The sequence below is a fragment of the Acinetobacter chinensis genome (assembly GCF_002165375.2).
Taxonomy (GTDB): Bacteria; Pseudomonadota; Gammaproteobacteria; order Pseudomonadales; family Moraxellaceae; genus Acinetobacter; species Acinetobacter chinensis.
This window is the reverse complement of the sequence record NZ_CP032134.1, coordinates 576714-634384: the sequence shown is the minus strand read 5'-3', so window position 1 is coordinate 634384 and position 57671 is coordinate 576714. Positions and strand designations below refer to the sequence as shown.

Sequence of the window (57671 nt, the reverse complement as noted above, 5' to 3'; positions counted from 1 at the left end):
CAAGCATCAGAACAGACAAAGGATAATAAACCATAGGTTTATCGTAGATTGGTAAAAGCTGCTTGGAAACGCCTTTGGTGATTGGGTATAAACGGGTACCTGAACCGCCTGCCAGAATAATACCTTTTGTTACTGTAGTCATTATTTAACCCTCTGTCCCCAGTCTTTCCCGTTGATAACTGCCATCCTGCACATGCTGGCACCAGCTCATATGACTCAGATACCACTCCACGGTTTTACGGATACCCGACTCAAAGGTCTCCTGTGGCTTCCACCCCAGTTCAGTAGCAATTTTTGAAGCATCAATCGCATATCTCAAATCATGCCCTGGACGATCTTTCACAAAAGTGATCTGGTCAGCATACGGTTGTCCACTCTTCGATGGACTTAATTCATCCAGAATACCGCAGATGGTTCTAACCACTTCAATATTCTGTTTTTCATTATGACCACCGATATTGTAGGTTTCTCCCACCACACCCTCAGTCACGACTTTATACAGTGCGCGGGCATGATCTTCCACAAACAGCCAGTCGCGGATCTGCTGACCATTTCCATACACAGGCAAAGGCTTACCCTCAAGTGCATTCAGAATCACTAGAGGAATCAGTTTTTCAGGAAAATGGTACGGTCCATAATTATTTGAACAGTTGGTAACCAGCACTGGTAGTCCATAAGTTCTGTGCCATGCTCTGACTAGATGGTCTGAACTGGCTTTACTTGCAGAATAAGGCGAACTTGGCGCATAGGATGTAGTTTCAGTGAACAGATCTGTTGTCCCTTCAAGATCACCATAGACTTCATCTGTCGAAATATGGTGAAAACGGAAACTGTCTTTCTGCTCAGCCGCCAAAGTCATCCAGTATTTACGGACAACTTCCAGCAAAGTGTACGTCCCAACAATATTGGTCTGAATAAATGCAGCAGGGCCATCAATTGAACGGTCTACATGCGACTCAGCCGCAAGATGCATCACCACTTCAGGTTGAAACTCCTGCACCACCTGCTCAAGTGCAGCTCCATCACAGATATCAATCTGTCTGAACTGATAGGCAGGTGAGTTTTCAATTTCTGTCAACGATTCAAGATTACCGGCATATGTTAATTTATCTAAATTACAGACTTGATTGGCAGTATTTGAAATAAGAAACCGAATCAATGCTGAGCCAATAAATCCAGCCCCGCCAGTCACAAGAATACGCATGTTTTTCTAACCCTTTAATCCGGTGATCCTGAATATCAATTATTTAAAAAATAAAAAGTTACTTATCGCATTATTCTATCAAAAAAATAGATATTTTCGTTGAGCACTTTGAATTAAATTACACTGTTTTACTGTGTTACAGCACAACAACCACGACTGTCTTTAAGTCAAAAAAGATTTTGCAGTAAAATAAAGTCATTAATTTTTTAAACCGTTGATACATGAGTTTACTGTCTATCTTCCGCTTTACTCCAATGCCTGCACTGAGAGCTGTTGCCAGAACAGCTGCCAGCATCATCAACAGTCAGAAAGATAAGGGAATGTTATGGAAGTCCCGTGTCAATATTGCGCTGTGCTATCCGACACTGAGCACAGATCAACAGGAACAGCTGGCGCGCAGCAGCGTTGTACACCAGTGTCTTAGTTATGCTGAATCGCTCAAATGCTGGGCTATGCCAACAGAGTGGAATATCCGACAGATTAAAAATGTACACAACCTGAGTACTCTTCAGGATGCATTGAATGACCCTAAAGGGGCTTTAATTATTACACCGCATCTGGGCAACTGGGAAATCATGAATCCGTGGGTGCATCAGTACGGCACACCCACCATTATGTACAAGCCCATAGATAACCCCACAATGGAAACCTTTGTGCGTAAAGCCCGCGAACGTCTGAATACCACCATGGTTCCGACAGATGCAAATGGTGTTAAAGCACTGTTTAAAAATCTGAAACAGGGAGGGTTCAGTGTGATTCTACCCGATCATGTGCCTCAACCTTCTGGTGGTATTCCCTCTCCGTTCTTTGGAATTCCAACTCTGACCAGCACTCTGAGTTCAAAACTTGCGCAAAAAACACATTGCCGTCTGATTTCAATGATCTGCTTAAGACGGGCTGAAAATGATGGCTTTGATATTTACATTGAAGATATAGGGACTGAAGAGATGTATAGTCGGGATACTGAAACCGCTGTAGCAGAACTGAATCTTGCCATCGAAAAAATGATCAACCGCTGTCCTGAACAGTATATGTGGGGATACAAAAGATTCCGCGGTACAGCTGAAACCCGGAATCTTTACAATATGGGCATAGATGAACTCAGGTCAGTTTCCATATAACATGTGAGGCTTATTTAAAACCCACATGTTTTCCAAACAGCATATATTTCAGCTGACTTACAATCCGCTCCAGTTCAACCTGAACCTTAGCCCAACCCTTTTTCTTATACTTTTTCATGCGCTGTTTGCGCTCTGTCACCAGATCACTGACCATCGAGGTTTTACTTTTTTCAGGGTACAGCATCATTTCCTGGATACATAAAGCAGGGCTGACCTGGTAAACAGGCACACTGCCTTCCCGAATAAAGTCACCGAACATCAGCTGATCCAGTGCAATCAGCTGAACTTTCTGCACATAGGACAGATAGGTCTGTGCTCCTTTCAGTGAAAGAATATAGCCTGCTGTCCCCAGATTTTTACCTCTCAATGGATACAGTTTACGAAAATCACCAGGCAGGTCTGCTGCAGCTGCTCCGAGAAAGACTTTTTCAGCAAAAGCTTCCGTTTTAATAATGTCATATTCAGATGAAATCCAGTCAGAACTGTTCAACAACAACGCTGACTGCTCTCCAAGGTAGACATCATCTTCAAACACAGCCAGAAAGGGAATATTTTCATCCACCATTTTCTTCCAGATGGAAACATGGCTCATAAAGCACGCCAGTTCACCAGGTGAAAGAAACTGCTCGTCGACTTTCAGCTGCATTTTTTCTGCAAGAGGTGCAGCCAGATCAGGCGTCAAAGCATCAAAAAACTCATACTGAACCTGTTGCTGTGAAAACTGGCGTTCAATATGTTCTCTACGCTCTGTTGCCGTTTTTAAACTGATAACTAAACTTTTCATGCTTCAATTACTGACCTGTCAATAAATGCTTAACGGCATAGATACGGTCACGCCACATCCGTTTCTGCTTTTTCAGCTCGTACGATGAACTGCGGTTTTCTTTCTGTTTTCGGGAAATACCCTGTGAAGCCACTGTCCCCAGAATGTCACTGTCCAGCCCCGCAGGTCTGACCAATGCAGGCCAGACGCCTAAGCCTTTACCATTTTTACTCAGCCAGGTCTGGAAAAAAATATCTACCGGCATGGTCATGGTTCTACCCTGACGGACAAACTCCTCAGCACCTTTTCTGGACCAGATCAGTCCCAGTCCCCGAATCGGGAAATAATAAGCATGCCAAAGACTGTGTTCTCCAATCTGAGTCACATCTCTGGACAGTTTTTTCTTCTTTGCAGCAATATTGATCAGATACCAGTCCAGTTCTGGATGGGTATGCAGATAATCAAGCAGCGCATCCAGGGTGGTTTTAAATTCTGAAGTGATTTTCATATCATCTTCAAGAACCACCAGATAATCAGCATCCGATTTCAAAAATTTTTCAGCACAACCATAATGGCTCAGATAACAGCCCAGTTCAGAATTGAGCAGGCTTCTGCCAATCAGACGCTGAGTTTCGGCAACATCGTGATTTTCAAAATCTGCTAATGCTTTGCCACGACCGTCATAAGCCGAAAAGCGCTGAAAAGGCCAGTTAACATCATTTAACTGTGCAGTTGCTCTGGCCAATCGGTCATCACTGCCATCCAAATTGATCAGATAAGTTTCAACTTTCATGCATGATTTCCTGCTGCGTCAAATGAAAGAACGGATGCCGGCAAAAAGTCACCCAGTTTATTTATCATTGCCTGACGGATCTGTGCTGCCGGTTCAGGCTGTAACTGATCCAGACTCTGAATACAACCATACAGAATATTTTCGTTTTCAGTAGCCTGAATAAACTGCTGCACACTGGCTTCATTTTTCAGATATGCCAGATCCAGATCAGCTTTCAGCACTACCTGATCTGCCTGAATTTTCAAATGATTCATCAGTGTGACAGGGTTAATCTGCTCTACGCTTCTGAATCTGAATTTAATCTGTGTTTCAAGCCGTTCAGGGTGTGTCAGCAGATAATCTTTCAGTATGTTCCGATCAATAATATGCGGATAATGGTGTATCTCAAAAAACCTGTTCATACCCAGCACGTCTGCACTCAACATCTGAGCAATCATATGTTTAGGCTGGACAGGCTTTCCTGTCTGTTGCTGTAGAAACTGACGGTATTTCAGCTTCAGTTTCAATGCAAAATTACTCTGCCAGTGACCATAAGTCACAATCTTATGATTTTCAAGAAAATCTTCGACTTTTGCATGTGCATTAAAGAAAAAATCATCATTCAGGTAAATAAAATAATCAGACAGCCCCTGAATATTCCACAGCATGGATTCAATCGAACGTGTATTGAACGTCGGTAGATACTGGGCATAACCTGCAAAAATTTCCTGATGATCAACAACTCGGATTTTATCGGCAGCACAGAGTCCCTGCTCTGCAAATTCATCAATAAATGCAGGTTTTTGCTGATCAGTTACAACATAAATATTTCGACAGAACGGTACATATTTCAAAATAGAGGCAATATTGAAATAAATTTCATCATTACTGGCAAATCGGGTGTCGCTGACTGCATCAGACGGATCTTCGCCGGTCAGGAACTGATGACGCTTGCGCTTTAAAGCCTGATCATTTCCATCCACCCATGCAATCACAATATCAACTGGCTGCACCATTTCACCTCTATTACCCATTCTGAAACAACAAACCTCACAGCAACCGGATCATCTGTATCCGCCTTTTGTGTATGAGGATATGCATCTGTATTTTTAGAGCCAGAAGGTATGTATCAGATACCTCAGGTCAAGTCCACCAGACTGCCCATTTCTGAATCATGATCATGACGCAGAAACGGTGCATTATCTGACTGCTACAGCATCACTGCCATGCTGCTTTAATCCAGTCTGACGGCAGAACATAGCGGTACCATTTCCCACCACCACCATTAATGGCATCAGGTGGATTGATTTCACCATGAAATATAATGATTTTGACATCTTTCGGTTTAACCGGCGGTTTGAAATACGCCATTGGGATTTTCTGGAGACAATGATATTTGTAGCTTTTACACCAGCTGTCAGGCCAGTAAGACAGCTTTTTCTCACGATCTACATACCAGGACAGATAAGCCTGCTCATTACGGAATTTTTCGCGGATTTCATCAAAATGCTCACGAAAATACGGCATCAGCCCAGGGAAAGCCCCCAGTTTAAAACGGTATACCGAACTGTTACCTGTAATCCGCCATGGACGCTTCCAGTCATGAATAATCAGGAAGTCTCCAGGATGTGTAAAGAAACTGTCAATGTTATCTACAATCACCACATCCAGATCCAGGAACAGCGCATTGCCTGTCAGTCCATACAGATCGGGTTCAAATGTGGACAGTTTATTCCAGCCACGCTCAGGGCTGCCCGGTGGTAAATCCAGAGGAGGAATAGGAAAGCATTTTACTTCAGGCACAATACCTTCGGTACGGTCAGTCAGGCAGACGAGCTGAAAATCGACAGTCGTATGTCTTTTCACCATATTATAAAGGCGGTTGACATACTCTGCGCCGTATTTGGTTCCCCATTTCATGCACAGCACAATATTCTGATTCTGCGTCTGCTGTTCTGAACCAGGGGACAGAATTTCATTTTCATTTAAAGACATGTCTGACCATCCATCATTTTTACTTTGCCATCATACCATCAGTCACAAAAAGTTACTGTACTGGTTTATGTTCTGCACAGCATCTCAGCTACAGGATTATGATATTATGCTGTCATATCTCATCCCACATGCTTTACTTTGAATATCAGGTCTATAAACGCCTTCATTCAGGATGACGGCCTGCGCACAGCTCATGCAGAGATGACATGCTGATATATCATAAAACATGACAGGGAAACTTTTATATTATCTGGTTCCTGGAACCTATCTCAACATCGGGTTTTTATGAAAATAGCAATTGCCGGTACAGGTTACGTTGGATTGTCCAATGCCATGATATTTGCACAGCACCATGAAGTTGTTGCGCTTGATATTGTGCCAACGAAAGTCGAGATGCTGAATAATCGGATATCCCCGATTCAGGATGAAGATATTTCTGATTTTCTGAAAAATAAAAAACTGAATTTTAAAGCCACGACAGATCAGCAGGAGGCTTATGCCCATGCTGACTTTATTATTATTGCAACACCAACCGATTACGACACCCGAACCAATTATTTTAATACGCAGAGCGTTGAAAATGTTATTCAGGACGTCATCAAGATTAATCCTGATGCGGTCATGATTATCAAATCCACTGTTCCTGTGGGCTTCACCAAAAATATTAAAGAACAGTTCAATACCTCCAACATTATCTTTTCTCCAGAGTTTCTGCGTGAAGGAAAGGCGCTGCATGACAACCTTTATCCGTCACGGATTATTGTCGGAGAAAAATCTGAGCGCGCTGAGACCTTTGCTCAGTTGCTGATTGAAGGTGCGATCAAAAAAGACAGTCCTGTGCTTTTTACAGATTCGACCGAAGCAGAAGCAATTAAGCTGTTTGCCAATACTTATCTTGCCATGCGTGTCGCTTATTTCAATGAACTCGATACTTATGCGCAGATGTTTGGACTGGATACCCATCAGATCATTGAAGGGGTCTGCCTGGACAGCCGTATCGGAAAACATTATAACAATCCATCATTTGGTTATGGCGGTTACTGCCTGCCAAAAGACACAAAACAGCTGCTGGCTAACTACAATCACGTTCCAAGCAACCTGATCCAGGCGATTGTGGATTCCAACCGCACCCGTAAAGACTTTATTGCAGATTCAATTATTGCCATGAATCCATCTACAGTCGGTATTTTCAGACTGGTCATGAAAAGTGGTTCAGACAATTTCCGGGCTTCCGCCATTCAGGGTGTGATGAAACGCCTGAAAGCCAAAGGAATTGAAGTGATTGTCTATGAGCCTGCGCTCAGCGAATCTGAGTTTTTTAAATCAAAAGTCATCAACGACATTGAACTGTTCAAAAAGTCCAGTGATGTCATTGTGGCAAACCGCCTGACATCTGACTTAACTGATGTACAGGACAAAGTGTATACACGGGATATTTTTGGAGGAGATGAATGAAAGTTTTAGTCACAGGTGCAGCCGGATTTATTGGCTTTCATGTCTCAAAAAAACTGATTGAACGTGGCGACAGCGTTGTCGGTATTGATAACTTCAATGATTATTATGATCCTGCACTGAAGGAAGCCCGTGTTGCCTGCTTAAATGAGACCGTACAGAGTTCATCAGGTTCATTTACTTTGATCCGCGGCAATATTGCAGATAAAAACCTGATTGATGAATGTTTTAAAACTCATACTTTTGACCGTGTAATTCATCTGGCAGCTCAGGCGGGTGTCCGTTATTCACTGGAAAACCCATTAAGTTATGTGGAAAGCAATATCGTTGGTTTTACCAATATTATTGAAGCCTGCCGATATTCGCAGACACCACACCTGACCTATGCCAGCACCAGCAGTGTTTATGGGGCAAACACCAGCATGCCGTTCAGTGAAAAGCACGGTGTAAATCATCCTGTTCAGTTCTATGCTGCAACCAAACGGGCAAATGAACTTATGGCACACAGTTACAGTCATCTGTTTGGTTTGCCAACAACAGGACTGCGCTTCTTTACCGTGTATGGGCCATGGGGTCGCCCGGATATGGCGCCATTTAAATTCACCAGAAATATTATTGAAGGCAAAACTATTCAGGTTTATAACCACGGCAATCACAGCCGTGACTTCACTTTTATTTCAGATATTGTTGAAGGTGTGATCCGCTCCAGTGATCAGATTGCTCAACCTAACCCGCAATGGGACAGCAATCATCCAGATCCTTCCACAAGCTATGCGCCATTCCGTATTTTCAACATTGGCAATAACTCCCCTGTTAAATTAATTGATTTTATTAATGCCATTGAAACATCAACAGGAAAGACTGCGATTAAGGAATTACTGCCTCTGCAGCCTGGCGATGTCCAGGATACTCTGGCTGACAGTACCGCTTTACAGCAGGCAGTGGGCTATAAGCCATCCGTATCTGTTGAAGATGGTGTGCAGCAGTTTGTGAACTGGTATCGTGAGTTTTATAAGATATAAACTGGTTTCTCTCCAGGGAGAAACAGACAGGGTTCCTGGATAAAACGTCAGGAACCCATTAAAACTGAATCTTAAAACATCTCAGAAATTAAACATAAAAAAAGGATCCCTGTTTTATAAAAACAGGAATCCTTTTTCAGCATTCAGCCACTTATTTTACATAAGTCAGCCAGTGTGCATATTTAGGGTCTTTGCCCTGAACTGCATCAAAGAATGCTTTCTGAATTTTTTCAGTGATCGGACCACGTGTACCTGAACCGATTTCACGGTCATCGTATTCACGGATTGGAGTGACTTCAGCAGCAGTACCGGTAAAGAATGCTTCATCACCAATATAGAATTCATCACGGGTAATACGGCGTTCAACCACTTCATAACCCAGATCTTTCGCAATGGTAATAATCGTCTGACGGGTAATACCATCCAGCGCACCACCAGCAATATCCGGCGTATGTAAAACACCATCTTTCACCAGGAATACGTTTTCACCAGAACCCTGACAGACATAACCCTGTGGATCCATCAGCATAGCTTCATCATAACCAGCCTTAGCCACTTCCTGATGTGCAAGAATGGAAAGCGTATAGTTACCCGCAGCTTTCGCTTTGCACATGGTCACGTTAGGGTGATGGTGTGTAAATGATGAAGTTTTAACACGGATACCCTTCGCCATTGCTTCATCACCCAGGTATGCACCCCAGCTCCATGCAGCTACAGTTGCATGAATGGTGTTGTCAGTCGCAGCAATACCCAGTTTCTCTGAACCAATGAAAATGATTGGACGTAAATAGCAGGACGCTAATTTATTTTCACGAACCACATCTAACTGAGCCTGTTCCAGTGTCGCCTGGTCAAAAGGAACTTTCATCTGATAGATTTTTGCAGAATTCAACAAACGCTTTGTATGATCCTGGAGACGAAAAATCGCGGTACCATTCGGGGTTTCATAAGCACGGACACCTTCAAAGACACCCATACTGTAATGTAAAGTATGAGTTAAGACGTGGACTTTTGCCTCACGCCAGTCAACCATTTGTCCATCTTGCCAGATAAAACCATCACGATCAGCCAAGTTCATGGCGCACACTCCAAATTTTTATATACAGTCATTACCTATCCAGCTACAGAAGTTGCACCTGGATCAATTAATCTTTGCCATAACTTGCAAACTACCTCTCTGGTGTCGAACCACTCTGCGGCACTGACCTGCATCGTTTGATTAGCAAGTGCCAGACGGTGGCTCTCGGCTCGTTCACTTAGATAAGCTTGAATCAATGCTGTCGCGTCGTCGCTGGATAAGCAACCTGCTTTTGCGGCGTCTTCAAGGATTCGTACATTGTCGGAATAATGGGCGAGATCAGGATTCGACCCACTCCAGGCTAATACAGCATACTGTGCCATAAATTCGATATCAACGATACCACCCGCATCCTGTTTTAAATGAAAAATCCCATCTTTTTGCTGCTCTTTGGAAGAACCCAGATGATCTTTCATTTTCTGACGCATCTTCAGTACTTCTTCGCGGACATGGGCTTCTTCCCGAGGCTGGGTCAGAATCTGACATCTTAAAGATTCAAATTTTTCGATTAAATCTTTTGCTCCTGCAATGGAGCGGGCGCGTACAAGTGCCTGATGTTCCCATAACCATGCACTTTTCAGCTGATACTGCTCAAATGCTTTCAGACTGGTCACCAGCAGACCTGCCTCTCCAGACGGTCTTAGACGGGTATCAATTTCATACACCCGGCCATCCAGTGTCTGCGTGGTCATCAGAGACATAAATTTCTGTGCCACACGCATGGCAAATTCAAAACTGCTGATCGGCTTCATTCCATCGGTGTCACTTTGTTCATCCATATAATGAATAAAAACCAGATCCAGATCTGAGCCATAACCAAGTTCAATACCACCGACTTTTCCATACCCGATCACACTGAAAGCCAGCTGATCCAGTGAACAGCGCTGACCATCGGCATTGACTGGATATCCATGTTTTTTTGCTGTGATCTGATAAGCCAGCTGCAAGGTGGCATTGACCGAAACTTCAGCAATATCAGTCAATGCATCGGACACTTTCATGAGTGGGCTTTCTGCCAGCACATCACTTGCCGCAACCGTCAGAACATTGGATTTTTTAAACAGACGCAATACCCGCATCAGGTCTTCCACTTCATCCAGCTCTATACGCAGCAGCTGCTGGCGTAACGAGTCTTCCAGATCCTTCCGTTTTGGCAGTTCAAAATCCATGGAAAGAAACTCGTCCAGCAGCACAGGATAATGCGTCAGCTCCTCACAGATCCACGGGCTGACGGTTGCCATTTTCACCAGGCGCTGTAATGCCCCCTTACTTTCGATCAGCATCACCAGATAAACCGTCCTGCGCAGCACCGATTCCACCAGTGGCATGAGACGGAGTAAAGCAACCTGAGGTTTGTCTGACTGCAGAATGGCTTCAATCAGATGTGGCCAGAATTCTTTTAACCGCTGTACAGCTTTGGCAGGTAATTTTTTAATGGCATGCCCATACCAGAACTCATGAACCAGGTTTTTGGCACCATCATCCAACACATCATTCAACTGACTTTCAAGCTGACTGAAACTCTCTGTTGGAGATTCAAGTCCTTTTTCCTTGATCAGATGCTCAAACTGAAAAGTGACCTTGCGACGTTTCTGATTTAAAAACTCAAGGAAACTGTCCCAGTCAGCAAAACCCAGCGTATCGGTAATCCGTTGACGTAATTCAGGTTCACTCGGAAGTGACTGTGTCTGCTGATCATTCAGTGCCTGGATTGCATGTTCAACACGGCGCAGGAACAGATAGGCATCTTCCAGATCCAGAACTGACTGATGATCCAACAGTCCGACTTCACCCAAATGACGCAGACTTACCAGACACTGACGATCCTGAAGTTCCAGTTTTGAACCGCCATAAATCAATTGGAACACCTGAACAATAAATTCGACTTCACGGATTCCACCCGCACCCAGTTTAATATCATCAGCAATATTACGACGAGCCACTTCACGCTCAATCATGGCTTTCATTTCACGCATCGCTTCAAACGCGGTGTAATCGACATACTTACGGAACACAAATGGACGTGTCATACCGAGTAAGTCATCGCCTACTTTTCCACCCGTGATAATGCGCGCCTTGATCCAGGCATAGCGTTCCCATTCACGCCCATGCTGACTCAGATATTTTTCCAGTGCGACATGACTGATAGCCAGTGCAGAACCGTCTCCCCACGGACGCAGGCGCATATCCACACGGAAGACAAACCCGTCTGCCGTAATATGATCGAGCAGATAAATCAGTTTCTGCCCCCAGAGAATACAGAACTGCTGGATCTCTATACATTTACGCCCGCTGGTTTCACCCTGTTCATCAAAGGCAAATATCAGGTCAATATCACTGGATAAATTGAGTTCCTGCGCCCCCAGTTTCCCCATACCAATGACAATAAGATCCTGAACTTTACCACTGTAACTGACAGGCTCACCATGTTTGGCAATTAAAGGTTTAAGTGCAAATTCTTTAGCTACAACTATGCTCGCATCAGCAAAATCAGAAAGCTCGCGGGTTAATGTCACCACATCGGTCAGCTGATTGGCATCCTGCCAGATCCAGCGGAACATCAACCGTGCACGAAGTACCCGCAGCTCTTTCATCCACAGCTGTTCATCCTGAATGCCATCAAGCACATCATGGACATACTGCTGTATCTGTGTTGTGGAAAGATGCTGCTGAAACTGATCGAATGCATAATCCTGTTCCAGTATGGGTTGATGCAGGCTCAGTACCTGTTCTGCATATTGACTGGCGCGTAATGTTTTTTTTAACTGTTCTGCATTCATTAAGGGAAAAGCCCGTACATCAGATATATCTCAAAATATATCATCTGCCCCGACTTAATAAAGCCTGAAATTTATTATTTTGATTCCTGGTGCTGAATCAGTCAGATCTGGAATATCTGACCATCAGCTCCGTATTTGCAATGGTCTGATGACCACTGGTCGCTGGTGGCAGTGTAACGGTAAACTGAGTTCCCCATCCTTCCTGAGAAGAAACACTGATTTCACCCTGATTCAGATCGACAAAACGCTTACACAGCACCAGTCCGAGTCCCGTCCCTTTTTCACCTGAGGTTCCTTTCAGACTGACATTCAACTGCGGTTCAAAAATATTCTGAATCTGAGATTCAGTCATACCGATCCCAGTATCATGAATTTTAATCTGCACCACACCATCCACATTTGCAGCGGAAACCGTCACTTTTCCAGAACCATCAGTATGTGTAAATTTCAGTGCATTGGAAACCAGGTTCTGAATAATCGATGTCACCATATTGATATCTGCATGGACTTTTAAATCATCTGGAACCAGATCTATCAACTGAATATTTTTCTGAACAGCAAGGGTGTTTAAAACATTGCTGACAATCCGTGTCGTCTGTTTCAGTTTAAAGTTGATCGGATGATAAACAAAACGACCACCCTCTGCCATTGCCCAGTTCAGCAGATTTTCAAGCAATGTATAGGTGGATTCAGCCGTATCATGCAGATAGTCTGCAATATTCTGAATACTGTCTTCATCCAAGGTCGCCCGCTCCTCTGCCAGCACCTCTGAAAAGCCCAGCAGACCATGAAATGGTGCTCTTAAATCATGTGCAATAATCTGAAAAAATTTAGTTTTACTGAAATTCAGTGCGGACTGCTGTTCAAAGCGTTCTTTTAATTCTTCATAATCAGCATTCATTTCAATAATTTTAGCCAGTCCCTGTGCAAATTCCTGGACCAGCTCAATACTTTCATCATCAAAACTTACAGTACCGTCATCATAAAAGGACACCTGTCCAATTGACTGTTTATTACTGAGTTTCAGATCAAAACAGATCAATCTTTCGTGATCGACACCCAGATGATCAATATGTTTGGAAAATTCCTCATAATTCCAGTGGCGGGAGTCAATAAATGGCGCGCCCTGAAAATAAGGATGCAATAATGCTTCTTCGTGCGCATGTAAAGCTTTAAAACCAGCAGCAGATGACAGCCAGACATAGGGTTCTTCAGGGAATGCCAGAATCGCATTCTTCACATTCAGTACTTTCCGACCAATTTTCATAAACCGTTCAATACTGTTTTCATTACTGAATACACCCAGTAACAGTGAAATCTTACAGGCACTCAGTTGCTCTGTTCCAGCACCCACTTCCAGCAGCTTTAATCTCATCATCGCCTCTTACAGTGTTGTATTCAATTAAAACCAACTGAATCAGTTAACTTAATTATCAAACTTACGGAGTAAACTCAATAACCTTCTGATAAAAATAATATATTTTGCTGAGCTTTGATTTAATCTGCCTATAAAACAGTATCTGTATACAACCAACCCGGCTTTATCGTTATTCCACTATACATCATTGATGATTTATTAAACTACATCCTGTCCGGATCCAGACATAAATAGTCATTTTTTGATTTTCCTGGATACTCAGGATTAAAAACATGAATACATCTTTTGAGTAGAACTGAATATATAGCCATAAAAAAACCCCTGATCATTTGTGCAGATCAGGGGTTTTGGAATTCTTGGTCCCGAGGGTCGGACTCGAACCGACACGTCATCTCTGACAGCGGATTTTGAATCCGCCGCGTCTACCAATTTCACCACCTCGGGAAAGGTTGTGTTGCGTATAATAAACTGTTTCAAAAAGTTGTCAACGCAAGATTCTTCATTTGTCTATTTTTGAATCATCATGGTTTTTTTTGAGCCAACACCCCTCAATACCGTTCATAAAACCAAAAAAAGCATATACTAAGCACAGCTCTTTATTTCTGTTTTTATTTATCATCATGCAACTTTCAGATTTTAATTTTGATCTCCCTGACGAACTGATTGCCCGCTATCCGCTGGAAAGCCGCAGTGCATCCCGACTGCTGCATCTGGATGCACAAGGACAGTATCACGACTGTCATTTCACCGATATTCTCGAACTGCTTGCACCAGGCGATCTGCTTATTCTGAATGATACAAAAGTCATGAAAGCCCGCTTAAAAGGTAAACGTGCTTCAGGGGGTGCTGTCGAAGTTCTGGTCGAGCGTATGCAGGACAGATTTATTGCACATTGTCATATTAAAGCCAGCAATTCACCTAAAGCAGGTGCTGAGTTGTTTATTGGCCCGGATGAAGTGAAAGTCACGGTTCAGGGTCGCCATGAAAACCTGTTTATTGTTGAGTTTTCACAGCCCATTCTGAATGTACTGGATCAGTATGGACAGTTACCTATCCCGCCTTATTTCAACCGTGAAGCAGAAGCGATTGATACTGAACGCTACCAAACCGTGTTCAATGACCCGACCAAACTTGCCAGTGTCGCCGCTCCAACAGCCAGCCTGCACTTTGATCAGAACTTACTGGAAAAACTTGAAACTAAAGGTGTCCAGAAGACTTTTGTGACCCTTCATGTGGGCGCGGGGACTTTCCTGCCCGTCAGAACCACTGATATTGAAAATCATATCATGCACAGTGAATGGTGTGATGTGCCTGAACATACCGTGGAACTGATCCGTCAGACCAAAGCCCGTGGCAACAAAGTCATTGCTGTCGGCACAACCGCAACCCGAGCGGTGGAAAGTGCTGCACAGGCGCATGATGGTGAGCTTGCAGCATGGACAGGTGACACACAGATTTTTATTTACCCAGGCTATGAGTTTAAAGTGGTGGATCGTCTGATCACCAACTTCCACCTGCCTGAATCCACCCTGCTCATGCTGGTTTCTGCACTGTCCAACCGTGAAAACATTCTGAATGCCTACCGACATGCTGTTGAATGTCAGTACCGTTTTTTCAGTTACGGTGATGCCATGCTGATTGACCAGGCAACGTCCTGATTTCACGGAGTTATCCATGCCACTGGACAGTGTCAGACAGACCATACATATCCGTCGAAAGAAAAATCGGGTGGTTTTTCATAACATTGCCCGGTTATGGGATCTGGCACGTAACAGCCATTCCCATCAGGATCTGCTGGATGGTCTGCATCCCTGGAATGCTCCTATCACGCTGAAATTTGAGAATATTCAGCCCATTTTACTGGGAATATGCGGCATCTTTATCAGCCTGATACTGTTTATTCAGCCTGAGGCTTTCTGGGCTCAGCTCTGTCTGCTGGCAGGACTGCTGATGATTTTCTGGGCATTCATCAGCTATGAAAATGATGACCCTGTCGAGGAAGTCATTGCTCACCTTGAAAAAGAAGCGATTGCGAAAAAGTATCAGCTGAACTTTCAGAGACAGCCTCAACATCTTTCTGTACCACTGAACCCTGTACTGTTTATTTCCCAGTTAAAACAGATGTTTCCCGTATTCAGCCAGGGCAATATTTCCAATGATTTTCCCTGGTATGCCAGCACTGTCTGGCAGGATGATCAGGGCAAAGATCATCAGGTGATGCTGTTTCAGTACCGCTATATCAATGAAATCCGCGCCAAAGATAAAGATGGCAATGACATTAAGATTAAAGAAGTACAGCGTGACCTATGGGGCGTGTTTGTTTTTGATATAGAAACGCGGGGACTAGCTGTCACTACTGCCAATAAATCTTTTTATTATCCCTACAGTTTCCCCTGGCAGACCAGTGATATTCAAAGCAATGAAAAACTGCGGTTCTTTGGCAGTGACCGCCTTGAAGTGGTGAAACTGCTGACCCCTGCCATGGTACTGAAACTTTCGGACTTCTTTGCACAACATCATGGTGATCTGATGTTTCACCCGGACAAAAACATGCTGTGCTTTTTAGGTCCCTCTAATCTGTTTCATATGAACAGCCGTAACACAAAAAAAATAGAAGATATCTCGGCTTTACGTGGACACCTCCGCACATTTAATTTACCTTATCTTGAAAAACTGCAACACGATTTAACACAGTTTTTAAAATAACAATCCTGGGGAAGAACATGGGCTTACTGATTTTTTTACTGGTCATCATCGCCATCGTGGTCGGATGTGTGCTGGTCCGCAACAATATAGTCCGACATCATAATGCCACCGTTCGTGCCTGGTCAGATGTTGCCAGCTATGAACGTCAGAAAGTAAAAATACTCGATGCACTGCAGCCGTTGGTCGAACAGTATTCTGCATTTGAAAAAGGCACACTGGAAAAAGTCACTGAACTGCGTCAGAATATCATGAGTCTGAACATGAAAACTGCCGATGTCTCTCAGTTACAGCGTATTGAAGCACTGAACCGTGAGCTGATTCAGAACTTAAATATTGTGGTGGAAAATTATCCTGAACTGAAAGCCAACGAAATTTACCTGAGAATGATGAATGAAATCGATGAGCAGAATGAAAATGTCGGTGCTGCCATTACGATTTTTAACCGCAATGTAGAGCTGTTCAACAACCATATTCAGATTTTTCCGAACAATATCATCAACACCATGACACTGGGCAAAAAAGCCATCCGTCCTTTCAGAGACAGTACAACTCTACAGAATTTTGATTATCGTCCAAATTTCTGATCTGAACCCACAGTTGAAGCCCCGCAAAAATCCAGTCACTTTTAAAGTCGGCTGGATTTGTTTTTTCAGCAAGTGTCACCATTTATATAAAGTCCCTTTTTTCTGATGTGTTCATGCAGCTTCAGCAGTGTCAGTGTTCAGTCGGTAACGAATTGATGTTTCTGTGCAGTAACACTGGTAATTGGATGCAGAATCCAGGAAAATGGTGGACTTTTAGCCCTGACAATCAGCGAACTGTTTTTTCGCCATGATTTTGGAACCTGTATGAAGTTTGAAAAACTTGGTCAGTCGGGTCGCGCCCGTCGTGGCCGTCTGACCCTCGAACACGGTGTGGTCGAAACCCCTGTGTTTATGCCTGTTGGCACTTATGGAACTGTCAAAGGCATGCTTCCTCGTGACATTGAAGACATTCAGGCACAGATCATTCTGGGCAACACTTTCCATCTTTATTTACGTCCAGGACTGGATGTGATCAGAGAACATGGCGGTCTGCATGAATTTATGAAATGGAATAAACCCATTCTGACAGATTCAGGCGGCTTTCAGGTGTTCAGCCTGGGTGCCATGCGTAAGATCAAGGAAGAAGGGGTAACTTTCCGTTCGCCTATTGATGGTTCTAAAGTATTTCTGTCCCCTGAAATTTCCATGGAAATTCAGCAGACATTAAACTCAGATATCGTCATGATTTTTGATGAATGTACACCTTATCCTGCCACTCACGAAGAAGCACAGAAATCTTTGCAGCTTTCCCTTCGCTGGGCAAAACGCTGTAAAACTCATCATCATGATGTCCTGAAAAATAAAAATGCCTTATTCGGTATTATTCAGGGTGGTATGTATGAAGATCTTCGTGATGAATCACTCAATGGACTCAAAGAAATTGACTTTGACGGTTTTGCCATTGGTGGGCTTTCTGTCGGTGAACCGAAAGAAGAAATGATCAAGGTACTGGATTATCTTCCTGCAAAAATGCCTGAAGATAAACCACGTTATCTGATGGGTGTAGGTAAGCCTGAAGATATCGTTGAAGGTATCCGCCGCGGTGTTGATATGTTTGACTGTGTGATGCCGACACGTAATGCCCGTAACGGACATTATTTTGTGACTGATGGTCTGGTGCGTATCCGTAACAGTAAATACCGTCATGATCAGAGTCCACTCGACCCGCACTGTGACTGTTATACCTGTACCAATTTTACCCGTGCTTATCTGTTCCACCTGGAAAAATGTGGCGAGATGCTGGGTTCCATGCTCGGTACCATTCATAACCTGCGTTATTACCAAAGATTTACACAGGACATCCGTGATGCATTGGATAATGGCAGCTTCGATGCATTTGTTGAAGACTTTTATACACGTCGCGGACTTGAAGTACCGCCCTGTCCACAAGATTAATTCTTTCAGCATTTGCGCTGAAGAAAAAGACAGGGTAAATTGCTGAACAAACCAGTTTATTATCATTGTATTGATATACAGTTTTATTAGTTTAGGAAATTGAAATGAGCCTTTTTATTTCTACTGCTCACGCAGCAGGTGAAGCCGCACAGCAGCCAAGTATGGTCGCTAACCTATTAATGATTGCTGTTTTTGTTGCAATTTTCTACTTTCTGATCTGGCGCCCTCAGGCAAAACGTGCCAAAGAGCACCGCACCCTGGTTGAAAGCCTGGGTGTAGGCAGTGAAGTTGTTTTTGCCGGTGGCCTGATGGGCAAAATTTTAAAAATTGAAGGTGATTTTGCTGTGGTTGAACTGAACCGCGGTAATGAAGTAAAAATCCAGCGTGCAAGTGTCATTTCAGTACTTCCTGAAGGCACATTAAACAACCTGTAATTAAAAAACAGTCGTGCGCGAGCACGACTTTTTCATTTTAAGAAGAAAATTAAATGCGTTACCCAGCATGGAAATATCTGCTGATCCTGGTTGTCCTGGTTATCAGCACGTTATATGCCCTGCCAAGTTTGTATCCTGATGAACCTGCCGTTCAGATTTCAGGCGCCAAAGCCGGAACTCAGATTGACAGCAGCATCATACAAAAAGCAGAGCAGATACTGAAAAGCGAAAATATTAAAAGCCATGACAACAGCTTTACCAACAATGCGGCACTGTTACGCCTTGATTCATCTGAAGCTCAGCTGAAAGCCAAGGAAGCATTACGTCGCAGCCTTGGTGATGACTATGTTGTTGCACTGAACCTGGCTCCAACAACACCTGAATGGCTGCAGAAAATTGGTGCAAAACCAATGAAGCTTGGCCTGGACTTACGGGGTGGTGTTCACTTCCTGCTGGAAGTGGATATGGACAAAGCCATTTCACAGCGGATGGAAACATCAGAAACAGATATCCGTCGTCAGTTCCGTGACAACAAGATCAAGTTCAACAGTCTGTCCATGAACAACAACGTCATTACGGTACAGTTTGCCAGCAATGATGACCGTTCCAAAGCGATGGACTTCCTGCGCAGCAATGGCAATGAATTCACTCAGCAGGCTGTAGCAACTGATTCAGGTTCTACACTGCGTCTGAGCTATACAGATGTCCGCAAACAGGAAATTCAGTCCTATGCGGTCAATCAGAACTTAACCACACTGCGTAACCGTATTAATGAACTGGGTGTAGCAGAAGCACTGGTACAGACTCAGGGCAGTAACCGTATTGTGGTTGAATTGCCTGGTGTACAGGATACAGCTGAAGCAAAACGTGTTCTGGGTCGTACTGCGAACCTTGAATTCCGTCTGGTTTCAGACCTGAATGATCAATACATTGATTCCTACACAGGTAAATCCAACGGTCAGCCTCTACCTCCTGGTACAGCTGCCTTTGCATACGAGTCACTGGACAGCGGTCGTGAATTACTGCTGAACCGTAACCGTATTCTGACTGGTGAACGCGTTCAGAATGCAACTTCAGGTTTCAGCCAGGACACGGGTGGTGCTGAAGTGAATATTACCCTGGATGCGGCTGGCGGTAAGCTGATGGCAGATGCAACCCGCAATGCTGTCGGCAAACGCATGGCCGTTCTGTTCATCGAAAACAAACAGAAAATCAGCTATGTTGCAGACCCAGCAACAGGTACACAGACTGAAGTCCGTACACCTTATACTGAATCTGTGATTATCAATGCGGCAACCATTCAGGCTGTTCTGGGTTCTCAGTTCCGTATCACAGGACTGGATTCGCCACAGGAAGCTGCTGAACTGGCATTGATGCTTCGTGCAGGTGCGCTTGCTGCGCCGATGTACTTTGTGGAAGAACGTGTTGTTGGTCCAAGCCTGGGACAGGAAAATATTGATAAAGGTGTTACATCCACCATTGTTGGATTTATCCTAGTCGCTTTATGGATGGTGGTGTTCTTCCGTCTGTTTGGTCTGATTGCCGATTTTGCTCTGATCATCAACCTTGCCATGCTTTTAACAGTCATGTCCTGGATCGGTGCCTCACTCACCCTGCCCGGTATTGCCGGTATCGTGATCACCATTGGTATGGCAGTCGATGCCAACGTACTGATCTGCGAACGGATACGGGAAGAACTGCGATGGGGAGCCTCACCTAAGCAGGCGATTGTAGCGGGTTATGATCGTGCCTATAACACCATTTTCGACTCGAACTTAACCACATTCCTTGTGGCGTTCATTTTGTTCGCAATTGGTACAGGTCCGATTAAAGGCTTCGCGGTTACCCTGATGATTGGTATTGTCTGCTCGATGTTTACTGCAATTACAGTAACACGTGCAATCGTACAGATTATTTACGGTAAAAAGCGTAACCTGAAAAAGTTGAGCATATAGGAGATCGAAGATGACTGATGTGACTCAACCGAAAAAGTATGGTCGCCCAGACGATGAAAAAATCATAAACTTTATGAAGATTGCCAGACCGGCGGCAATCATTTCCATCCTGCTGACACTTGCGAGTATCTTTTTCATTTCCACCAAAGGTCTGAACCTGGGGCTTGATTTTACTGGCGGGATCTCTGCCGAGCTGAACTATCAGCAGGCTGCTGACCAGAAAGACATCATCAATGCCCTGCAAGGCGCTGGCTTTGAAGATGCCGTTGTACAGACCCTGGGTTCCAATAAAGACCTGCTGGTCCGTATGCCTGTTCAGGACAATGTACAGGCTGAAGATCTGACCCGTACCATCACCAAAGCAGTACAGCTTCCTGGCAATACTGCCGAAGTCCATAAAGTGGATGTTGTGGGTGGACAGGTCGGTAATGAACTGTATATCCGCTCTGCAGGTGCTGTTGCACTTGCAATGCTGCTGATGCTTGTTTACGTGACCATCCGTTTCGAATTTAAGCTCGCACTGGGTGCTGTCCTTTCCCTGCTGCACGACGTTATTGTGACGGTTGGTATTTTTGCCATGATGCAGTGGCCTTTTGACCTGACGGTACTGGCTGCAATCCTGGCATTAATTGGTTTCTCGCTGAACGATAACATTGTTGTATCTGACCGTATCCGGGAAAACTTCCGAAAAATCCGTGGTGCTTCACCGCTGGAAGTTGTGAACTCTGCACTGACAGAAACATTAAGACGTACCATTCATACCTCCATGACCCTGTTACTCGTTGTGGTTGCCATGATGATCCTAGGTGGGGATGGTCTGAAATGGTTCTCCGTCGCCATGTTTATTGGTGTATTTGTCGGTACATATTCTTCTATTTATATTGGTACAGCCTTTGCCTTATGGCGTGGTCTGAACCGTCAGGACTTCATTGTTCAGGTTAAACCTGAATTTGAAGAAGAAGAGGAAATCCCTTCTTAATACTGAATTTCAGTTCCTGTTCAATACAAAACCCAGGCAGCTTCTGTTTCCTGGGTTTTTCTTTGCCATCACTCTGAGACTGTATGATCTGCCCAGTATCAGGAATGACGTATCAGCTCAATCTTCGGAAAATTAAAACCTTTACATGACAATTCAGAGCGCCACGCCACAGTCAGCATACTGCCCATAACAACATAGCTCTGAAATGCAAAAACACCCAGTCGATCATGGCTACAGATTCCACCGCTCATACCACTGGTCAACCCCACACTCAGCTCATTCAGATTCATCCGTATGCCCAGCCCTGCTGCCTTTAAAATGGCTTCTTTGGCTGTCCATATACGGAACCAGTATTCTGAGTCACAGTCATATTCCTTCCACAGCTTTATTTCTTCTGTATGAAAAGCATGTCCTGCCAAAGCCTCAAAACGTACCTGACGGTTCAGATCTTCAATATCGACGCCCAGATCGCGTACCTGATGACTGCTGGCCAGTGCATAATGCTGTCGGCTGTGACTGTGATTAAAACTGAAATCAGGAAAATCTTTCAGATAAGGCTTTCCAAACTCAGTAACAGCAATATCTTCTGGCTGAAGCGTATGACTTAAATACTGACTCAACAGACTGTTACGAAAGCCATGAATCGCCTGTTTCTGTTGCTGAATACGGAGTTTTGGCACATCAGACAGATTATCTGCATGCACAATGTATCCAGTTTCACATACATCCAGCCGAATCGTTCTCATCTCTGCTGCCCTTTCACATTTCAGATTACAATAAAAAACCAGCAAATCATTGCTGGTTTTCACTACAGAAGCACTGAAAAATCAGTTCCCCTGCACAAGCCGTCTGGCACTGATAATACCAGGCTGCTGCTCAAGTCGGGCAAGCAGACGCGACAACTGCGCCAGCCCTTTAACTTCAATCAACAGCTTCATGTTGGCAATACCATCTGATTCTGAAATTGTATTGACCTGACGGATGTTGATCTGATCTGAGAAAATCACCTGAGTCAGATCTTTAAGCAGACCACGGCGGTCATATGCTTCAACCACTATCTGCACACTCTGACCGCGTGTCGGCTGCATTTCCCAGTCCGCTTCCACCGCACGTTCAGGTTCCAGGCTGATCATACGGACATAATCCGTACAGATAACCTTATGGATGCTGACACCACGGTTTAAAGTGATATAGCCTCCGATAGACTCACCATGTACAGGCTGACAGCACTGTGCAACATGCAGCTCCACATTGTCCAGACCATCAATCAGAATGCCATGGGCAGACAAAGTATGACTTGCACGTGGATTCAGCGTTGGCTTCAGCACCAGTTCAGGCTCATCCTGATCCAGATGCATATGTTTGTTGACCTGATTGATCAATGCATGAAGACTGATGTCACCATTCACCAGACCAATCAGAATATCATCACCACTTTTTACATTGAAATGATTGCAGTAATCACTCAGATCAATACTTTTTGGGTGTATCGCAAGACGTGAAAGCTCCTTGTTCAGGATTTCACGACCCACTTCGAGGTTCTTACTTCTGTCCTGCTGACGGAACCAGTGGCGCAGCTTGTCACGAGCACGGGCAGTTTTGATATAGCCCAGTGAATTGACAAGCCAGTCACGGTTCGGCTCTCTGTCTTTTTTGGTCAGAATCTCGACCTGTTCCCCTGTTTTCAGAGTATAGGTCAGAGGTACATAACGCTGGTTTACCCGCGATGCATAGCACTTGTTTCCGACCTCTGTGTGAACATGGTAAGCAAAATCAAGCACCGTTGAACCACGAGGCAACTCTTTGATATCACCATCGCGACTGAACACATAAATCTTTTCAAAATCTTCGAACTCCTGGATCTGTTCAAAGTTTTCTTCAGTGTCTTCGTCTTTATACGCACTGGCATCATTACGTTCCTGATAATGCTCCAGTACAGCTCTTAATGAATGCAGACGATGGTTAAATGAATAATCTGTGGACTTTGCACCTTCTTTGTAGTTGAAGTGCGAACAAACCCCCAGCTCCGCTTCTTCATGCATTTCCATGGTACGGATCTGCACTTCGAGCGATTTGTTTTCTGCAATCACCGCAGTATGCAGTGAACGGTAACCGTTGGCTTTGGGGTTGGTGATATAGTCATCAAACTGATGAGGAATATGACGCCAGATCTGATGCACAATCCCCAGTGAGTGATAGCACTCAGGAACTGTTTTGACCAGTACACGTACTGCACGGATATCATACAGCTGATCAAAACTCAGATTTTTACTCTTCATTTTGCGGTAAATCGAGTAAATATGTTTTACCCGACCCGAAATTTCAGCCTCAATTCCATCATTCAGCAGTTCTGCACGAAGTTTATCTATAACAAACTGAATATAATGTTCACGTTCCAGACGCTTTTCATTCAGTAAGGATGCAATTTCTTTATAGCGTTCAGGCGCGAGATAGCGGAAAGCCAGGTCTTCCAGCTCCCACTTCAGCTGAGCAATGCCCAGACGGTGTGCCAGTGGTGAGTAAATCGTCAAAATTTCTCGTGCCACACGCTCCTGCCGCTCTTTGGAAGCTTTTGCAAGTTCCCGCAGTGCATAAGTACGTTCAGCAAGTTTGATCAGTACAACCCGAACATCTTCCGTGACCGAAATCAGCATTTTATAAATGCCGGTCAGATGCTCACGCTGGTTGTTGTTAAAATGATCTTCAAGTCGTTTATTTTTTTCAATCAGTTCAGAAAGCTTACCCATGGCAAGCGTACCTTTCACCAGACTGTACACCTGCTCACCAAATTTCTGGCGGATTTCTTCAAGGGTGGTCAGTCCTTCACGGACACTACGGTACAGCATTGCAGCAGATAAAGTATCTTCATCCACATGTAAATGGGCAAGGATATCTGCCATTTCAATACCGGTATAAAAAGTATTGGAACGGTGACTGGGCGCTGCATCCAGTTCACGCTGCAGTGTCAGGCAGGCAACTTCTTCGAGCTGCTTCAGTTGTGCCCCATCCAGTATGCTTCTGACCCGATCCAGCCATTCCGCCAGATCGTGCTGAGCTTGCTCGGCATGTTCTACAGTCGCTTCCTCTGACAGTTCATTCAAACGCCCGGGAAGTTGCTCACGTACTGTGACCATACCGTTCTCCTAAATATATATGCTTCATATTATAGATCGTTTATTTCGTTCTCTTTCTCAAACAGGGCAATGGATTCAACATGTCCGGTATGCGTGAACATATCCATCACACCTGCTTTTTTCAATTGATACCCCTGTTTCACCAGAATACCGGCATCCCTTGCCAGTGTTGCAGGATTACAGGATACATAAACGATTCTTTTTGCACCAAATTTGGGCACGTAATGCATCACTTCCTCTGCACCAGAGCGCGGAGGGTCTATCAATAATGCCTCAAATCCTTGATTTGCCCAAGAATGATGCGAAAAATCTTTTGTTAAATCTTGTGAATAAAAGTTAATATGCTGAATCTGGTTACGTTCTGCATTTTCAGTGCCACGTTTAACCATTTCCTCACTGCCCTCAACCGCAACAACCCGTCCTGTGTCTCCAACACATCTTGCAAGTGGCAGGGAAAAATTTCCAAGCCCACAGAACAGATCCAGAACCCGTTCTCCCTGCTGTAACTGAAGCAAATCACATGCCAGCTTCACCATCTGAGGGTTAATGGTCGAATTGACCTGAGTAAAGTCCTGCGGATGAAAACCAAATTCAACATTAAAATCATCCAGACTGTAATGCAGACGCATTTCAGCAGTCGGATCATCAACACGATGAACACTTTCAGACCCTTCAGGCTGCAAATAAAGCTGCCATGCTTTATTTAACGTAAAGTTCTTCAGCAGGTTGACATCTTCCGCCGTTAATTCTTCCGTATGACGGATCAACAGGGCTTTTTCCTTGTCCCCCATTGCCCATTCTATATGACCAATTGCAGCTTTGGCTTTTAGACTTTGGAGTAACTGCTTAACATGCGTGACAGAGCCAAACTCGTGGTCGAGTATCATACAACGGTCGATAGATGTGAGTCTGTTGGTCTGGCGTTCACGAAAACCAACCACCAGTTTATCTTTCGCAGGTATGTAACGTACCCCGATCCGTGCTTTCCGACGATAATCCTGACGTAACGAGCGCAGAGGAGACAGCCATTCTTCCGGCTGTATACCAGCAAAATGCTCCAGATGTGATTTCAGCACATCCTGTTTCAGACGGATCTGTTCATCCTCACGGACATGCTGCATGCTGCATCCACCACAAACCGTATAGTGTGGACAGGCAGGTTCAATCCGATCCAGCGAGCTGTCAGCCAGCACTTTTTTACAGTCTGCTTCTTCCAGCCGTTTTGCCTGATGCGTAATCTGAGCGAAAACTTCTTCACCAGGCAATGCATAACTGATAAAGACCTTTTTGCCCTTTTTTTCCTCAGGGTGGTCAGGATGCGTTCCGTAATGTGCAATTCCACGACCTTCATGTGAAAGTGACTCAATCCGAAAAATATAACTGGACTGAGGAGCTGTACGAGGTCTGGCTTTGTATTTCATGGATACCTAAGATATGGGAGAGGAAAAATCAGAAGCTGTGAATACAGTCTGAAGAGAGGTTTCATGCCAGACGTTCAAAAAATCTGCATGCTGAGGCTGGGTTTTCAGATACTGAATGGTTGCCTGAATCCAGAGACCATGATCATGATGATTTAACTGACCTTTCAGCAGCAACCACCGCAGATAGATCAGCCATGTATTCAGCACATCACCTTCACAGTAACCGGTCAGCTGCTGCCATTGCTGTGCTTTGACGTATTCAGGCACATGGTAAGCACCGTCACCGCGTTTACCTGGAAAGCCCAGCAGATGTGCCATATCATCCAGTTTCTGGAAATTACGACCATTGAACATTGCCATCACATCCATCAGATCAACATGACGGTGGTGATACCTGTTCTGATAGTTATTATAACGTTTCTGCTGATCAATTTCTCCCTGATCAAACAGACCAGGAGCGGACAGACCATGATACATTGCTCTGTACAGAATCACCGGAATATCAAACTGAGAGCCGTTCCAACTGACCAGAGTCGGATGCTTTCTGTCAAAAATAGCCAAAAAGCGGGTCAGAATTTCTGCTTCAAAATACTGTTCACGACTGAACGAAAACAGCTTCATCATGCCGTTTTCATCAATGCCCAGTCCAGATATGCAGACGATTTCATGCAGTGGTAAACGCTGAAAATCCATACCTGTTTCCTGACGGCGCAACTTGGTCAGCGCCGCTTCAAGTGCAGGTTCCGGCAGATCCAGATGGTACAGATGTGCGCCTGATTTCAGATCAGTCAAGGTTTCAATATCAAATATCAGTATTGGTAAACGCATTTCATCTCAACTGAGTAAAGGGCTGAACAGAATTATTCTGCATCCACAACTGAAAACAGACCTGTAGACAGATAACGGTCACCACGGTCACAGACGATGCAGACAATCACGGCATCTGGATTTTCTTCTGCAATTTTTATGGATGCCCATACAGCACCACCTGAAGATGTCCCTGCGCTGATACCTTCTTTACGCGCCAGCTGACGTGCAGTTTTTTCTGCTTCAATCTGTGGAATATCCATAATGCGGTCAACACGCGATGGATCAAAAATAGTCGGCAGATATTCTTTAGGCCAGCGGCGGATACCTGCAATGCTTGCACCATCTTCTGGCTGTAAACCAACAATCTGAATATCAGGATTCTGTTCTTTCAGATAACGGGAAATCCCCATAATAGTACCGGTTGTGCCCATGGAGCTGACAAAATGAGTGATTTTGCCACCGGTCTGCTCCCAGATCTCAGGACCGGTTGTCAGATAATGTGCCTCTGAGTTATCAGGATTGCCAAACTGATTCAGCACCAGTCCAACGCCATCCTGCTGCATCTTTAAAGCCATGTCACGGGCAGTTTCCATATCGGGTGCTTCAATCAGTTCCGCGCCATAAGCCTGCATGGCATCTTTACGTTCCTGACTGGAGTTACCTGGCATGATCAGCTTCATTTTATAGCCACGCATGGCAGCGACCATCGCCAGTGCAATCCCTGTATTTCCGCTCGTCGCCTCAACCAGTGTGTCGCCAGGCTTGATCTGACCACGCTTTTCAGCCTGCATGATCATGTTGTACGCTGGGCGATCCTTGACTGAACCCGCTGGATTATTGCCTTCCAGTTTTGCCAGTACGGTTGCTTGAGTGTGACTTGCCAGACGCTGTAGACGCACCAGAGGAGTTTTCCCTACATAGTGATCCAGTAAAAATTCGTCTGCTTGAAAATCAGGGGTTGTATTACTCATTATATGTACCTGTATCGAGGTGCGACTATTGTATGAAAAAATGACTTCTCCTGCACCCATTTCCCAGGCTTTTTATCGAATGTGATTAAAGCTCAGTCAGTTCCAGTTTAAAGCATGCTAATATGCCTGACTAAGGGAATTAACAGCTTTCACCATGTCAAATATCAATAAGAAATTATTTAAGCGGCTACACTTAAATCATGCTTATGGGCAACTGATTGCCCTGATTTTTGTACCGATTACCATTCTGGCATGTGTGGGTACTGTCCTGGTTCTTTCTGAAACCTCCAGTGCTGCAAAAGCACAACAGAAACAGATGGCTATTGCCATTCTGACCCGCAACCAGTCTGCTGCTGAAAATGCACTGATGCAGCTCGACCGCTTTCCCTGGCAATATGATCAGGCACGTTTTTTCATGCAGAACATGATGAATGAAAAACATCTGATCCGTACTGCAATTATTGATTCAAAAAACTCAAACCGCCTGAGCATGGGCTATCAGGATCAGTCGGCCTGGCCTGAATATGACACCAGACAGTCTTTTATTGGTCCTGTTGAACATAAAGACAGCCATGTGTACGGGCTTCAGATCAACGAAGGCGTGGGTGATCATGCCTGGTTGCTGATTGAACTGGATAACCAGCCTTTACAGATTGCCCGATACAGAGTCCTGATCGTGCTGGTGGCAACAGGCTTACTGACGTTACTGCTGTTACTGCTGTGTCTGAATTTCTATTCCCGCCGCTGGATTGCACCCATGTATGAAATCCGCATGCAGCTACAGCGACTCAATGCGGATACGCTGGATCAGCACATGGTCATTAACAGTACCGGTGAGCTGCGCCTGTTACAGCGTGATATTGCCAATGTCGTCAAACGGCTGCATTTCAGTTTTCTTGAACTGAAAGAACACACCGAACAGACTGAAGATGACTTACGCAGAACTTTAGACACCCTTGAAGTACAGAACATTACTTACCGTCAGGCACGGGATCAGGCCATTTCTGCAAACCAGTCCAAATCAGTCTTTCTGGCGAACATCAGTCATGAGCTGCGTACACCACTGAACAGTATTGATGGATTTATTCATCTGTTACTGCGTCAGGGCAATCTCAACAACGAACAGAATCTGTATTTACAGACCATCCGTAAATCTTCTGCCCATCTGCTGGCACTGATTAATGACGTTCTGGATTTTTCCAAAATTGATGCCGGCAAACTGGAACTTGAAACCGCACCGTTTGATCTGGAAGAAGCAATTTTTGATGTGATGGATATGCTGTCTCCACCGGCAGCACAGAAACACATCAACATGACCTTCTATTATGCGGATAACGTCCCTAAATATCTGATTGGTGATGCATTACGCTTTAAACAGATTCTGACCAACCTGATTTCCAATGCCATCAAATTCACACCTGATGGAGAAATTATTGTACGTGCACGAATGGAGCAGGATGATATCGGTCAGTGCCTGCTGCATTTCAGCGTGCAGGACAGTGGTATTGGTCTGAGTGGCACTGACCGTAAAAAACTGTTTGAATCTTTCTCTCAGGGCGATGCATCCGTCACCCGTCAGTTTGGCGGTACAGGACTTGGACTTGCCATTTCCAAACAGCTTGTTCATCTGATGCAGGGACAGATTGGTTTTGAGGATAACCAGGAACGCGCACCGACTGAAAAAGGCTCAACTTTCTGGTTTACTGCCATGTTCAACGTTGATGAAGATGATGGTATTGAGCACCCTGATTTCAGCCACATGCAGGTTGTTTCCTATCTTGCGCACCCTGCGACAGCAAACGTACTCCGACATTATCTGGAAGACTATAAAGTTCAGCATACTGAAACTTCATCCATTCTGGATCTGTTCAGCCGACTGAACCATTTGCCTGGCAACATTGAAAACACCTGGCTGATTGTGGATCACAGTGGCGACTCCGAAGCACTGCTGACCGAAATTCGCACCCGTTACAATGGTAACCTGGCAGTCTATGGCTATCAGATGGTACTGGAACCCGGAATCCTCAATGAACACCGTGCCCGTCCACTGTATCAGCCACTCAGCCGCAGTGCCTTAATTCAGCTGCTGAGTAATCAGCCTGTCTTTGATCAGGATGAACATGAAGACTTCAATGGTCAGGGCTTACACATCCTTGCAGTCGATGACCATTTGCCAAACCTGATTGTTCTAGAAGCGTTACTTGCTGAGCTGAACGTCAGAACCACCAAAGCGCTGAGCGGACAGGAAGCCCTGGAAATTCTTCAGAATAACCTTGAGAGCAAGGCACAGCCTTTCGATCTGATTTTCATGGACATCCAGATGCCTGTCATGTCTGGTATTGATACCACCCGTGCCATCCGCTCACTGGAATCCACACTTGAAAATCACAAACGTTTACCTGTGATTGCACTGACTGCACATGCATTGTCCGATGAAAAACAGAAACTGCTGAAAGGTGGTATGGATGATTACGTCACCAAGCCGATTCAGATTGAACAGATTATTCAGATCCTGACCCAGTGGACCACACAACAGTTCAACAAAGTCAGTACTGTGGAAAAGGCTCATGTGATTGAAGCGCTTGACCCTCAGATTATGGACTGGCAACAGAGTCTCCAGCTGGCTGCCAACAAGGAAGATCTGGCCGTGGATCTGCTGAAAATGCTGACGGACAGTTTTGAAGCTGAAGTGAATGAAATGGAACAGCTGATTGCGCTTGAAGATTTTCCTCAGCTTGAGCATGTACTGCACCGCCTGTATGGCGCAACCCGTTATGTCGGTGTGCCTGCCCTGCAGGAAGCAACCGGTTCATTTGAACAGTTTGTTTCCACTTTACGCAAAGAACGGCGTAAAGCTGACGAATACTTTGTGCAGGAAACCCTGAACCGCTTCAATGACCTGAAAGCAGTCATCCAGCAGGTGGAACAAGCCGCTCAGATTATTCTGAACAAACACAACCTCTGAAGCACCACGGGCGCTACACGACTAAAGTCCACTACGTCCATTCATGGATGTGACTGTACTGTCATGTATCCTGTACGCCCCCATGTTATGCTCAGAAACAGGACAATAAAAGGTTTTTACCATGGCTTTACTGCGCATAGAAAAAAATAACGGCATCGCTACAGTTTCCCTGAACCGCCCTGACAAGCGAAATGCAATGAGTTTTGCATTACTGCGGGAACTGGTCAGTACCGCTGAAAAAATTAAAAAAGACCGCAGCATCCGTTGCGTTATTCTGACAGGTGAAGCAGGTGTCTTCAGTGCAGGTATTGATTTAACAGACCTGAACAATCCTAAAAACACCGCCTATGCTGCATGGGAACTCATCAAACCAGGACAAAGCCTTTTCCAGAAAGCATTTCTGATTTGGCAGGAACTTCCTGTCCCTGTGATTGCTGCAATGGAAGGCTTCTGCCTCGGTGCAGGTATGCAGCTTGCACTGGCAGCGGATATACGTATCAGCCATCCTGATACAAAAATGTCCATTATGGAAAGCCGCTGGGGACTGGTTCCTGATATGGGACTGACCCGCTCCATCAAAGGCGTGATTGGACTTGATCTTGCCAAAGAGCTGACACTGACTGCCCGTGTTTTTGATGGTCACTATGCCAAAGAAATAGGACTGGTGACTCATCTGGATGAAAATCCACTGAACAAAGCAGTGAGTATTGCACAGGAAATGCTGCAACGTTCTCCAGATGCCCTGATGGCTGCAAAACGCGTACTGGATGCAATGGAACATCAACCGACAAGATCATTACGCCTTGAAAAAATATGGCAGTTAAAACTGCTGATGGGCAAAAACAGTAAACTTGCACGTAAAAAGGATAAAAATCCGGATGTGCAGTTTTTACCGCGCCAGTATAAGTAATTCAATTTCAGAACAGGAAATGGAACATGAGTTTTGATCGCAGTACCCAGATTGCATTTTTAGGTATGGGACTGATGGGAAGCCGCATGGCAACCCGACTGATTCAGGCAGGCTTTAACGTTGCTGTATGGAACAGAACCCTCAGTGCCTGCGACTCACTCATAGACATGGGTGCTGTATTGCTCGATCTGAAAAATATCGGGCAATACCCTGTCATTCTGACCTGTCTTGCAGATGATCAGGCGGTTCATTCCGTTTTTTCACAGATATCCTCCTCTTTAAACCCTGGGCAGATCATCATCGACTTTTCCAGCCTGTCTGTGGATCAGACCCGTCAGCTGGCAAAACAGGCAGCACAGTCCAGTGTCGAGTGGATTGATTCCCCTGTTTCTGGGGGCACTGCTGGTGCTGAAAATGGAACCCTGGTTATTTTTGCAGGGGGCAACCCACAGTCCATTGAACGGCTGACGCTGATTTATAATGTTCTTTCCCAGCGGGTCACCTGTATGGGTGAAACAGGAACCGGACAGGCGACCAAAATCTGTAATCAGCTGATCGTTGCTGCTAACAGTACACTGATCGCTGAAGCCGTGGCTCTTGCAGAAAAAGCAGGTGTGGATACACGACTGCTGGCACCGGCACTTGCTGGTGGTTTTGCTGACTCAAAACCCTTTCAGATCCTGGCTCCACGTATGGCGACCCACACCTTTGAGCCCGTTCAATGGAAAGTTCAGACACTGTCCAAAGACCTGAACAATGCCGTTAAACTTGCCGCTGAATATCAGCTGGATATTCCTGTTGCAACCACAGCACTGTCTCAGTTAAATACTCACCAGCAGCAGGGATTTGCCGAATCAGATCTGGCAACCATCATCCACCAGATCAAATCTTTATAATGTCAGCCAGACAGGGAACCGACCTATGACCAGACTTGCAGTCAATCTTTCCATGATTTTCACAGAAGTGCCACTCATTGAACGTTTTGCACTTGCTCAGGCTCAGGGATTTGAACATGTGGAAATTCAGTTTCCCTACGAACTCAGCATTGAAGCCATTCAGGAGCAGTTACAGCTGCACAGGCTCAGTCTCTGTCTGATCAATGTCCCTGCTGGAGACCTGATGCAGGGTGGAAATGGGCTGGCAGGTATTCCAGGCAAAGAACTTGAATTCAGCCGTGCACTGGAACAGGCTGTGCATTATGCCAGAGCACTGGATGTCCCCCGGGTCAACATTCTTGCTGGTAAACAGCCTCAGGATGCCGACCTGCTGCCCTGCCTGAACACACTCGCTGAAAACCTGAAACTCGCCTGTCATATCCTTTCAGAACACGACATAGAACCTGTGTTTGAAATGATCAACGGTACAGATATGCCCCGTTTTCTTGTACAGAATATTGCTCAGGCACAGGAAATGCTTGAAGCAGTTCAGCATCCAGCCCTGAAAATGCAGTACGACTGTTACCACATGGCGATGATGGGGGAAAATGTACTGGAAGCCCTTCAGGACAATCTTCATGATATCGGTCACATCCAGTTTGCAGACTGTCCTGGTCGTCATGAACCGGACACGGCTCAGATCATGTGGGCAGAGATTTTCAACTGGTTACAGCACAGCAGCTATCAGGGCTTTATTGCCGCAGAATACCGCCCTCAGTCACATTCGGTAAACTCTTTCGCATGGAAGAAAAAATACTTTTCTGAATAAGCCCGAAGCAATACTGGATTGATTTGAAATCCACCAGTAAAACGGCTATATTAGATGATGAGTAATTGTCAGGAAATGATACCCTTTATGAATTTAGAACCATCGCCCAGCGCTTCTAATTCTCACGATTTCACAATGAATTCCCAGTCCCAGGATGTACAGAACTGCTTAAAAGTCGTACAGGAAGCCCTGCAGGATGTAAAAGCCAAAGATATTATTGATATTGATGTCAGCCGCATCAGCAATGTCGCAGATGCGATTGTCATTGCAAGCGGTACATCTACACGTCATGTTAAAGCACTTGCTGATAACGTTGCTGAAGAAGCACGCAAAGCAGGTTTCCGCCCTTTAGGTGTGGAAGGTGAGCGAGACGCAGAATGGATCCTGATTGATCTTGGTTTTGTTGTTGTTCACGTCATGCTGCCAACAGCACGTAAATTTTATGACCTTGAAAGCCTATGGCGTACAAGCCCAAATACAGTGGCATAAAATTTATCCGGTAAAAAAAGCGACCATCTGTCGCTTTTTTTATGACTGGAATTCAGACTTTATCCGTCACACTGGAAGTTCTGAACTTTATTCCCAGCATTTTCATACTCCAGAATGCCACAAATGCCGTACCGAAACTCCAGATAAAACAGACAAGAATACCCGTTAACTGAGTTTTCAGACTGACAGCATGCGTCATATTTCCAAGCACCTGCCCACTCAGAGAGACGGCCAGTGTTCCCCATATTCCACACAGTCCATGCACCGCGATCACTTCACGGATATGTTTTGAATCAAGCCACTTTTTCAGCAGATTCGGACTGTACAGTGTAATTAATCCTGCCCCACCACCAATCACCGCCGCAGTTGAAATACTGACAAAACCACAACTGGCAGTTACAGCAACCAATGCCCCAAGCGTTGCTTTCAGCATAGCCTCCCAGGCTATCTTTTTATTAAAAAACAGAGAGAAAACGACCACTGTCACAACTGAACCAATCAATGCTGCCACAGCACTGAGCACAATTGTTACAATACTGACAGGAATATCTGAAATATAAATAATATTCAGACCTGACCATGCCAGCCACAGAATAAAACCCGCCAGCGAAAAAGACAGAATTTTGTAATCATCAAAGATCACATCCCGCTTTTCCATCTGAATCTGTGAGGTTGAGCGAAGTACCAGATAACCTGCCAGTACGACCCAGGCTGCCGAAGAATGCACTACTGTAGAGCCGGCATAATCAATAAAACCTAACTGTTTCAACCACCCACTGTCATATAAAATGCTTCCCCAGGCCCAGCAACTGAAAAAAGGAAAAATCACACCCGCCACTAAAAAGCTGATAAATGCATAGGCCGGAACACTGTAATCTGCCGGAAATACTCTACCTACAATCGTGGTAATGGTTGTTGCCATAAGCGTATAAAAAAAGATGACATTCCAGTGCCACCCATGAATATTCGCCAGTACCTCCAATGCATGCGCTGCCCCCTGAGGGTCAAATGATACTGAATACACCAGACCAAAAAAGAATGTCCCCAGTATTGCCGCCAGATAATTGATGCACAATCCATAAAAAGATTTCAGACTCTTCTCATAACCACCTTCTGCGACCGCGAACCCCGCCTGAAGCAGTATGACAAATACCCCACCCAGAATCAGCAACTCAAAATCAGGAATAATGTCGAACTGTTTAAAATCCTCACCTGCAACAATAACTGATGCATACCCCTGTACTGCCAAAGCAGCAAGAATACAGATCATCAAATATTTAGCAGCTGACGTCATGTTTAATCCGACTTAATAAATAAAGCACAATAATGATACACACTTAACATTTTGATTAATTTTTTGATGTTTAAGCATCATTTTATAACAAACAGTATAGTGATTTATTAAAAAATAAAAAACCACCCTAAGGTGGTTTTTATTTTTTAATTTCAATCACAACAGGTCATGCAAACTGACATTCATAAACTTCTGTTTCAGTTCTTCCTTTCTTCTGGCATACACTCTGTCTGCTTTGACTGGTCCATAAAACTCACAGTACGTTTCATATAATGCAGTGATCACTCGTGAATAACTCCGTACCGGTAGAAAATTCATTTGCTCAGTGTCATATAACTTTGCCTCCATATTGATCGACAGCCCCATTTTCTGGACTTTTTGCCTGATCTCTGTATCAAACTCCATCTGATCATCCACAGGCACATCGTTATAAATACTGACGACAAAATACTGAAAGGCATCCATAAGATTTTCAGAAACCGAAACTTCTCCTAACCCTGCTGTTTTTTTATTCTCCAGTGGATTGATTCCTGATTGTGGAACTGCTTCATCTGTTCGGATATTCAACCTGATCTGTCGCTCCACTTCTGAAATTTCAGACAGTACCTGCTTTAAAATTTCTTTTCGGTATAAGCGCAGATCATCTGTATTACATATTTCACTTAAAAACCGGTTCAGTACAAAGGATGGTTTATTTCCATATTCCACTTCCCAGTAGCGAAGAACCCGCTCCAGGACAGAGTCATTAAAGTAAGGTCTGAGCCCCCGTTCCACTGCATTGCGTTTCTGTGCCAGACTGAGCAGTTCTGTTGTCATGTACTTATCCTCAGTGTCTTCTGGTTAAATCATCAGTTTCAAAGGTCACATCACGCTGAAACTCCGGATAAGACAGTTCCGCATGCTCGATATAATCCAACCCTCGCTGCTCATGTTGTGAACTGACCCGAATCCCCCCAGGCATCAGATCAAGCAGTTTAAAAACCATAAATGCCACACCAAATCCCCATACAAATGCCATAGCAACACCAATTGCCTGAACTGAGACGATCTCCATACTGAACATATTTTTTTCAAAGAACAGACCAGCAGCCAGCGTACCCCATGCCCCACAGACACCATGAACTGTAACGGCATCCACCACATCATCCACTTTAAACTTTTCCAGTACAGCCGGAACAATACTGACGATCAGTCCTGCAACTGCTCCCGAAACAACAGCAAAAACAGGGCGAATTCAAACATGAGGTGCGACAGTTTGAAAAGTCTTATGATAATCAACAAGCTGAGCAAATTTCTCTAATGGTGTAAGCCAATCTAACGCTTTTCTAGGACGAGTATTCAGTGACATGGCAACTTGATTTAAATAATGCTGATCTGCCTGATTTAAATCAATCCCTTTAGGTAAATATTGCCTAATTAAACCATTCATATTTTCGCATGTGCCTTTTTGCCAGGGTGAATGTGGGTCACAGAAATATACATCTATGCCTAAATCTTCTTCAAGTATTTTATGTTCTGCCATCTCGCGTCCACGGTCATAGGTCAACGTTTTACGCAGTTCTGCAGGTAAATATTTCAGAGCTTCAGTTAAAGCCTTGCGCACTGATTCTGCCTTTGCATCAGGTAATGTTGCCAAGATACAGAGCCGTGTATTTCGTTCAATAAGTGTTGCTATCGAACTTTTATTGTCTTTACCTTTAATTAAATCAGCTTCCCAATGACCCGGTATTTTTCTTTCTTGAACTTCGGCTGGGCGCTCATGAATAGTTTTAATATCCTGTAATATAGAATCTTTTTTAGGTTCACCGTTAGCTTTTCGCTTTTTATTTTCATGACGCAGACAGGATAATAAGTCTTTTTTCAACTCACCCTTTGGTAATGCTCGTATCGTTGAATAAATCGTTGTATGGCTTACATTCATTGTTTGATCCAAATCAGGAAATGTCTTTAAACGTTTTGCTATTTGCTGAGGAGACCATAAACAACGGATCGCTTCAACAATAAATTTCCAGAGGATTGAATCGATTTTGAGTTTTCTGTGACCACGTCTACGTCTAGCGAAGGTGTTATCAGAAGCATATTGAGCTTGATAAACGTCATTGATGCTATTTCTTTTAAGCTCACGATAGATCGTACTAGGATGTCTTTTAATGAGTTCAGCAAATTTTCTGGCTGAAAAGCCTTCTTTTCTTGACTCAAGCATTAATGCAGTACGATCTTCAAAGTTAAGATGATGGTATGACAATTTTATATACTCCATAAACCCTTTAAATTAATTAGGTGGTTTATGTCGCACTTCAAGTTTTACTCTGCCCAGGCGTCATTGTGGCGCATCCTGCCGTAATAGCGACCAGCCCACCCAAAGATGCATTAATTGTGGTGCGCATTAAAATTGCTCTGGAACGGATCAATGCATACAGCATATAAGTCGCTGCTGCTGCACAGGCGGAAAGATGGGTATTCAGTGCAATTCTGCCTACGCTGACATCTGCACGGATGGTCGAAGCCGCATTAAAACCAAACCATGCCAGCCACAGAATAAAACCACCCAGTGCAACCAGCGGTAAATTATGACCCGCCAGATAATGGCTCTGACCATTACGCCCAAAGCGACCCAGTCGTGGTCCCAGTACCAGTATACCTGCCAGTGCAACCCATCCACCTATGGAGTGCACAACTGTTGAACCCGCAAAATCAATAAAACCTTTCGCTTTCAACCAGCCTTCACCATCAAAAATACTGCCCCATGCCCAGCTACCAAAAACTGGATAAATCACTCCACTGACCACAATGGCACTGACCACATAGGCCACGAAGTGAATACGCTCAGCCATCGCCCCACTGGCTATGGTGGTAGCTGTTGCGGCAAACATGATCTGAAAAAACAGTAAATTCCAGTACCAGTCATCGAGTTCATCCGGTGCAAAATGGCTCGTGCCGATCCATCCTGAAGCATTGACACCAAACATCAGACCGAAACCCACCAGCCAGAAGACCAGTCCGCCCAGACAGGCGTCCATATAATTTTTCATCAGGACATTAATAGTATTTTTACTGCGAACAGAGCCACTTTCGACCAGCGCAAAACCTGCCTGCATAAAAAAGACAAGAATCCCACCTATCACCACCCATATACTGTCCAGCGATATCCGGATGTCCTGTATATTCTCAGCCGCAATAGCGGAAACAGGTAAAACTGTCAGCGCCATTAAAATCAATAAATACTTTATATTTTTCATGAACTATCCCCAAAGAATAGCTCATGGTTTGCAAATTCAGTGCCAGTTATTCATCTACAGTTAATTTATAAGTAGCGCAGTCCTGCGTACTGAAGATTTATTTAAAAACTCAGCTTTCTTTGTATGACTCAAATAACTCTGACCGCCATGATGAAACAGAATATGAATGCATAAAAAAACCACCCGAAGGTGGTTTAAATCTCTCAAAGTCCTTCTTTATGAAAGAAGGACTTCCAAGAGTCGATACTCAGTGACCGCCGCCATTAATGGCCTTCGTCATGTCTTCCACAACTTTCTTCGCATCACCAAAGATCATCATTGTTTTTTCGTTATAGAACAGATCATTGTCCAGACCTGCATAACCTGTTGCCATAGAGCGTTTGATCACCATAATGGTACGTGCTTTATGTGCTTCAAGGATTGGCATGCCATAGATTGGTGAACTTGGGTCATCTTTTGCCGCTGGGTTCACAACGTCATTTGCACCAATAACAAGCACAACATCTGTTGCAGGGAAATCTGAGTTGATCTCATCCATTTCCAGAATGTCTTCATAAGCAACATCTGCTTCAGCAAGAAGTACGTTCATATGACCAGGCATACGACCAGCAACCGGGTGGATCGCAAAGCGGACTTTTACACCCTGCTCTTTTAAGATTTCACACAGCTCTTTTACTGCATTCTGTGCACGACCCTGTGCCATACCATAACCAGGTACGATCACAACGCTGTCTGCATTTGACATCAGGAAGCCTGCATCATCTGCTGAACCTGAACGGTGGTTACGCTGAGCTTTTTCACCATTATCAGATGCTGCAACTGCTGCACCACCCATCGCACCACCAAACAGTACGTTGATGATCGAACGGTTCATTGCTTTACACATAATGTAAGACAGAATCGCACCCGATGAACCTACCAGCGAACCTGCAACAATCAGCATGTTGTTTTCAAGTGTGAAACCAATACCTGCAGCAGCCCAGCCAGAGAATGAGTTCAGAAGCGATACCACAACAGGCATATCACCACCACCAACCGGTGCAATCCATACCCAGCCAAATGCAAGTGCAAGTGCTGTCATTGCCCAGAATGCCTGCATATTACCTGTCGTAAAGAAGCAGATACCACATGCCAGCATGGCAATGAAGATGATTGCCTGTACAGGTTTAACCCATGCACCTGAAATCGTTTTCGCCCATTTTTTCGCAGCCAGTTTACCGTACGCAAATACAGAAGCTGTGAACGTGATCGCACCCACAAAACAGCCCACGAACAGTTCAAACAGATGAACTTTGCTCATGTGCGCATGCTGAACACCTGCTGCGGTTAAAGCTGCTTCATTCTGTGCGAACAGTGCAGTCAGCTGGTTATTGTGCAGAATCGCAGCAATTGCAATCAGTACCGCTGCCAGACCAACCAATGAGTGCATCAGTGCAACTGTTTCAGGCATCTGTGTCATTGGAACTGTACGCGCACGGGCAATACCCACAACCGCACCCAGTACCATCGCACCACCGATCATCCAGACCACCGGATGGTCAGCAACAAAGAATGTTGTGATGACAGCAATCGCCATGGCGATCATACCGTAACGGTTACCCTGAATTGCTGTTTTAGGACCCGAAAGACCACGTAAAGTCAGGATAAAAAGGACTGCACCTACCAGGTAGAACCAATCCGCATATTCTTTAATGAATTCCATGGATCAGCCCTCTTTTTTCTTTTGCTTTGGCTTGAACATTTCAAGCATACGCGCAGTCACCGCGAAACCACCAAAAATATTGATACTTGCAAGGAATACAGCAACTGCACCCAGTACACTGACAACATTGATCTGCTGGAACTGTACATTTGCATCCACAATACCTGGAATACCGACAGTCTGAATCATCGCACCCACAATAATAATGGATGACAGTGCATTGGTTACCGCCATTAACGGTGTATGTAAAGCTGGTGTTACACCCCAGACCACGTAGTAACCCACGAAAATGGCCAGGACGAAAATCGTAATAGTTTCAACCATGATTAATCTCCTTAACCACGTTTCAGCAGCACCTGGCCGCCATGAGTCACTAAAAGAGCTTTTTGAATTTCATCTTCCTGATTCAGTTTAAAATTCTTATCCTGATCAAATAAAGTTTCAACGAAATTAAAAACGTTACGTGCATACAGTGCAGAAGCTTCTGTCGATACGGTAGAAGGAATATTCGGAATACCTAAAATCGTAACACCATTGTCTGTGACAACATTTTCACCGTTTTTAGAGCCTTCCACGTTACCGCCACTTTCAACCGCCATATCAAGAATGATTGAACCTGGCTTCATTTTGGCAACTGTTTCAGCTTTGATTAAACGCGGTGCATCACGACCTGGTAACAAAGCTGTCGTAATCACGATGTCAGCATTGGAAACTGCTTTATCTACGATAATCGCCTGATCACGGATATACTCTTCACCCGGCATCCAGCCATAACCGTTTTTAGCAGCATCTGCAGCTTTCTGTTTTTCTTCATCAGACATCGGCACATCCAGCCACTTACCGCCCAGGGATTCCACCTGATCACGTGCAGTAGGACGTAAATCTGTTGCTTCAACCACAGCACCCAGACGTTTCGCCGTTGCAATCGCCTGTAAACCTGCAACACCCACACCCATAATCACAATACGGGCTGGTTTCACCGTACCCGCTGCCGTCATCAGCATCGGGAACATACGCTGGTACTCAGCAGCCGCAAGCAGAACAGACTTATAACCTGCAAGGTTCGCCTGTGAAGACAGGACGTCCATGTTCTGTGCGCGGGATAGCGTACGCGGTAGCAGCTCAAGTGCAAAAGCATTGACCTGCTGTGCAGCAAACTTGTCCAGTTCCGTATTACGGTATGGGTCAAACATTGCAACCACAGTCGTTTCTGGTGCAAGTTTTTGAATTTCATCACCCTGAGGTGCACGAACTTTCAGAATAATCTGACTGCCGGTATAGGCATCGTCGGTAATTTTTGCACCAACCTGCTCATAGGCACTGTCAATGTAAGCAGCTCTAACGCCTGCTCCACGTTCAATAACAATACTATGACCAGCACTGATTAACTTTTTTACAGTTTCTGGCGTAGCGGCTACTCGGCTTTCACCGACGACAGATTCTTTTGGGATTCCAATCTGCATGAGCGTTCCTCAAGCTAAATTTTTCTTCAAGTAAACATCGTGGATAACCGATGTTTCCCCCAGGATGCGTTCTTATGAATTTTTGGATTCTAATTGAACTTTTATAAAATACTACCCAATATTTATTTAATAAATACCCATATTTTGAACTGATGATTCATAAAAATAATCGTACGATATATCCTATATTCATTCTGCCTTGATTTTATGACAGGTTATTTTTTACCTTTCAATCAAATCCCAGCCATTCCTGTCAACATTTCTGCTGCCCCCCTGATCATTCCAGTTCCACCCCAGAACATAACATTCCTGTCGTTTGACTTTTCAGACCAGATTCAACGCATTATTCACATTTTTATCGCATCTCAATTTTGCAGCTAAAACAACACACTCAGCCTTTTATCACTGATAAATTAGCTTTTCTGACAATTTACAGTGAAATAAGCTGTACAAAGATTGGCTGAATATTCATTAACTTCTGTCAGTTTTACGAGTCAGCTATCATTCCATTTTTTAATTTAATTAATAAAAAAAAGTACTTAAATGCAGTAACTGTTTCTTATACGCCTTAAGTACAAAACAGGAAAAAAATATTTTAAACTTTTTTTATTTGCCATTTTGACAATTGATATTCATAAAGGTCAGACATGTATCCATGCCTAAAAACGCACCAAAACAACGCATAAGTATGTCAAAAATCCCACCCCTTTGTTACATCTGAAGCCTGTACCAATTTCTTCTGTATGTTCAGACAGTCCTTTAAAGTAAATATAGAGAGAAAATGCTGAAAAACTGTGCATTTTTTAACTGTACTCATTCCATTTATTGCCTTCACTGATTCTTTTTTTGCATTTCTATTCCCATGAACTGGAATTTATACTGAATGTTCAATATGCCTGAACCGACCGATCAGATATGAAGTTTTCTTTGAGCAGTACTCAGCTGGGTTCCCTGTTTGCACTCAGTGCAGCATTCCTGTTCAGTACCAAAGCAATATTTATCAAACAGACTTATGCCATGTCGCCTTTAGTGGACGGCACTGTACTCATGGCTTTAAGAATGGGCAGTGCCCTGCCTTTTTTCCTGCTGATCTGCTGGATCAACCGTCACAGAAACAGGCAGATTGCTGCCAGAGACTGGTTGCTGCTGATTCTGGCAGGTCTGATCGGTTATTATTTTTCAAGCTGGCTGGATTTTACAGGCCTGATGTATATCAGTGCCTCACTGGAGCGGATTATCCTGTTTCTTTATCCGACCCTGACAGTAATCGCCACCAGTTTTATTCTGAAACAGAAACTGAGTCTGAAAAGTATACTGGCCATAGCACTCAGTTATGGCGGGACAGTCATTGTGATGCTTCAGGAACAAAGTACGGTGCCACATGAAGGAAACTTCTGGTTAGGTGTCAGCCTGGTGTTTGCCAGTGCCGTGTGTTTTGCATCTTATCTGTTGCTGACACCACGACTGATTCAGAAATTTGGCTCATGGAACTATACGGGACTTGCACTCAGTATCGCCTGTATTGGCACACTGACTCATTTTATGATCGTAACACCACAGCCTGTCGCACTGCTGTCCCAGCTCCCCCCAACAGTTCTGTGGTATGGACTGGCGCTGGGTCTGCTGGTGACTGTACTTCCTACAGTCCTGATTGCCCAGAGTATTTCCCGTCTTGGCGCTGCACAGTCCGCCATGATCGGTTCAATTGGCCCTGTGCTGACCATTCTGCTTGCCGTTGCCTTTCTGGGTGAGCATCTGAATTCATTACAGTGGTTTGGATGTATTCTGAATATTATTGGAGTACTGATGATCACCCTGTCCAAAAAAAGACTGTCCTGAAATACATGACTGTTCATGAATAATGCAGCCCGGCATTATTCATGAAATCTACAGGATATCTGCTTGCACATTTTCCGTTTCAATCCATGCTCTGTCAGCCTCCATTTTCAGTAACAGTTCCTGAAAATGTGCTCCTGCAGATTCTTCAGCGAGACAATCCCCTGGATTTCGTAAAGGACATTGTGTAAGTGACAGACAACCACAGCCTATACATTTATCCAGCTGTTGCCTGAGCTGTAAGAGACCTGTAATCCGTGCATCCAGCATTCCCTGCCAGGCAAGGGACATATTTTTCCAGTCCTGCTGTGTTGCCATATCGTTGCGTGGCAGTGCTGAAAATGCTTCCGCCACCTGTGCCAGGCTGATTCCCACCTGTTGAGCCACTCTGACGATTGCAACACGGCGGAGCATTGCCCGATGGTAACGGCGTTGATTCCCCGCAGTCCTTGTACTCCATATCAGTTGTTTTTCTTCATAAAAACGGATGGCAGGCACACTGACTTCACTGCGTGCAGCAAGCTCACCAATACTCAGCCATTGATGAATCCGATGTTCTTCAGCTGTTTTTTCAATCTTTTCCACCTTGACCTCAAGTTAACCTGAGCTTTGATACTGAGCACTATAACAAAATGTGTGCAGGAAAGAGGATGAATGCGGAAATAACAATTCATACACCATGTTTCAGACTGATGAACCCCAATACGCTTTATAATCCACGCCCTTTTGCGTATAGTCACATCGCAGAAGTTAAACACTTTTCACGTTTACTTCACATCTCAGGACAAGGTGGTGAAAACCAACGAGGACTATTATCCAAAGATTTTTCTCAACAATGTGAGCAGGCTTTTCAGAATCTGATAAATGCTCTGCAACATGTTCAGGCTGATCTGATGGATATCGCTGTGTTAAGAGTTTTAGTGGTTGATCACAGCCCTAAAAAACATCAGTTTTTAATTCAGGAAATGCAGAAACGCTGGAAACATCATGATTTTCCCGCCTGTACCCTTATTCCTGTTCCGTGTCTTGCCATACCAGGTATGCTGATAGAAATTGAAGCAACCGCCTATTGTAAATAACAGAACAATAAGGTGTTTTTCACATGAATTCTCCTCTCGATATCAGTCAGGACAGAGCCTTGCTGTGGCTCATGGCAATTGCCTGCGGGCTTTGTGCTGGAGCCAACTACTACTGTCAGCCACTGGTTCATTCCATACAGCAATATTTTGACGTTCCTGAATCTCAGGTTGCCCTGACCGTAACTTTCGCACAGGTTTCTTATGCCCTGGGTTTATTATTCATTGTTCCCGTTGGGGATATTGTCAATAAAACCCGTTTTATTCCCCTGCTGATGTTTCTGGCTGCCATTGGTCTGCTGATCTGTGCATTTGCAGTCAATCTGCCGATGCTGTGGCTCGGAACAGTCATTGCTGGTCTGTTTTCAGTGGCTGCTCAGGTACTGATTCCACTTGCAACGATGGCTGTTAAACCTGAAAAAACTGGTGAAGTTGTAGGTTTTCTAATGAGTGGATTACTGGTGGGCTTACTGCTGTCCACCAGTCTGGCAGGATTACTGTCAGATCTGTTCAGCTGGAAACTGATCTATATACTCAGCTCTGTACTGATGCTGATTCTGGCTTTCATGCTGAAATCACGGTTGCCTCAGGTACCACTGATGAAAATGAGCTATCCCTCTATTTTCAGATCCATGGGAGTACTGTTAAGGGAAGAACCCCGTCTGATCTATCGCTCCATGACAGGTGGTTTTGCTTTTGCAGCCATGAGTATTCTGTTTTCAACCATTGCTGTACTGTTAACCTCTGAACCTTTTAAACTTCCTGATGTGATGGTCGGTGTTGCTACCCTGATTGGTGTATTTGGTGCACTGTCCACAGCATATATTGGTAAAATAGCAGACCGTGGTTATACAAAAATACTGACCTGGGCAGGAGTCGCTGTACTCGCAGTCAGCTGGATATTCCTTTATTTCGGCGGTCAGTCACTGATCAGCTATGTACTTGGATATGGAATCATCAGCTTTGGACTGGCAATCGTACACAGCAGCAATCAGAATATTATTTTCCGACTGCGCCCTGATGCAAAATCACGGATCAACTCCATTTATATGACTGCCTATTTTATTGGTGGTGCCTGTGGTTCTGCACTGGGTGTGTATGCATGGCATCATGGAGGATGGAGCATGACCTGTCTGGTCGGGCTTTTACTGGTCACAGGTTCAGCACTGTTTGCACTGTTGGATACCTTACATCAATCCAAACAACAGACTGCTTAATTTCAGTACAGTGCAGAGACAGCCTGATGCTGTCTCTGCACTGTATATTTTCATGACATCTGCACCACAGGATAAAAAGGTTTTCCCTGATCCAGTATTGCTGCATTTTCAAGCAACAGGAAAAGAAATGCTGAAATCAGTGCCGATAACAAATGACAGCCATCGTACAGCTGCTTACGGTTAACCGTACTGTTATGTGTTGCACCACCATGTATAAGCTGAGTTCTTAAGGTAGACAAACGACTGAACAGCATCATGAGCGTTTCAGGCGTGTTTTTGTTTTCAAGCGCCTGACTGGCTCTGTTTTTTTCTGATTCAAAATCTTCTTTCCATTCAGACTTACTGATTTTCTGATTCTGAAAATCCCAGAACTCCTGAAATGCATAAGGATTTTGCATAAACAGACGGACAGGCTGGCTGTATTTTTCCCAGATGATCTTATAAATTTTATGTTCATGATCAGCATGGCAGATTTTATCAATAAACTGCCGGAGAATCTGTTTATCCTGAACGGCAGTTGTTTCCTGCGCATATACAGCGTTAAATGAAATCCATAAAGTGATAAATTTCAGGTCAATATCCTGATCCAGATCTATGGCTTTTTTCAGCCAGCTCAACCCCCTATGGATTCTGAGATTAAACTGATCTGTATTTTCATGTTTTCTGTCCTTAAATATCTCTTCCAGCACAAGCATTGTATCCCTCTCGAATATCTTTAATATTTTTATAAAATCACCATAACCTGCTTTAAACTTTCATTCAATCAACACAAAGTCATAGTTCACAGTAATATTCATCGGGCATCAGTACTGATATATCTCACCCAGTCTATTGTTTTCATTCAGTTAAAATATTTAAAATCTCTGAAGACTGCATGAACAGGTCAAACGTGCTGTCGTGTTGTGTTTCGGATGCAGGGTGTCAGTTTTAATGGAAAGCACGTATAATCCGCAACCTTGTTGTATCTTCCCAATTTCAGTGTTCTACGGTTTTTAATTATGTCCGCCATTTCAGCATTGCAGCCACGTATTTCAGTCGCACCTATGATGGATTGGACAAACAAAAAAATATAATAAAATAAATTCAATAACTTAATCTAAATTAAAAACAACACGGCGTAAATTTGGTGTAATTTTGTTATTTATTTTTTTTCAATCGATATTTTTGTTTCGGGCTTTTCGGCTTATCGGGAATAGTACGTTCAATCAAGCCTGCTTCGATTGCTGGATTTAGATAATTTTTTTGAAACGTTGCTCGATGAGTTAAGCCTAGCAATTGCATCAGCTCAACTAAGGTATAATCGCCTTGCCCCAATGAAGAAATTAAACGCTGTACATGATCGCTAGCTTGGACGTCATCTTGAGCGGTGACATGATCGCTATCTTGAGCGGTCTCATTTGAACTAAGGATTGCATCTAAAATCATCTGCAGAATAAATTCAATAAATGGTGCTGAATCGGTACGATCTGTACTTGCCTGCAATGCCTTATAATAGGCTTTTTGATTTTGATAGATCAGGCTTTCAACGGGAATATTTGCAAAGATTGGATTCCATCTGCTTAAAATCAATGTTTGCCACATCTGCAGGTTTATCCAGTGTGCGTGCGTCCATCACTTCAAAGTCACCAAAACTGCGGATAATGGTCTTGATATCATCTTCGCTCATCTCGTTACGCTTAGAGCCGAGAGACTTACGCATCTTACTGTACAGATGACTACCATCAATAAGCTGTACTTTACCTTTGCGGATCGGGTCTTTTTTATTACTCAGTACCCAAATATAGGTGGCAATACCGGTGTTATAGAACATGTCATTTGGCAATGCGATAATCGCTTCAAGCAAATCCGCTTCTAGAATATAACGACGGATTTCACTTTCTCCGCTGCCGGCACTACCTGTAAACAACGGTGAACCATTCAGGATAATACCGATCCGGCTGCCTTGATCATTAGCTTGGTCACGATTACGCATTTTGCTGATCAGGTGCATCAGGAACAGTAAAGAGCCATCCGATACACGTGGCAAGCCTGCACCAAAACGCCCATCAAAGCCTTTTAGTTGATGTTCATCTTTAATCTCAACTTCAATCTTTTTCCAGTCCACACCAAAAGGCGGATTGGATAGCATGTAGTCAAATTTATCGTTTATTAACTGGTCATTGGATAGTGTATTGCCGAGTTTAATCCGGCTGACATCCTGACCTTTAATCAGCATGTCTGCTTTACAGATGGCATAAGACTCAGGATTTAACTCCTGACCAAAAGCTCGCATAACTGCATTTGGATTGAGTTCCAGAAAGTATTCCATACCTGAAGATAAAAACCCGCCCGTTCCGCATCACCCGTAACATTAAATACTAGTGACATAGTTGTAAGCTATAAAATATAAGCTATCCAAACCAAATTAAGATTGTCCATAGATAACTTGTATAAGTGGTGACAAATTTTTCTTTTTGTCACCATTCAATACTTTAATAATTACAAAATAATAAAGCTAAAAAATATTATTTATTAATTATTACTCGCAGTTTTACACCACTAATTTCATTTATATATGCAGCGGTAGCACCAATCACAGTCAATTGATCATCAGAAATTTTCTTTTTGGAAATTGCAGGTTGCACAATAGCAATACCTAGCTGAAAGTCAGCATACCTTGCAATTTTTGCTAAGTTGATTAAGTCCTCGAACTTACCTTTATCGATTCTAGAAGCTTTACCTTGGCTCAAACGATCTCGCTCTCTTTCCATTAAACGCAAAATTAATCTTTCTTTATCTGCAAACCACTTAACACTTTTTTCTGCTTGCCCTACAACTTGATATACATCATCAATTCTCGCACCTGGTTTAGCTACTCCATCTTTTTTAGAACAATATTTACAATGGAATAAGTCTATGATTAGCTTATTATCATCAATATTCTTTATTGCGACGATATCAGCAATTTCACCTGCGCCATCATCATCAAAAATAAAATCATAGTCATTCATAGCTTTGTTAATCGTAGAATATTGAATTGAATGCTTTAGCTTACTTTCTGTTTGTGATTCAACGGATATATCAACACCCTGCCAGTCCCAGTCTTCTGCATTATTAATGTCATATTTGTAAGCATAATTATCATTAGGGTAATATCTAAAACCACCATCGATTATTGAAGTATCTCTCAAAAAGAGCGTCGGAGAATTTTCCTCAAAGAACTCAGCAATTGAATATAATTGTTCGCCTATTTTGATCTCCAGACTATCTTCTGAATGGAAGACTACTTCTCCACGACTTTTAATCCTCATGGAAATTTTACTAAGTCCATATTGTGTTCTTAAACAGAACTCAAGCTCTTTCAGATCTAAATTCTGCTCATCACTAAAAATTAGCTCACAATTTATTAATGATTCTTCCCATTTAGTCGTTTTAACAATTATTTTCGATTCATTTTTTCTAAGAATTTCTATTGGCCATTCAACAGCAAGTACCTGAATATTTGGAAACTCTTCCAACCCTTCAGTTTGCATGGCTGTTTTCATAACATCATTTGTATTAATAGTATCGTCTAGTATTTTAGTACCCACTCCTTTGCACCATGCTACCCACTGGTCTAAAGAATCACTATCCATTGCCCAAATTTTACCTTTATATGAACAGCCAATACTTACAAGCTGACCATTTTCATACCCTTTACCAAAAATATTCGATTTAGTTGCTCTATTTGCCTCTATGTCAGGTATTTGATCATTAATTTCTGTTCCTGTATGCATGGAATAACGTAGCCCCTTCTTTTTTTTATTAAGACCAACGTTTTGAAGCTTTAATCTTTTTAAATGAGCTAACGCTCTAAATATATATTCACCTTTGACCTGTACAGCATCTTCCGCGATTATTTGCATTAATCTTTTAACCAATCCATCTTTCGAAGAGGAATGGATAAAAAGTAAATCTGTATCCTTATCATAAAAAGCAATATATAAGTCCCATGACTCATCGAAAAGCTCTTTGGAACTTGTCCAACCTACAGGTAGATAAGATTTAACAGAAAAAACTAATGTATCCTGCTCGTCATTAATTACTGAATCTACGATCTGAAACTGTTTATTCCCAAACTCACTAAACTTCTCTGGCTTCCATTTAGCAGACTTCATTTTATAAATAGTAGTACTTATACTCGGAGTTAATCCCAAATCTAATAATTTACTAGGTTCAGAAAACTCCTCTCGAAATGCTTGATATTCTTTTTCATTTTTAATCTTTCTAGAGCTAATACTACTAATTACTGTATTCCAGTCTGAATCTTCTTTATAAAGTTCTTCCAAACTTTCATTGACATTAGGGTTGGCAATATTTGCAATAAACTTGGCATCACCAACATTCTTAGTTGTTCTTGTAAACCTACCCGTAAATTGAAGCATTACATTGATACTTTTATGAGGATCATGAATGGCTGAAATTTTCAGCTGAGGAAGATCGAATCCCTCTCCAAGCATATTCACACATACGATGATCTTATGTTCTCTCTTTCTAATTGCTTTAAGAACTTCTGCTTTTTTCTTAGTTTTACTATCTATTAATACAGGATTAAGATCTTTTTCTTTCGAATATATATTGAAGATATCTTTGGCTCGCTTCATAGATGAAGCTCTAGCCATAACTATGTGATCTAACCCATTTTCTAAATCTTCTCTTAATAACAATATAGCTTGCTTAGCTATCGCCTCATCAGACTTTTCTTCAACAAATTCTCGTACAGGATGAAATATGATAGGTTTGAAATATCCTTCCTCTTGTGCCCGTTTTAAAGGGTAATTGAATATTATTTTTCCTTCTACCCTTGAACCATCACTTCGGAATGGAGTGGCTGTAAATTGAAATACAGATTTATCTCTAAATTGTGATTTAATCCTTGCCCAAGTAGAAGCAGTTACATGATGAGCTTCGTCAACTATTAAATGTGTACATTCACTAGTAAGCTTATCAAAAAATTCCTTTGAAAATTTTGATAGTGACGCCGCAGATGCTATTAAAACATTAGTATTTAAGATTTTAGATAGTTCTTCCTTATCAGTAACCCCATGCTTAATGGTCGAAACTACAGGATTAAGAATATCCTTTGTAACTAAACCTAAATCTCTTAATAAACCAAGTTGAACGAACTTCGTTTTGGTCTGCTCTCGTAATGCATCAGATGGAACAATAACAAGAGTTTTTTTAAACTTTCCTGCTACAACAATCGATAGAATTGTTTCAGTTTTCCCTGTACCTGTTGGCATAACAATTGTTGCTGCATTTTTTTCATCAGATCTTTCATAGCCAAGTGCAGCAAAAATTCCACCTAATTGTGGTGGTCTAAGTCCTTTAATTCCGACTGTTTGATTTTCTTCAATAAAAAGAAAATTAGAGTTCAACCATGATTTAAAAACCGAGTCTGCCGAATGTTCATGATCATCAAATGACAGCTTAGTTATCAAACTCTTCCCTATTTTAAACTCTTCTAATTGCCCCATATAAATACCCTTATAAAAAAAACTTTATTTCTCATGTTATTAAGTATTGATTTTTCGATCTTTTTTAGCTTATAGAGGGGTTACCCCCTCTATACGTAATTTTAACTGGCAATAGCTTTCTTTATAAGGTCATAGATTACGTCATCAGCGAATTGAGTTTTAAACTCTACTTTGACTTCTTTACTAATCTTGTTAAAGAGCTCTTTAGCATGTTCTATCTTGCGCTCCTCTTCTTTTCTAAGGCTATCTTTTCCATCAACATTTTTTGTTTCAATAATGAAATTCAAGTAATCACCTTTGCTTGTTTTAATTACATAAGCAAAATCAGGTGAATAGGTATAGCCACCTGATACAGGGATTTTAATTGAGTTTTTAGGAATTTTAGTAAAAACAGATACGGACTCAATCTCACCATCTGTAATGTTTAATTTTTCCAATTCTGAATCGTAAAATACATCTTCAAATAGATAACTATCTAAAGGTGCTAAGGAATGATCTAAATGAATGCCTAGATCACTTGCTGGAACCTCTTCATGAGGTTGACCATTTTCATCTGTAAATTTAGTTGGGTGTATACTATTAGATATCAAATTGTACCCAAGCCCAAATTTTGTAAATGAGTTATACAACAAGAACTTACTAAAGCCAGACTTAATTTTTCTAATCGTCTGTATATTCAGATACTCAGAAATATTGATTGTCTCTTGTACTGACATAAAAGCCTTGTGCAATGTAGAGGGTTTGATAAATGCTATTTGTGATAAGCGATTAATAAAATCTTTGTATGTCATAGTGCAGAACTTAGTGAAATTATCATCATCACCAAATACCGTTTTCGACATTGCCGTATCATTATGGATATAAACTTTCTCGATACGAGTTTGAACCCCGGTTTTTTTGAATTTATCTGACTCTTCAAGAAGGTACTTAGTAAAGAGCTTGAGAAAATCTTCTTCGCTACTAATTTTATATTCAAGGATCGCTTTTTGGTTAATCATTTAGAGGTGGTCCCACTTGTTTGAACAACTAAAAGCGTATTTATAAGTGATATTCCGCTCTAGTTAAGCCACCTTGTTTTGTTGGGGTAGCTGATCATAGTAAAACTCATTTGGTGTCATTTTGTCTAGACTCGAATGAGGTCGTTTCAAATTATAAAACTCAAAATATGCACTTAATTGCTTTTTCGCATCTGTGACACTGCTATAAGCTTTGAGATACACCTCTTCATATTTAACGCTCCGCCATAATCGTTCAACCATCACATTATCTACCCATCGACCTTTACCATCCATACTGATTTGAATGCCATTTGATTTCAATACATCAATAAATGCATCACTGGTAAACTGGCTGCCTTGGTCTGTATTAAATATTTCAGGTCGACCATATTTTTCAATCGCTTCATTTAAAGCCGAAATACAAAAATCCACCTCCATACTAATCGATACCCTATGCGCAAGTACCTTGCGGCTATGCCAATCAATCACAGCACATAAATAAACAAAGCCTTTTGCCATAGGGATATACGTTATATCCGTAGACCACACTTGATTACTGCGCTGAATAGCCAACCCTTTGAGCAGATATGGATATTTACGGTGAGCTTGATTAGCCTGGCTTAAATTTGGTTTGCAATATAACGCCTGAATACCCATTTTCTTCATTAAAGTACGTGTATGACGTCGTCCTATATGATGTCCTTGACGATTCAACAAATCACGCATCATACGACTGCCTGCAAAAGGATATTGCATATGTAATTCATCAATACATCGCATCAGCTTCAGATCTGATGCACTCACAGGTTTTGGGCGATAGTAATAACAACCACGGGAGACTTTCAGCAGCTTAGCTTGCTTAGATACTGAAATCTGAAGTGAGTCGTCGATTAACTTTTGTGGTTGAAGCGGCCCAGTTTCTTCAACACACCTTCTAAAAAATCAATTTCTAATGCCTGCTCACCGATTTTTGCATGTAGTTTTTTTAGATCGATGGGTGGTTCTGTTGGAGCTTTTGATTGATCGAAAGCTTGCGAGGAAGCTGAGATCAATTGATTTTTCCAGTCAATAATTTGGTTTTGATGAACATCAAACTCAGCACTCAATTCAGCAAGTGTTTTTTCTGCTTTAATCGCAGCAAGTGCTACCTTAGCTTTAAAATCATTTGAATGATTTCTTCTTGGTCTACGTGCCATAAAATACTCCATATATTGATGTTTATAACATCATTTGAGGAGCAGAATATCACTTATAGGAGTTGTTCAAATTTACGGATCCATCTCTCAGATCCATCATTAAGTCCAATGCTTCAATATTAGGATATTTAGATAAAATTTTATCTTCTAGTTCTTGAGTCAGTTTAGATGGTACAGTTTCTTTATAAGCAGTCTCGTTCACTTCCTTAATCAAGGAATCTACAAAATTTTTCTCTGTAAAATCAACAAAATAATTTAATCTAAACTCGCCATTCACACGAGCCATAAATTCATTTACTGGTAATCGAAGACCACGACCAACTTCTTGAAGTTTAGATGTTGTGCTACCACTAGAACGCAACTTACAGATAGTAAAAATGTTAGGGTTATCCCAACCTTCTCGCAACGTCCACTTAGAGAAAATAAAACGTCTAGGGTTATCTAGTGATAGGAGCCACTCTTTATCGTGCAAAATCTCGTTAATTTGTTGCTGTATTTTTTCATCTTTATCAGTGTTATCTATTGAAAAGTAGCCTCCATGAACACGGTCTATATTAGCGATCATTTTCTCTAAATGCTGCTTATAAAACTCATCTTTTTCAATTTTGAGAAGAGACTGTGCTTCAGCCAATACCCATTCTTCAAACTTAGTTTTTAAACTTCCAGATATGTTATTTCCATCACGGTAACCTTCAATATCATCTATAAAGAACAAAGTAAGAGGCTTGATTCTAGGCCGTTGAGTTAACATTTCTCTTTCTAATTTGAAATGCTCTTTAATCGCTTTCCGCATCATATTGTTTTCAAGCGTATCTGAGTAGGAATAAGGGTTAATAGATTGATTAACTTTTAACTCAACTCCATTACTAAGAACGGCCGTCTTTGTATTCATCGATTCAATATTTAAATCGTGAATCGCGGGGTGAGTTTTAGCTAAAGATTCACCTTTAGCAATTCTAATTATTTTTTTTAAGCCATTTTCATTAAGCTCAAATGTTGCTTCTTTAGTAGTGGATTTTTTTAGCGTCAAACTCGCTACATCATTACCAACCATTTCTTCAATGAAAGTGTTAATACCCTTAACAAGATCACGATTAAAAGCGTCAACTGCTGTTAAGCGATAAACAAGATTTCGATAGTCTTCATTAAAAGTTGCACCATAACGAATAATTTTTTGAGCATTGAGCTTTTCAATATTCTTCCAGGTTGTTCCACCTATAGGAAATTTATGGGGTTCATCAATAATTACCAATGGCTTTATCGCACTAATCGCCTCAACAGGGGTGCTATATCTATTGTCTAGCAAACCACGATCATATATTTCAGTCAAAGATGGTGAGTTCACCATTCCTGAGTTGATGACCATTACATGAATATATTTTTTATTGTAGTTATTTGCCTCGACGAAATCATGGACTGCTTGAGGCATAAACGATTTAGTATTTTTCTTTGATGATGTCTTGCTCTCTACTACGTAAATCTTAAGCTCACGTTCAGTTTCTCTAAAGTGGTCTTTAAGAGCATCGCTTTTCAGGAAATTTACAGTACCCGCTTTGATAGAAAGCGTCGGAACAATAATAATAAATTTATTAATCCCGAATGCTTTATTCAACTCAAACATAGTTTTGGTATAAGTATAAGTTTTACCCGTACCTGTCTCCATCGACACATCGATAATATTACTGTCTTCATTGTAATACTTTGGGCTATGTTCGATACCATTAAACTCATGTATAGCTTTGATGTTAGAACTAAATTGTTGCTTGGTGATCACTAATTTAGGGTTGGCTAAAAGCCTAATTCGTTGATCATTGTCTAGCTGTGGCTCAGCACCAACAAACATATTAAGAACCGCATCTACACCCGTTTTTTGATGTGGCAGATTTTTTTCAAAAGTAAATCCCTTGCTCATTAGTTGCGTACCACCACGTCAATTTCGATAGACTTTTTATTAGCATAGCTCTTCAATGCTTCATTTAGCTCCATTTGTCTCATGCTATCGAAGTTATTTGCATAGTAAACAATTTTGTTCGGATCAAAGTCTTTATCTTCAGTATCATCAAGCTTTTGAAGAAGAGCTTTAAGTGCATCGCTATTGAAATCTGGTGAGATCATATATAAGCGTCTATCACATAAATGTGCTGTATATCCGTTTAGATCAATCTCGTAAATAGGAGTAGTTAACGCACTACCATCATACAAAGCCCAGGTTGTAAGTAATGTACTGTATTGTTCATCCGTCAAAAGAACATCATCAAACATTGTAAGATTTGATAACGTCAACTCTTTCTCATCATCTTTAACACGGAAGTCCTCAACTGTTTCAAAAATTTTAAACCCTAAATCACCCTGATTACTCCCCCCCATATCTTTAATTTTTTGTGCGGCTTTTAATATCCGATCTTTTGTTATCTCAAAAATCACCTCATATCCATGCTTATTAGCAACTGAATTAGTATTAGTTTTTTCAGGAAGTTGAACAGAAATAAATTTTCTGTTTTCATTGCGTTGTGCATTCAAAGAAAGTACAGCATGAGCAGTCGTACCAGAGCCTGCAAAGAAATCTAATATTAAATCACCATCATTTGAACCTAATAAAATTACTTGACTAATTAGATCCACAGATTTTGGATTTGTAAAAACTTTCACCCCATCAAATAACGCGCTAACCTCTTTGGTAGCTTTTTTATTTCCTGCTTCTGATGTCCACAAATCCGACACCTCTCGACCATCTTTTGCATAATGCTTTTGATAGATTTGCCACTTTTCAACATCATCTTTTTTAACTTTCTTCCAGACAATTTTATCCTGTTCAAGCAACTCTTTATAAGTTTCTTTCCCACACACCCAACGACTCTCCCAGCCCTCCGGAGCTATTGGATAAACTTTTTCACCGTCTGGATTAATTACTGGGAAAAACATACTAGGACGATCTTCTCTTCGATTCTCACCACCAGTTCGTCTTAAAGACCTTAACAAATACTTTCCATTCTCATCTTCTTCATTGTAAATTACTAATTGTTCAGCAGTAATTGGCAATTTATTTAAACTAGCTATATCAGACTTTGCATATATGATGATGTAGTCAAGCTCTCTTGCAATACCCCGGCTTCCAGATCCCATTCTTGTTCCTGTTGAACGTGAGATGACTCCGATAAAGTTACTTTCACCAAATATTTCATCACATACTAATTTCAGTTGAGATAGTTCATTATCATCAATAGAAATGAAGATAATTCCATCTTCTTTTAATAATTCCCGAGCGATATAAAGTCTAGGATACATAAAGGTCAACCAAGCACTATGAGTATTTGAACCTTTATCTGCAAAACTTAAAATTCTCTCTGCTTCCTCAAGATCTAGACCTGCTAGTTCAGAAAGCTGCTCTTTGCTAAATTTACGATCATCGTTATAAACAAAACCATCTGAGCCAGTATTGTAAGGAGGATCAATGTAGATCATCTTAACCTTTTCACTGTAAGCATTAATTAGATGCTTCAGAACCTCAAGATTATCGCCCTTTATAAGTAAATTTTTACTATTTTTGTGTTGCTCTTGGGAGTTATGCTCTACATCTTCGTGGATCAGAGTTTTAGGAGGTAGATTTGCGAGCAAACGTGAGTATGACTTGCCTAACCAGTTTACCGAGTAACTTTCTTTCGATAGTTCAATATTATTTTCTTTAACAATTTCAAGCATTCTCTCTTGAATGAAATTTCCATCTAAATCAAAGCAATTGGGGAAGTTCTTTTTAAGGATTGCAAGCTGCTTACTATTTGCAGTCTCTACATTTGAATATACTGTTTCTTCTTTAAAGTTCATCTTTTTTCCAAATTCAATACGTTAAGATCAATCATTATCTGATTTATTAGTGATTTTGATTGACGCTTCTGTAAGGCCAATCCTAAGAAGTTCTGCTATTGCACCATCTAAGCTCTTGAAGATACGTGCCTCATATGGTTGTCTAGAGCTACTTAAAACCAATGGTTCACCATTCCAATTAGAACCATTAAAAACCACAGTGTATTCACCTTTAAAACCTACTATTTTGGCTTCATCCAAAATGAAATTCTTGACTCTTTCTTTTGCCATAGAGCTAAGAATGCAATTCCCGCCATTTAACCCGGATATAG

46 protein-coding genes, 1 tRNA gene and 4 pseudogenes (1 of these 51 only partly in view) are annotated in these 57671 nt (G+C 42.6%); 18 read left to right on the top strand and 33 right to left on the bottom strand.

Annotated elements, in window-relative coordinates:
• Nucleotides 1-142, bottom strand: partial view of a glucose-1-phosphate thymidylyltransferase RfbA gene (gene rfbA, locus CDG60_RS03805; RefSeq protein ID WP_087513148.1) — the 5' portion only. It extends 737 nt beyond the left edge of the window; the window shows 142 of its 879 coding nt (coding positions 1-142); the start codon lies at nt 140-142; the stop codon falls past the left edge of the window.
• A gap of 3 nt (nt 143-145) precedes the next feature.
• Nucleotides 146-1204, bottom strand: coding sequence for a dTDP-glucose 4,6-dehydratase (gene rfbB / locus CDG60_RS03800; protein ID WP_087513147.1), 1059 nt, complete (start codon nt 1202-1204; stop codon nt 146-148).
• Nucleotides 1205-1425: 221 nt separating this feature from the next.
• Between rfbB and CDG60_RS03795 the strand changes: the two genes are divergently transcribed.
• Entirely contained in the window at nt 1426-2325 is a 900-nt protein-coding gene (locus CDG60_RS03795; RefSeq protein ID WP_087513146.1) for a lysophospholipid acyltransferase family protein, read from the top strand.
• A 10-nt stretch (nt 2326-2335) separates the two neighbouring features.
• Here CDG60_RS03795 and CDG60_RS03790 read toward each other — a convergent pair whose 3' ends face one another.
• The 4 genes from CDG60_RS03790 to CDG60_RS03775 form a co-directional block, all read right to left on the bottom strand.
• Entirely contained in the window at nt 2336-3109 is a 774-nt protein-coding gene (locus tag CDG60_RS03790; protein WP_087513145.1) for a glycosyltransferase family 25 protein, read from the bottom strand.
• Nucleotides 3110-3116: 7 nt separating this feature from the next.
• A complete protein-coding gene (locus CDG60_RS03785; RefSeq protein ID WP_087513144.1) occupies nt 3117-3881 on the bottom strand; it encodes a glycosyltransferase family 25 protein in 765 nt (254 codons plus the stop codon).
• Nucleotides 3878-4876, bottom strand: coding sequence for a stealth family protein (locus tag CDG60_RS03780; protein ID WP_087513143.1), 999 nt, complete (start codon nt 4874-4876; stop codon nt 3878-3880). The genes CDG60_RS03785 and CDG60_RS03780 overlap by 4 nt, the downstream gene beginning before the upstream one ends.
• 202 nt (nt 4877-5078) lie before the next feature.
• On the bottom strand, nt 5079-5855 hold the full coding sequence (locus CDG60_RS03775; protein WP_087513142.1) for a glycosyltransferase: 777 nt from the start codon (nt 5853-5855) through the stop codon (nt 5079-5081).
• Between the two features lie 285 nt (nt 5856-6140).
• Between CDG60_RS03775 and CDG60_RS03770 the strand changes: the two genes are divergently transcribed.
• Both CDG60_RS03770 and CDG60_RS03765 read left to right on the top strand, forming a co-directional pair.
• A complete protein-coding gene (locus CDG60_RS03770) occupies nt 6141-7310 on the top strand; it encodes a nucleotide sugar dehydrogenase (RefSeq protein ID WP_087513141.1) in 1170 nt (389 codons plus the stop codon).
• Nucleotides 7307-8329, top strand: coding sequence for an NAD-dependent epimerase (locus tag CDG60_RS03765; protein ID WP_087513140.1), 1023 nt, complete (start codon nt 7307-7309; stop codon nt 8327-8329). Before CDG60_RS03770 ends, CDG60_RS03765 begins: the two co-directional genes overlap by 4 nt.
• Nucleotides 8330-8480: 151 nt before the next feature.
• On the opposite strand, the gene CDG60_RS03760 is transcribed toward CDG60_RS03765, so the two are convergent.
• The 4 genes from CDG60_RS03760 to CDG60_RS03745 form a co-directional block, all read right to left on the bottom strand.
• Entirely contained in the window at nt 8481-9407 is a 927-nt protein-coding gene (locus CDG60_RS03760; RefSeq protein ID WP_087513139.1) for a branched-chain amino acid transaminase, read from the bottom strand.
• Between the two features lie 35 nt (nt 9408-9442).
• On the bottom strand, nt 9443-12187 hold the full coding sequence (glnE, locus tag CDG60_RS03755; protein ID WP_087513138.1) for a bifunctional [glutamate--ammonia ligase]-adenylyl-L-tyrosine phosphorylase/[glutamate--ammonia-ligase] adenylyltransferase: 2745 nt from the start codon (nt 12185-12187) through the stop codon (nt 9443-9445).
• A gap of 97 nt (nt 12188-12284) precedes the next feature.
• On the bottom strand, nt 12285-13562 hold the full coding sequence (locus CDG60_RS03750; RefSeq protein WP_087513137.1) for a sensor histidine kinase: 1278 nt from the start codon (nt 13560-13562) through the stop codon (nt 12285-12287).
• Nucleotides 13563-13922: 360 nt separating this feature from the next.
• Nucleotides 13923-14009: transfer RNA gene (locus tag CDG60_RS03745), tRNA-Leu, on the bottom strand.
• A 176-nt stretch (nt 14010-14185) separates the two neighbouring features.
• Between CDG60_RS03745 and queA the strand changes: the two genes are divergently transcribed.
• The 7 genes from queA to secF all read left to right on the top strand — a co-directional run bounded on the left by queA (nt 14186) and on the right by secF (nt 21618).
• Nucleotides 14186-15223 carry a tRNA preQ1(34) S-adenosylmethionine ribosyltransferase-isomerase QueA gene (queA, locus tag CDG60_RS03740; protein ID WP_087513136.1) on the top strand — a complete coding sequence of 346 codons (1038 nt, stop codon included), beginning with the start codon at nt 14186-14188 and terminating at the stop codon, nt 15221-15223.
• A 16-nt stretch (nt 15224-15239) separates the two neighbouring features.
• Nucleotides 15240-16271 carry a hypothetical protein gene (locus tag CDG60_RS03735; RefSeq protein ID WP_087513135.1) on the top strand — a complete coding sequence of 344 codons (1032 nt, stop codon included), beginning with the start codon at nt 15240-15242 and terminating at the stop codon, nt 16269-16271.
• Nucleotides 16272-16288: 17 nt separating this feature from the next.
• Nucleotides 16289-16855 (top strand): LemA family protein, encoded by a 567-nt coding sequence (locus tag CDG60_RS03730; RefSeq protein WP_087513134.1) that lies wholly within the window; start codon nt 16289-16291, stop codon nt 16853-16855.
• Nucleotides 16856-17119: 264 nt separating this feature from the next.
• Entirely contained in the window at nt 17120-18250 is a 1131-nt protein-coding gene (gene tgt / locus CDG60_RS03725; RefSeq protein WP_087513133.1) for a tRNA guanosine(34) transglycosylase Tgt, read from the top strand.
• Between the two features lie 104 nt (nt 18251-18354).
• A complete protein-coding gene (gene yajC / locus CDG60_RS03720; protein ID WP_087513132.1) occupies nt 18355-18684 on the top strand; it encodes a preprotein translocase subunit YajC in 330 nt (109 codons plus the stop codon).
• A gap of 53 nt (nt 18685-18737) precedes the next feature.
• Complete coding sequence (secD, locus tag CDG60_RS03715; RefSeq protein ID WP_087513131.1) at nt 18738-20639, top strand: protein translocase subunit SecD; 1902 nt, start codon at nt 18738-18740, stop codon at nt 20637-20639.
• 10 nt (nt 20640-20649) lie between these two features.
• Entirely contained in the window at nt 20650-21618 is a 969-nt protein-coding gene (gene secF / locus CDG60_RS03710; RefSeq protein ID WP_087513130.1) for a protein translocase subunit SecF, read from the top strand.
• A gap of 98 nt (nt 21619-21716) precedes the next feature.
• Here secF and CDG60_RS03705 read toward each other — a convergent pair whose 3' ends face one another.
• The 5 genes from CDG60_RS03705 to cysM all read right to left on the bottom strand — a co-directional run bounded on the left by CDG60_RS03705 (nt 21717) and on the right by cysM (nt 27954).
• Nucleotides 21717-22364: a 4'-phosphopantetheinyl transferase family protein gene (locus tag CDG60_RS03705; RefSeq protein ID WP_087513201.1), complete on the bottom strand. Its 648-nt coding sequence runs from the start codon at nt 22362-22364 to the stop codon at nt 21717-21719.
• A gap of 81 nt (nt 22365-22445) precedes the next feature.
• Nucleotides 22446-24752: a RelA/SpoT family protein gene (locus tag CDG60_RS03700; protein WP_087513129.1), complete on the bottom strand. Its 2307-nt coding sequence runs from the start codon at nt 24750-24752 to the stop codon at nt 22446-22448.
• Between the two features lie 29 nt (nt 24753-24781).
• Nucleotides 24782-26173: a 23S rRNA (uracil(1939)-C(5))-methyltransferase RlmD gene (rlmD, locus tag CDG60_RS03695; RefSeq protein ID WP_087513128.1), complete on the bottom strand. Its 1392-nt coding sequence runs from the start codon at nt 26171-26173 to the stop codon at nt 24782-24784.
• 6 nt (nt 26174-26179) lie between these two features.
• On the bottom strand, nt 26180-27001 hold the full coding sequence (locus CDG60_RS03690) for a 3'-5' exonuclease (protein WP_087513127.1): 822 nt from the start codon (nt 26999-27001) through the stop codon (nt 26180-26182).
• Between the two features lie 32 nt (nt 27002-27033).
• Nucleotides 27034-27954: a cysteine synthase CysM gene (gene cysM / locus CDG60_RS03685; protein WP_087513126.1), complete on the bottom strand. Its 921-nt coding sequence runs from the start codon at nt 27952-27954 to the stop codon at nt 27034-27036.
• Between the two features lie 154 nt (nt 27955-28108).
• Here cysM and CDG60_RS03680 point away from each other — a divergent pair, with 154 nt between their 5' ends.
• The 5 genes from CDG60_RS03680 (at nt 28109) to rsfS (ending at nt 34022) form a co-directional block, all read left to right on the top strand.
• Nucleotides 28109-30919 carry a GacS-like sensor histidine kinase gene (locus CDG60_RS03680; RefSeq protein ID WP_087513125.1) on the top strand — a complete coding sequence of 937 codons (2811 nt, stop codon included), beginning with the start codon at nt 28109-28111 and terminating at the stop codon, nt 30917-30919.
• A gap of 121 nt (nt 30920-31040) precedes the next feature.
• Nucleotides 31041-31829 (top strand): crotonase/enoyl-CoA hydratase family protein, encoded by a 789-nt coding sequence (locus CDG60_RS03675; RefSeq protein ID WP_087513124.1) that lies wholly within the window; start codon nt 31041-31043, stop codon nt 31827-31829.
• Between the two features lie 26 nt (nt 31830-31855).
• Entirely contained in the window at nt 31856-32725 is an 870-nt protein-coding gene (locus tag CDG60_RS03670; RefSeq protein ID WP_087513123.1) for an NAD(P)-dependent oxidoreductase, read from the top strand.
• Between the two features lie 25 nt (nt 32726-32750).
• Nucleotides 32751-33533, top strand: coding sequence for a hydroxypyruvate isomerase family protein (locus CDG60_RS03665; RefSeq protein ID WP_087513122.1), 783 nt, complete (start codon nt 32751-32753; stop codon nt 33531-33533).
• Nucleotides 33534-33620: 87 nt separating this feature from the next.
• On the top strand, nt 33621-34022 hold the full coding sequence (rsfS, locus tag CDG60_RS03660) for a ribosome silencing factor (protein ID WP_087513121.1): 402 nt from the start codon (nt 33621-33623) through the stop codon (nt 34020-34022).
• Between the two features lie 52 nt (nt 34023-34074).
• Here the strand turns inward: rsfS and CDG60_RS03655 are convergent, their stop codons facing one another.
• The 8 genes and pseudogenes from CDG60_RS03655 to CDG60_RS03620 form a co-directional block, all read right to left on the bottom strand.
• Nucleotides 34075-35316 carry an ammonium transporter gene (locus tag CDG60_RS03655; RefSeq protein ID WP_087513120.1) on the bottom strand — a complete coding sequence of 414 codons (1242 nt, stop codon included), beginning with the start codon at nt 35314-35316 and terminating at the stop codon, nt 34075-34077.
• 156 nt (nt 35317-35472) lie between these two features.
• The gene (locus tag CDG60_RS03650) at nt 35473-36132 is read right to left on the bottom strand and encodes a hypothetical protein (RefSeq protein ID WP_087513119.1); all 660 of its coding nucleotides are present in this window, start codon (nt 36130-36132) and stop codon (nt 35473-35475) included.
• Nucleotides 36133-36142: 10 nt separating this feature from the next.
• Nucleotides 36143-36544, bottom strand: a pseudogene (locus tag CDG60_RS03645) (ammonium transporter); the annotation flags it as partial.
• A gap of 6 nt (nt 36545-36550) precedes the next feature.
• On the bottom strand, nt 36551-37576 hold the full coding sequence (locus CDG60_RS03640) for an IS30-like element ISAba125 family transposase (RefSeq protein WP_005100823.1): 1026 nt from the start codon (nt 37574-37576) through the stop codon (nt 36551-36553).
• A 55-nt stretch (nt 37577-37631) separates the two neighbouring features.
• Nucleotides 37632-38525 (bottom strand): annotated as a pseudogene (locus tag CDG60_RS03635) (ammonium transporter); the annotation flags it as partial.
• A gap of 277 nt (nt 38526-38802) precedes the next feature.
• On the bottom strand, nt 38803-40257 hold the full coding sequence (locus CDG60_RS03630) for an NAD(P)(+) transhydrogenase (Re/Si-specific) subunit beta (protein ID WP_087514385.1): 1455 nt from the start codon (nt 40255-40257) through the stop codon (nt 38803-38805).
• Between the two features lie 3 nt (nt 40258-40260).
• Nucleotides 40261-40581 (bottom strand): proton-translocating transhydrogenase family protein, encoded by a 321-nt coding sequence (locus CDG60_RS03625; protein WP_087514384.1) that lies wholly within the window; start codon nt 40579-40581, stop codon nt 40261-40263.
• Nucleotides 40582-40592: 11 nt separating this feature from the next.
• Nucleotides 40593-41720, bottom strand: a complete 1128-nt coding sequence (locus tag CDG60_RS03620) for a Re/Si-specific NAD(P)(+) transhydrogenase subunit alpha (protein WP_087514383.1) — start codon at nt 41718-41720, stop codon at nt 40593-40595.
• Between the two features lie 915 nt (nt 41721-42635).
• On the opposite strand from CDG60_RS03620, the gene CDG60_RS03610 reads away from it, so the two are divergent.
• Nucleotides 42636-43559 (top strand): DMT family transporter, encoded by a 924-nt coding sequence (locus CDG60_RS03610; protein ID WP_087514382.1) that lies wholly within the window; start codon nt 42636-42638, stop codon nt 43557-43559.
• Between the two features lie 48 nt (nt 43560-43607).
• Here the strand turns inward: CDG60_RS03610 and soxR are convergent, their stop codons facing one another.
• Nucleotides 43608-44141: a redox-sensitive transcriptional activator SoxR gene (gene soxR, locus CDG60_RS03605; RefSeq protein ID WP_319922612.1), complete on the bottom strand. Its 534-nt coding sequence runs from the start codon at nt 44139-44141 to the stop codon at nt 43608-43610.
• A gap of 65 nt (nt 44142-44206) precedes the next feature.
• Here soxR and CDG60_RS03600 point away from each other — a divergent pair, with 65 nt between their 5' ends.
• Both CDG60_RS03600 and CDG60_RS03595 read left to right on the top strand, forming a co-directional pair.
• On the top strand, nt 44207-44635 hold the full coding sequence (locus CDG60_RS03600) for a RidA family protein (RefSeq protein WP_087514381.1): 429 nt from the start codon (nt 44207-44209) through the stop codon (nt 44633-44635).
• A 23-nt stretch (nt 44636-44658) separates the two neighbouring features.
• Nucleotides 44659-45849, top strand: coding sequence for an MFS transporter (locus CDG60_RS03595; RefSeq protein WP_087514380.1), 1191 nt, complete (start codon nt 44659-44661; stop codon nt 45847-45849).
• Between the two features lie 50 nt (nt 45850-45899).
• Here the strand turns inward: CDG60_RS03595 and CDG60_RS03590 are convergent, their stop codons facing one another.
• From CDG60_RS03590 to CDG60_RS03550, 9 genes and pseudogenes are all read right to left on the bottom strand, one after another.
• Nucleotides 45900-46544: a HEPN domain-containing protein gene (locus CDG60_RS03590; RefSeq protein ID WP_087514379.1), complete on the bottom strand. Its 645-nt coding sequence runs from the start codon at nt 46542-46544 to the stop codon at nt 45900-45902.
• Between the two features lie 442 nt (nt 46545-46986).
• Nucleotides 46987-47433: pseudogene (locus tag CDG60_RS03585) on the bottom strand (Fic family protein); the annotation flags it as partial.
• 7 nt (nt 47434-47440) lie between these two features.
• A pseudogene (locus tag CDG60_RS03580) lies at nt 47441-48184 on the bottom strand (HsdM family class I SAM-dependent methyltransferase); the annotation flags it as partial.
• Nucleotides 48185-48353: 169 nt separating this feature from the next.
• Nucleotides 48354-51344, bottom strand: a complete 2991-nt coding sequence (locus tag CDG60_RS03575) for a DEAD/DEAH box helicase (protein WP_087514378.1) — start codon at nt 51342-51344, stop codon at nt 48354-48356.
• 101 nt (nt 51345-51445) lie between these two features.
• Complete coding sequence (locus tag CDG60_RS03570) at nt 51446-52342, bottom strand: restriction endonuclease (RefSeq protein ID WP_264757132.1); 897 nt, start codon at nt 52340-52342, stop codon at nt 51446-51448.
• 63 nt (nt 52343-52405) lie between these two features.
• A protein-coding gene (locus CDG60_RS03565; RefSeq protein WP_223155595.1) for an IS3-like element ISAba14 family transposase occupies nt 52406-53538 on the bottom strand; the annotation gives its coding sequence in 2 pieces (ribosomal slippage) (nt 52406-53286 and nt 53286-53538; 1134 coding nt in all).
• A 49-nt stretch (nt 53539-53587) separates the two neighbouring features.
• Nucleotides 53588-55450 carry a type III restriction-modification system endonuclease gene (locus tag CDG60_RS03560; RefSeq protein WP_087514440.1) on the bottom strand — a complete coding sequence of 621 codons (1863 nt, stop codon included), beginning with the start codon at nt 55448-55450 and terminating at the stop codon, nt 53588-53590.
• Entirely contained in the window at nt 55450-57360 is a 1911-nt protein-coding gene (locus tag CDG60_RS03555; RefSeq protein ID WP_087514441.1) for a site-specific DNA-methyltransferase, read from the bottom strand. The genes CDG60_RS03560 and CDG60_RS03555 overlap by 1 nt, the downstream gene beginning before the upstream one ends.
• A 27-nt stretch (nt 57361-57387) precedes the next feature.
• Nucleotides 57388-57630, bottom strand: a complete 243-nt coding sequence (locus tag CDG60_RS03550; RefSeq protein ID WP_087514442.1) for a hypothetical protein — start codon at nt 57628-57630, stop codon at nt 57388-57390.
• Nucleotides 57631-57671: the final 41 nt, after the last annotated feature.

Bases quoted from the DNA above. Each gene is read 5' to 3' on its own strand.
- CDG60_RS03735 (WP_087513135.1), top strand. From the start codon at position 15,240: ATGCCACTGGACAGTGTCAGACAGACCATACATATCCGTCGAAAGAAA.
- CDG60_RS03665 (WP_087513122.1), top strand. From the start codon at position 32,751: ATGACCAGACTTGCAGTCAATCTTTCCATGATTTTCACAGAAGTGCCA.
- rfbB (WP_087513147.1), bottom strand. From the start codon at position 1,204: ATGCGTATTCTTGTGACTGGCGGGGCTGGATTTATTGGCTCAGCATTG.
- CDG60_RS03730 (WP_087513134.1), top strand. From the start codon at position 16,289: ATGGGCTTACTGATTTTTTTACTGGTCATCATCGCCATCGTGGTCGGA.
- CDG60_RS03790 (WP_087513145.1), bottom strand. From the start codon at position 3,109: ATGAAAAGTTTAGTTATCAGTTTAAAAACGGCAACAGAGCGTAGAGAA.
- CDG60_RS03770 (WP_087513141.1), top strand. From the start codon at position 6,141: ATGAAAATAGCAATTGCCGGTACAGGTTACGTTGGATTGTCCAATGCC.
- CDG60_RS03570 (WP_264757132.1), bottom strand. From the start codon at position 52,342: ATGATTAACCAAAAAGCGATCCTTGAATATAAAATTAGTAGCGAAGAA.
- CDG60_RS03620 (WP_087514383.1), bottom strand. From the start codon at position 41,720: ATGCAGATTGGAATCCCAAAAGAATCTGTCGTCGGTGAAAGCCGAGTA.
- cysM (WP_087513126.1), bottom strand. From the start codon at position 27,954: ATGAGTAATACAACCCCTGATTTTCAAGCAGACGAATTTTTACTGGAT.
- CDG60_RS03655 (WP_087513120.1), bottom strand. From the start codon at position 35,316: ATGACGTCAGCTGCTAAATATTTGATGATCTGTATTCTTGCTGCTTTG.
- CDG60_RS03625 (WP_087514384.1), bottom strand. From the start codon at position 40,581: ATGGTTGAAACTATTACGATTTTCGTCCTGGCCATTTTCGTGGGTTAC.
- CDG60_RS03640 (WP_005100823.1), bottom strand. From the start codon at position 37,576: ATGGAGTATATAAAATTGTCATACCATCATCTTAACTTTGAAGATCGT.
- CDG60_RS03700 (WP_087513129.1), bottom strand. From the start codon at position 24,752: ATGGTCACAGTACGTGAGCAACTTCCCGGGCGTTTGAATGAACTGTCA.
- tgt (WP_087513133.1), top strand. From the start codon at position 17,120: ATGAAGTTTGAAAAACTTGGTCAGTCGGGTCGCGCCCGTCGTGGCCGT.
- CDG60_RS03760 (WP_087513139.1), bottom strand. From the start codon at position 9,407: ATGAACTTGGCTGATCGTGATGGTTTTATCTGGCAAGATGGACAAATG.
- CDG60_RS03795 (WP_087513146.1), top strand. From the start codon at position 1,426: ATGAGTTTACTGTCTATCTTCCGCTTTACTCCAATGCCTGCACTGAGA.
- yajC (WP_087513132.1), top strand. From the start codon at position 18,355: ATGAGCCTTTTTATTTCTACTGCTCACGCAGCAGGTGAAGCCGCACAG.
- rsfS (WP_087513121.1), top strand. From the start codon at position 33,621: ATGAATTTAGAACCATCGCCCAGCGCTTCTAATTCTCACGATTTCACA.
- CDG60_RS03670 (WP_087513123.1), top strand. From the start codon at position 31,856: ATGAGTTTTGATCGCAGTACCCAGATTGCATTTTTAGGTATGGGACTG.
- rlmD (WP_087513128.1), bottom strand. From the start codon at position 26,173: ATGAAATACAAAGCCAGACCTCGTACAGCTCCTCAGTCCAGTTATATT.
- CDG60_RS03630 (WP_087514385.1), bottom strand. From the start codon at position 40,257: ATGGAATTCATTAAAGAATATGCGGATTGGTTCTACCTGGTAGGTGCA.
- glnE (WP_087513138.1), bottom strand. From the start codon at position 12,187: ATGAATGCAGAACAGTTAAAAAAAACATTACGCGCCAGTCAATATGCA.
- CDG60_RS03600 (WP_087514381.1), top strand. From the start codon at position 44,207: ATGAATGCGGAAATAACAATTCATACACCATGTTTCAGACTGATGAAC.
- CDG60_RS03610 (WP_087514382.1), top strand. From the start codon at position 42,636: ATGAAGTTTTCTTTGAGCAGTACTCAGCTGGGTTCCCTGTTTGCACTC.
- CDG60_RS03750 (WP_087513137.1), bottom strand. From the start codon at position 13,562: ATGAGATTAAAGCTGCTGGAAGTGGGTGCTGGAACAGAGCAACTGAGT.
- CDG60_RS03705 (WP_087513201.1), bottom strand. From the start codon at position 22,364: ATGAGAACGATTCGGCTGGATGTATGTGAAACTGGATACATTGTGCAT.
- CDG60_RS03650 (WP_087513119.1), bottom strand. From the start codon at position 36,132: ATGACAACAGAACTGCTCAGTCTGGCACAGAAACGCAATGCAGTGGAA.
- CDG60_RS03780 (WP_087513143.1), bottom strand. From the start codon at position 4,876: ATGGTGCAGCCAGTTGATATTGTGATTGCATGGGTGGATGGAAATGAT.
- CDG60_RS03560 (WP_087514440.1), bottom strand. From the start codon at position 55,450: ATGAGCAAGGGATTTACTTTTGAAAAAAATCTGCCACATCAAAAAACG.
- CDG60_RS03675 (WP_087513124.1), top strand. From the start codon at position 31,041: ATGGCTTTACTGCGCATAGAAAAAAATAACGGCATCGCTACAGTTTCC.
- queA (WP_087513136.1), top strand. From the start codon at position 14,186: ATGCAACTTTCAGATTTTAATTTTGATCTCCCTGACGAACTGATTGCC.
- CDG60_RS03590 (WP_087514379.1), bottom strand. From the start codon at position 46,544: ATGCTTGTGCTGGAAGAGATATTTAAGGACAGAAAACATGAAAATACA.
- CDG60_RS03595 (WP_087514380.1), top strand. From the start codon at position 44,659: ATGAATTCTCCTCTCGATATCAGTCAGGACAGAGCCTTGCTGTGGCTC.
- CDG60_RS03690 (WP_087513127.1), bottom strand. From the start codon at position 27,001: ATGCGTTTACCAATACTGATATTTGATATTGAAACCTTGACTGATCTG.
- CDG60_RS03785 (WP_087513144.1), bottom strand. From the start codon at position 3,881: ATGAAAGTTGAAACTTATCTGATCAATTTGGATGGCAGTGATGACCGA.
- secD (WP_087513131.1), top strand. From the start codon at position 18,738: ATGCGTTACCCAGCATGGAAATATCTGCTGATCCTGGTTGTCCTGGTT.
- CDG60_RS03680 (WP_087513125.1), top strand. From the start codon at position 28,109: ATGTCAAATATCAATAAGAAATTATTTAAGCGGCTACACTTAAATCAT.
- CDG60_RS03775 (WP_087513142.1), bottom strand. From the start codon at position 5,855: ATGTCTTTAAATGAAAATGAAATTCTGTCCCCTGGTTCAGAACAGCAG.
- CDG60_RS03555 (WP_087514441.1), bottom strand. From the start codon at position 57,360: ATGAACTTTAAAGAAGAAACAGTATATTCAAATGTAGAGACTGCAAAT.
- secF (WP_087513130.1), top strand. From the start codon at position 20,650: ATGACTGATGTGACTCAACCGAAAAAGTATGGTCGCCCAGACGATGAA.
- CDG60_RS03765 (WP_087513140.1), top strand. From the start codon at position 7,307: ATGAAAGTTTTAGTCACAGGTGCAGCCGGATTTATTGGCTTTCATGTC.
- CDG60_RS03575 (WP_087514378.1), bottom strand. From the start codon at position 51,344: ATGGGGCAATTAGAAGAGTTTAAAATAGGGAAGAGTTTGATAACTAAG.
- CDG60_RS03550 (WP_087514442.1), bottom strand. From the start codon at position 57,630: ATGGCAAAAGAAAGAGTCAAGAATTTCATTTTGGATGAAGCCAAAATA.